General features: G+C 72.6%; 46 protein-coding genes and 1 other RNA gene (2 of these 47 only partly in view). 21 read left to right on the top strand and 26 right to left on the bottom strand.

The window, feature by feature from the left end; all coding sequences use genetic code 11:
• The 3 genes from HGB54_RS06370 to HGB54_RS06360 all read left to right on the top strand — a co-directional run.
• A protein-coding gene (locus tag HGB54_RS06370) for an HRDC domain-containing protein (RefSeq protein WP_228545705.1) crosses the window boundary here: on the top strand, positions 1-1,093 show its 3' portion. 356 nt of this gene lie to the left of the window's left edge; the window shows 1,093 of its 1,449 coding nt (coding positions 357-1,449); the start codon falls outside the window, past its left edge; the stop codon is at positions 1,091-1,093.
• A 76-nt stretch (positions 1,094-1,169) separates the two neighbouring features.
• Complete coding sequence (locus HGB54_RS06365; protein ID WP_168915695.1) at positions 1,170-2,366, top strand: thiolase family protein; 1,197 nt, start codon at positions 1,170-1,172, stop codon at positions 2,364-2,366.
• A gap of 2 nt (positions 2,367-2,368) precedes the next feature.
• Positions 2,369-4,528, top strand: coding sequence for a 3-hydroxyacyl-CoA dehydrogenase NAD-binding domain-containing protein (locus HGB54_RS06360; protein WP_168915694.1), 2,160 nt, complete (start codon positions 2,369-2,371; stop codon positions 4,526-4,528).
• Between the two features lie 91 nt (positions 4,529-4,619).
• Here the strand turns inward: HGB54_RS06360 and dxs are convergent, their stop codons facing one another.
• The 5 genes from dxs to dut form a co-directional block, all read right to left on the bottom strand.
• Positions 4,620-6,593 (bottom strand): 1-deoxy-D-xylulose-5-phosphate synthase, encoded by a 1,974-nt coding sequence (gene dxs, locus HGB54_RS06355; protein WP_168915693.1) that lies wholly within the window; start codon positions 6,591-6,593, stop codon positions 4,620-4,622.
• A 173-nt stretch (positions 6,594-6,766) separates the two neighbouring features.
• Complete coding sequence (locus HGB54_RS06350; protein WP_168915692.1) at positions 6,767-9,580, bottom strand: aconitate hydratase; 2,814 nt, start codon at positions 9,578-9,580, stop codon at positions 6,767-6,769.
• 179 nt (positions 9,581-9,759) lie between these two features.
• Positions 9,760-10,524 (bottom strand): DUF3159 domain-containing protein, encoded by a 765-nt coding sequence (locus HGB54_RS06345; RefSeq protein WP_168915691.1) that lies wholly within the window; start codon positions 10,522-10,524, stop codon positions 9,760-9,762.
• Positions 10,521-11,183, bottom strand: a complete 663-nt coding sequence (locus tag HGB54_RS06340; protein WP_168915690.1) for a DUF3710 domain-containing protein — start codon at positions 11,181-11,183, stop codon at positions 10,521-10,523. Before HGB54_RS06340 ends, HGB54_RS06345 begins: the two co-directional genes overlap by 4 nt.
• Entirely contained in the window at positions 11,180-11,647 is a 468-nt protein-coding gene (gene dut, locus HGB54_RS06335; protein WP_168915689.1) for a dUTP diphosphatase, read from the bottom strand. Before dut ends, HGB54_RS06340 begins: the two co-directional genes overlap by 4 nt.
• Before the next feature lie 33 nt (positions 11,648-11,680).
• Here dut and HGB54_RS06330 point away from each other — a divergent pair, with 33 nt between their 5' ends.
• A complete protein-coding gene (locus HGB54_RS06330) occupies positions 11,681-12,133 on the top strand; it encodes a DUF3093 domain-containing protein (RefSeq protein ID WP_168915688.1) in 453 nt (150 codons plus the stop codon).
• Positions 12,134-12,242: 109 nt separating this feature from the next.
• Here the strand turns inward: HGB54_RS06330 and HGB54_RS06325 are convergent, their stop codons facing one another.
• On the bottom strand, positions 12,243-12,533 hold the full coding sequence (locus tag HGB54_RS06325; protein WP_168915687.1) for a DUF4193 domain-containing protein: 291 nt from the start codon (positions 12,531-12,533) through the stop codon (positions 12,243-12,245).
• Between the two features lie 241 nt (positions 12,534-12,774).
• Between HGB54_RS06325 and sepH the strand changes: the two genes are divergently transcribed.
• Complete coding sequence (gene sepH, locus HGB54_RS06320; protein ID WP_168915686.1) at positions 12,775-13,863, top strand: septation protein SepH; 1,089 nt, start codon at positions 12,775-12,777, stop codon at positions 13,861-13,863.
• 31 nt (positions 13,864-13,894) lie between these two features.
• Here sepH and HGB54_RS06315 read toward each other — a convergent pair whose 3' ends face one another.
• Complete coding sequence (locus HGB54_RS06315; protein ID WP_228546006.1) at positions 13,895-14,752, bottom strand: alkaline phosphatase family protein; 858 nt, start codon at positions 14,750-14,752, stop codon at positions 13,895-13,897.
• Positions 14,753-15,036: 284 nt separating this feature from the next.
• Between HGB54_RS06315 and HGB54_RS06310 the strand changes: the two genes are divergently transcribed.
• Positions 15,037-17,502, top strand: a complete 2,466-nt coding sequence (locus HGB54_RS06310) for a DNA gyrase/topoisomerase IV subunit A (RefSeq protein ID WP_168915685.1) — start codon at positions 15,037-15,039, stop codon at positions 17,500-17,502.
• A gap of 53 nt (positions 17,503-17,555) precedes the next feature.
• Here the strand turns inward: HGB54_RS06310 and HGB54_RS06305 are convergent, their stop codons facing one another.
• Positions 17,556-19,637, bottom strand: coding sequence for a DNA gyrase/topoisomerase IV subunit B (locus HGB54_RS06305; RefSeq protein ID WP_168915684.1), 2,082 nt, complete (start codon positions 19,635-19,637; stop codon positions 17,556-17,558).
• Positions 19,638-19,886: 249 nt separating this feature from the next.
• On the opposite strand from HGB54_RS06305, the gene HGB54_RS06300 reads away from it, so the two are divergent.
• Entirely contained in the window at positions 19,887-20,102 is a 216-nt protein-coding gene (locus HGB54_RS06300) for a DUF7455 domain-containing protein (RefSeq protein WP_168915683.1), read from the top strand.
• Positions 20,103-20,166: 64 nt separating this feature from the next.
• Here the strand turns inward: HGB54_RS06300 and HGB54_RS06295 are convergent, their stop codons facing one another.
• The 3 genes from HGB54_RS06295 to HGB54_RS06285 are packed head-to-tail and all read right to left on the bottom strand — an operon-like array spanning position 20,167 to position 22,981.
• Positions 20,167-21,261 carry an alanine racemase gene (locus HGB54_RS06295; protein ID WP_168915682.1) on the bottom strand — a complete coding sequence of 365 codons (1,095 nt, stop codon included), beginning with the start codon at positions 21,259-21,261 and terminating at the stop codon, positions 20,167-20,169.
• On the bottom strand, positions 21,258-21,956 hold the full coding sequence (locus HGB54_RS06290) for an alanine racemase C-terminal domain-containing protein (protein ID WP_168915681.1): 699 nt from the start codon (positions 21,954-21,956) through the stop codon (positions 21,258-21,260). The genes HGB54_RS06295 and HGB54_RS06290 overlap by 4 nt, the downstream gene beginning before the upstream one ends.
• Positions 21,953-22,981, bottom strand: coding sequence for a sugar-transfer associated ATP-grasp domain-containing protein (locus HGB54_RS06285; RefSeq protein ID WP_168915680.1), 1,029 nt, complete (start codon positions 22,979-22,981; stop codon positions 21,953-21,955). Before HGB54_RS06285 ends, HGB54_RS06290 begins: the two co-directional genes overlap by 4 nt.
• Positions 22,982-23,111: 130 nt before the next feature.
• Here HGB54_RS06285 and HGB54_RS06280 point away from each other — a divergent pair, with 130 nt between their 5' ends.
• Entirely contained in the window at positions 23,112-24,149 is a 1,038-nt protein-coding gene (locus tag HGB54_RS06280) for a sugar-transfer associated ATP-grasp domain-containing protein (protein ID WP_168915679.1), read from the top strand.
• 16 nt (positions 24,150-24,165) lie between these two features.
• On the opposite strand, the gene murJ is transcribed toward HGB54_RS06280, so the two are convergent.
• The 5 genes from murJ to HGB54_RS06255 all read right to left on the bottom strand — a co-directional run bounded on the left by murJ (position 24,166) and on the right by HGB54_RS06255 (position 30,312).
• Positions 24,166-25,758 carry a murein biosynthesis integral membrane protein MurJ gene (gene murJ, locus HGB54_RS06275; protein WP_168915678.1) on the bottom strand — a complete coding sequence of 531 codons (1,593 nt, stop codon included), beginning with the start codon at positions 25,756-25,758 and terminating at the stop codon, positions 24,166-24,168.
• Complete coding sequence (locus tag HGB54_RS06270; protein ID WP_168915677.1) at positions 25,755-26,468, bottom strand: coenzyme F420-0:L-glutamate ligase; 714 nt, start codon at positions 26,466-26,468, stop codon at positions 25,755-25,757. The genes murJ and HGB54_RS06270 overlap by 4 nt, the downstream gene beginning before the upstream one ends.
• Before the next feature lie 36 nt (positions 26,469-26,504).
• A complete protein-coding gene (locus tag HGB54_RS06265; protein WP_168915676.1) occupies positions 26,505-27,869 on the bottom strand; it encodes an RNA polymerase sigma factor in 1,365 nt (454 codons plus the stop codon).
• 160 nt (positions 27,870-28,029) lie between these two features.
• Positions 28,030-29,358 carry an MFS transporter gene (locus HGB54_RS06260; protein WP_168915675.1) on the bottom strand — a complete coding sequence of 443 codons (1,329 nt, stop codon included), beginning with the start codon at positions 29,356-29,358 and terminating at the stop codon, positions 28,030-28,032.
• A 30-nt stretch (positions 29,359-29,388) separates the two neighbouring features.
• Positions 29,389-30,312, bottom strand: coding sequence for a proteasome assembly chaperone family protein (locus HGB54_RS06255; protein ID WP_168915674.1), 924 nt, complete (start codon positions 30,310-30,312; stop codon positions 29,389-29,391).
• 126 nt (positions 30,313-30,438) lie between these two features.
• Here HGB54_RS06255 and HGB54_RS06250 point away from each other — a divergent pair, with 126 nt between their 5' ends.
• The 3 genes from HGB54_RS06250 (at position 30,439) to sucB (ending at position 35,115) form a co-directional block, all read left to right on the top strand.
• The gene (locus tag HGB54_RS06250; RefSeq protein WP_168915673.1) at positions 30,439-31,941 is read left to right on the top strand and encodes a leucyl aminopeptidase; all 1,503 of its coding nucleotides are present in this window, start codon (positions 30,439-30,441) and stop codon (positions 31,939-31,941) included.
• 98 nt (positions 31,942-32,039) lie between these two features.
• Positions 32,040-33,413 carry a dihydrolipoyl dehydrogenase gene (lpdA, locus tag HGB54_RS06245; RefSeq protein ID WP_168915672.1) on the top strand — a complete coding sequence of 458 codons (1,374 nt, stop codon included), beginning with the start codon at positions 32,040-32,042 and terminating at the stop codon, positions 33,411-33,413.
• A 49-nt stretch (positions 33,414-33,462) separates the two neighbouring features.
• Positions 33,463-35,115, top strand: coding sequence for a 2-oxoglutarate dehydrogenase, E2 component, dihydrolipoamide succinyltransferase (sucB, locus tag HGB54_RS06240; RefSeq protein WP_168915671.1), 1,653 nt, complete (start codon positions 33,463-33,465; stop codon positions 35,113-35,115).
• Here the strand turns inward: sucB and HGB54_RS06235 are convergent.
• The gene (locus HGB54_RS06235) at positions 35,112-36,572 is read right to left on the bottom strand and encodes a serine/threonine-protein kinase (RefSeq protein ID WP_168915670.1); all 1,461 of its coding nucleotides are present in this window, start codon (positions 36,570-36,572) and stop codon (positions 35,112-35,114) included. The genes sucB and HGB54_RS06235 overlap by 4 nt on opposite strands.
• Positions 36,573-36,949: 377 nt before the next feature.
• Between HGB54_RS06235 and HGB54_RS06230 the strand changes: the two genes are divergently transcribed.
• Positions 36,950-37,663: a DUF4191 domain-containing protein gene (locus HGB54_RS06230; RefSeq protein ID WP_168915669.1), complete on the top strand. Its 714-nt coding sequence runs from the start codon at positions 36,950-36,952 to the stop codon at positions 37,661-37,663.
• A 12-nt stretch (positions 37,664-37,675) separates the two neighbouring features.
• Here the strand turns inward: HGB54_RS06230 and HGB54_RS06225 are convergent, their stop codons facing one another.
• Positions 37,676-38,080, bottom strand: a complete 405-nt coding sequence (locus HGB54_RS06225; RefSeq protein WP_168915668.1) for an RDD family protein — start codon at positions 38,078-38,080, stop codon at positions 37,676-37,678.
• Positions 38,081-38,199: 119 nt separating this feature from the next.
• Here HGB54_RS06225 and lipB point away from each other — a divergent pair, with 119 nt between their 5' ends.
• From lipB to glnA, 3 genes are all read left to right on the top strand, one after another.
• Positions 38,200-38,871: a lipoyl(octanoyl) transferase LipB gene (gene lipB, locus HGB54_RS06220; protein WP_168915667.1), complete on the top strand. Its 672-nt coding sequence runs from the start codon at positions 38,200-38,202 to the stop codon at positions 38,869-38,871.
• Positions 38,868-39,872 carry a lipoyl synthase gene (lipA, locus tag HGB54_RS06215; protein ID WP_228545704.1) on the top strand — a complete coding sequence of 335 codons (1,005 nt, stop codon included), beginning with the start codon at positions 38,868-38,870 and terminating at the stop codon, positions 39,870-39,872. Before lipB ends, lipA begins: the two co-directional genes overlap by 4 nt.
• A gap of 173 nt (positions 39,873-40,045) precedes the next feature.
• Entirely contained in the window at positions 40,046-41,470 is a 1,425-nt protein-coding gene (glnA, locus tag HGB54_RS06210; RefSeq protein ID WP_168915666.1) for a type I glutamate--ammonia ligase, read from the top strand.
• Positions 41,471-41,564: 94 nt separating this feature from the next.
• Here the strand turns inward: glnA and HGB54_RS06205 are convergent, their stop codons facing one another.
• The gene (locus HGB54_RS06205; protein ID WP_168915665.1) at positions 41,565-44,471 is read right to left on the bottom strand and encodes a bifunctional [glutamine synthetase] adenylyltransferase/[glutamine synthetase]-adenylyl-L-tyrosine phosphorylase; all 2,907 of its coding nucleotides are present in this window, start codon (positions 44,469-44,471) and stop codon (positions 41,565-41,567) included.
• Positions 44,472-44,506: 35 nt separating this feature from the next.
• The gene (locus HGB54_RS06200) at positions 44,507-45,844 is read right to left on the bottom strand and encodes a glutamine synthetase family protein (protein WP_168915664.1); all 1,338 of its coding nucleotides are present in this window, start codon (positions 45,842-45,844) and stop codon (positions 44,507-44,509) included.
• 57 nt (positions 45,845-45,901) lie between these two features.
• On the opposite strand from HGB54_RS06200, the gene HGB54_RS06195 reads away from it, so the two are divergent.
• Together HGB54_RS06195 and panB are read left to right on the top strand one after the other, a co-directional pair.
• A complete protein-coding gene (locus HGB54_RS06195) occupies positions 45,902-47,632 on the top strand; it encodes an NAD+ synthase (protein WP_168915663.1) in 1,731 nt (576 codons plus the stop codon).
• Positions 47,633-47,705: 73 nt separating this feature from the next.
• Positions 47,706-48,557, top strand: a complete 852-nt coding sequence (gene panB / locus HGB54_RS06190) for a 3-methyl-2-oxobutanoate hydroxymethyltransferase (protein WP_168915662.1) — start codon at positions 47,706-47,708, stop codon at positions 48,555-48,557.
• A gap of 10 nt (positions 48,558-48,567) precedes the next feature.
• Here panB and HGB54_RS06185 read toward each other — a convergent pair whose 3' ends face one another.
• Positions 48,568-48,747: a methionine aminopeptidase gene (locus tag HGB54_RS06185; protein ID WP_168915661.1), complete on the bottom strand. Its 180-nt coding sequence runs from the start codon at positions 48,745-48,747 to the stop codon at positions 48,568-48,570.
• Between the two features lie 78 nt (positions 48,748-48,825).
• Between HGB54_RS06185 and map the strand changes: the two genes are divergently transcribed.
• Together map and ppgK are read left to right on the top strand one after the other, a co-directional pair.
• Positions 48,826-49,692 carry a type I methionyl aminopeptidase gene (gene map / locus HGB54_RS06180; protein ID WP_168915660.1) on the top strand — a complete coding sequence of 289 codons (867 nt, stop codon included), beginning with the start codon at positions 48,826-48,828 and terminating at the stop codon, positions 49,690-49,692.
• A gap of 30 nt (positions 49,693-49,722) precedes the next feature.
• The gene (gene ppgK, locus HGB54_RS06175) at positions 49,723-50,463 is read left to right on the top strand and encodes a polyphosphate--glucose phosphotransferase (protein ID WP_168915659.1); all 741 of its coding nucleotides are present in this window, start codon (positions 49,723-49,725) and stop codon (positions 50,461-50,463) included.
• Positions 50,464-50,735: 272 nt separating this feature from the next.
• Here ppgK and HGB54_RS06170 read toward each other — a convergent pair whose 3' ends face one another.
• Positions 50,736-51,839 (bottom strand): fatty acid desaturase family protein, encoded by a 1,104-nt coding sequence (locus tag HGB54_RS06170; protein ID WP_168915658.1) that lies wholly within the window; start codon positions 51,837-51,839, stop codon positions 50,736-50,738.
• Between the two features lie 241 nt (positions 51,840-52,080).
• On the opposite strand from HGB54_RS06170, the gene HGB54_RS06165 reads away from it, so the two are divergent.
• Entirely contained in the window at positions 52,081-52,815 is a 735-nt protein-coding gene (locus tag HGB54_RS06165; protein WP_168915657.1) for a VIT1/CCC1 transporter family protein, read from the top strand.
• Positions 52,816-52,851: 36 nt separating this feature from the next.
• On the top strand, positions 52,852-54,333 hold the full coding sequence (locus HGB54_RS06160) for an SDR family NAD(P)-dependent oxidoreductase (protein ID WP_168915656.1): 1,482 nt from the start codon (positions 52,852-52,854) through the stop codon (positions 54,331-54,333).
• Positions 54,334-54,378: 45 nt separating this feature from the next.
• On the opposite strand, the gene rnpB is transcribed toward HGB54_RS06160, so the two are convergent.
• From rnpB to HGB54_RS06140, 4 genes are all read right to left on the bottom strand, one after another.
• Positions 54,379-54,762: RNase P RNA component class A (gene rnpB, locus HGB54_RS06155), an RNA gene on the bottom strand.
• A 24-nt stretch (positions 54,763-54,786) separates the two neighbouring features.
• A complete protein-coding gene (locus HGB54_RS06150; protein ID WP_228545991.1) occupies positions 54,787-55,527 on the bottom strand; it encodes a zinc ribbon domain-containing protein in 741 nt (246 codons plus the stop codon).
• A 38-nt stretch (positions 55,528-55,565) separates the two neighbouring features.
• The gene (locus HGB54_RS06145; protein WP_168915655.1) at positions 55,566-56,381 is read right to left on the bottom strand and encodes a Nif3-like dinuclear metal center hexameric protein; all 816 of its coding nucleotides are present in this window, start codon (positions 56,379-56,381) and stop codon (positions 55,566-55,568) included.
• A 10-nt stretch (positions 56,382-56,391) separates the two neighbouring features.
• Positions 56,392-57,415, bottom strand: the final stretch of a protein-coding gene (locus tag HGB54_RS06140) for a purine-cytosine permease family protein (protein ID WP_168915654.1). It continues 2,078 nt past the right edge of the window; 1,024 of the gene's 3,102 nt are visible here — the last part of the coding sequence; its start codon lies beyond the right edge, outside the window; it ends in the stop codon at positions 56,392-56,394.

Genomic DNA, 57,415 nt, shown 5'->3' with positions numbered 1-57,415 from the left:
CGGCTTCCGCTACTCCCAGCGGGCCTACCTCATCCAGGTCTTCCGCCGCGGCTCCGGCACCTTCATGTTCGATCCCCCCGCCGTCGGCGACTTCTCCGAGCTCCAGCAGGCGATCGGCGACGAGGAGTGGGTGCTGCACGCGGCCAGCCAGGACCTCCCCTGCCTCCGTGAGCTCGAGCTCGAGCCCCGCAGGCTCTTCGACACCGAGCTCGGAGCGCGGCTCGCGGGCCTCCCCCGCGTGGGCCTCGGCGCCGTCGTGGAGGAGACCCTCGGCCTCCACCTCGCCAAGGAGCACTCGGCCGCGGACTGGTCGACGCGCCCGCTGCCGGCCTCCTGGCTCACCTACGCCGCGCTCGACGTCGAGCTGCTCGTCGACGTGCGCGACGTCATCGCCGCGCGGCTCGAGGCCGCGGGCAAGGCGGAGCTCGCCGCCGAGGAGTTCGCCGCCGTGCTCGCGAAGGTCGCGCCCGAGCCGAAGGCCGAGCCCTGGCGCCGCCTCTCCGGCCTGCACACCGTCCGCGGGCAGCGCGCGCTCGCCGTCGCCCGCGAGCTCTGGCTCGCCCGCGACGCCTACGCGCGCGAGATCGACAGTGCCCCCGGTCGGCTGCTGCCCGACGCCTCGCTCATCGTCGCCGTCCGCTCCGCGGTCGGCAGCAAGCGGGAGCTCGCGGCGCTGCAAGGCTTCCACGGTCGGGCGAGCCGCTCGCAGCTCGACCGCTGGTGGGCCGCCATCGAGGCGGGGCGCACGACGGACGATCTGCCCGTGCTGCGATCCGGTGAGGAGAGCATCCCGCCGCCGCGCTCGTGGGCCGATCGCAACCCCGAGGCCGACCGTCGGCTCAAGGCCGCGAAGCCCGCCGTGGCCGCCGTCGGCGAGGAGCGGGACATCCCGCTCGAGAACCTGCTGACACCCGATCATCTGCGGCGGCTCGCGTGGAATCCGCCGGCTCGCGTCGACGCCGAGTCGATCGGCGAGGCCCTCGCCGCTCTCGGAGCGCGCTCGTGGCAGATTGACGCAACAGCACAGGTGATCGCCCGTGCCTTTGTCGATGCGGGCCAAGCGCCCGCCGAGGCCGCCGAGACCCCTTCGTAGGGTTGAGCACACGATCCCGGCCGCGCGCCGGGGGGCTCCTAGGCTGGCGGGCGTTGTCCGAACAGAGGGAGGCACTGTGGCCGATCGAGCCGAAGTCGTATTCGTGGACGGGGTTCGCACCCCGTTCGGACGTGCGGGCGAGAAGGGGATGTACTGGGGCACCCGCGCCGATGATCTGATCGTCAAGGCGATGATCGGGCTGCTGGAGCGCAACCCCTCCCTGCCGAAGGATCGCATCGACGATGTCGCCATCGCTGCGACCACCCAGCAGGGCGACCAGGGCCTCACGCTCGGCCGCACCGCCGCGATCCTCGCGGGCCTGCCGATGTCGGTGCCCGGCTACGCGATCGACCGCATGTGCGCGGGCGCCATGACCGCGACCACCACCGTCGCCGGCGCCATCGCCTTCGGCGCGTACGACGTGGCGATCGCCGGCGGCGTCGAGCACATGGGCCGCCACCCGATGGGTCTGGACGCCGACCCGAACCCGCGGTTCCTGGCCGAGAAGCTCGTGAGCGGCGACGCCCTCAACATGGGCATGACCGCCGAGCGCCTGCACGACCGGTTCCCCCAGCTCACCAAGGAGCGCTCCGACCGCTTCGGCATGCGCAGCCAGCAGAAGGTCGCCGCCGCGTACGAGGCGGGCAAGATCCAGCCCGACCTCGTGCCCGTCGCCCTCCGCAGCGAGCAGGGATACGGACTCGCGACGCAGGACGAGGGTCTGCGCCCCGGCACCACGATGGAGGGCCTCGCGACGCTCAAGACGCCGTTCCGCCCTCACGGCCGCGTGACGGCGGGCAACGCCTCGCCCCTCACCGACGGCGCCACCGTGAGCCTGCTCGCGAGCAACGATGCGGCGAAGGAGCTCGGCCTGGGCGTCAAGATGCGCATGGTCAGCTTCGCCTTCGCGGGCGTCGCCCCGGAGGTCATGGGCATCGGTCCCATCCCCTCGACCGAGAAGGCGCTGCGCAAGGCGGGCCTCACGATCGACGACATCGGGCTCTTCGAGCTCAACGAGGCCTTCGCCGTGCAGGTGCTGAGCCTGCTCGACCACTTCGGCATCGACGACGACGACCCCCGGGTCAACCCCTGGGGCGGCGCGATCGCCGTGGGGCACCCCCTCGCGAGCTCCGGCGTGCGCCTCATGATCCAGCTCGCGCGCCACTTCGAGGAGCGCCCCGACGTGCGCTACGGCCTCACGGCCATGTGCGTCGGCCTCGGCCAGGGCGGCAGCGTCATCTGGGAGAACCCGCACTACAAGGGAAAGAAGTGACCATGGCCAGCGCCATCAGCCAGTACTCCGTCGGCCAGTTCGACAGCCTCCTCGCCCTCAGCGACGACGAGGTCGTGACGCACTCCTTCCTGCGCGACGTGCCGCTGCCGAGCGGCGGCGTGCTCGCGCTCGTCACGCTCGACAACGGCCGCGACCACACGCGCCCCAGCACGCTCGGCCCCCAGGGGCTGCTCGAGTTCGCGCGGGTGATGGACGACCAGGCCGCCCGGGCCGCGCGCGGCGAGATCGCCGCCGTGGCGGTGACCGGCAAGCCGTTCATCCTCGCTGCGGGCGCCGACCTCTCGAAGGTCGGCGACATCCCCAGCCGGGAGGCCGGCGTCGCCATGGCGCAGCTCGGGCACTACGCCCTCGGCAAGCTGGGCGAGCTCGGCGTGCCCTCCTTCGTCTTCATCAACGGGCTCGCGCTCGGCGGCGGCGTCGAGGTCGCTCTCAACGCGGACTACCGCACGATCGACCGCAACGCGGCCGGCATCGCACTGCCCGAGGTGTTCCTCGGCATCATCCCCGGCTGGGGCGGCGCCTGGCTGCTGCCCAACCTGATCGGCATCGAGAACGCCCTCAAGGTCGTGGTCGAGAACCCGCTCAAGAACAACCGGATGCTCAAGGCGCCCCAGGCGTTCGAGCTCGGGATGGCGGATGCCATGTTCGACTCCGCCAGCTTCCTCGAGGACTCGATCCGTTGGGCCGACGGCGTCATCGCCGGACGCACCAAGGTCAAGCGCGCGAACGAGCCCGGCAAGATCGAGCGCGCCGTGAAGTGGGACGCCGCGATCGGCATCGCCCGGAAGATGCTCGAGAAGCGCATCGGCACGGTCGCGAAGAGCCCGTACGTCGCGCTCGACCTGCTCAAGGCAGCGAAGTCCAGCACCAAGGCGCAGGGTTTCGCCGCCGAGGACGAGGCGCTCGGCGAGCTCATCTCGGGTGACCAGTTCCGAGCATCCATCTACGCCTTCAATCTGGTGCAGAAGCGGGCGAAGCGCCCGGCCGGCGCCCCGGACAAGGCGCTCGCGAAGCCCGTGACGAAGGTCGGCGTGCTCGGCGCCGGACTCATGGCCAGCCAGTTCGCGCTGCTCTTCCTGCGCCGCCTGCAGGTGCCGGTGATCATCACCGACCTCGATCAGGCGCGCGTCGACAAGGGTCTCGCCTACATCCACGGCGAGCTCGACGAGCTGCAGCAGAAGGGCCGTCTCGACCCCGACGAGGCGAACCGCCTGCGCGCGCTCGTCTCGGGCACGGTCGACAAGGCCGACTTCGCCGACTGCGACTGGGTGATCGAGGCCGTCTTCGAGGAGCTGTCGATCAAGCAGCAGGTCTTCGCCGAGATCGAGCAGCACGTCTCGCCCGAGGCCGTGCTCGCCACGAACACGTCCTCCCTGTCGGTCAAGCAGATCGGCGCGACGCTGCAGCACCCCGAGCGCGTCGTTGGGTTCCACTTCTTCAACCCCGTCGCCGTCATGCCGCTCATCGAGGTCGTCAACGCGCCCGCCACGGACGACGCGACGCTCGCCACGGCGATGGGCGTGGCGCAGAAGCTGCGGAAGAACGCGGTCATCACCGCTGACACCCCCGGCTTCGTCGTGAACCGGATCCTCGCGAAGCTGCTCGGCGAGGCGATGCACGCGGTCGAGAACGGCACCCCCTTCGAGGACGTCGTCGCCGCGCAGCGCCACTTCGGCCTGCCGATGGACCCGTTCGTGCTGCTCGACCTCGTCGGCCTCAAGGTCGGCGCGCACGTGCTCGACACGCACCACGCGGCCTTCCCCGAGCGGTTCTTCCCCTCGGCGGCGCTGCACGAGCTGGCCGAGGCCGGCGTGCTGCTGGAGAAGGACGGCAAGGGCAACCCGACCGGCATCGACAAGAAGGCCGTGAAGATCGTAGCGAAGCACCGTCCCGAGAGCTCTCGCCCGTCGACGGTCGCGGAGCTGACGGCCCGCCTCGAGGACGGCCTCGCCGACGAGATCCACCGGATGCTCGACTCGGGCGTCGTGAGCGCGGCCGAGGACATCGACCTGTGCATGATCCTCGGCGCCGGCTGGCCCTTCCAGATGGGCGGTGTGACGCCGTTCCTCGATCGGGTCGGGGCGTCGGAGCGCGTGTTCGGGGCGACCTTCCACGACCCGCGCATCCAGGGCGTCGGCTGACCGGACGCCTGCTTCATTTCGACGGCCCCCGTCCCCGCTCGCGCGGGGCGGGGGCCGTCGGCCGTTCAGAGCGACATCGGGGTCGCGGCGATCAGCGCTGCTGCTCGTCCCGATCGTGCTCGGCCGCGGCGGACTCGTCGTCGAACTCGTCCGATCCGTCGTGGGGCAGCGGCCGGGCGACGGGGATGCGGCGCCCGAGCACCTGGGCGACGAGGTCTCGGGCGATCGCCTGGGGCGTCAGCCCGACCTCCTCGAGGATCTCGTCGCGCGAGGCGTGATGGAGGAACTCGTCCGGGAGGCCGAGCTCGTCGACGGCCGTGTCGACGCCCGCCGCCCGCAGATCCTGGCGGATGCGGGTACCGATGCCGCCGACCCGGATGCCGTCCTCGATGCTGACGACGATGCGGTGGTCGCGGGCGAGGTCGATGATGCTGGCGGGGACGGGCACGACCCATCGGGGGTCGACGACGGTCGCGCCGATCCCCTGTGCGGCGAGGCGGTCGGCGACGTCGAGCCCGAGCTTCGCCATGGGGCCGACGGTGACGATGAGGACGTCCTTGTGCGGCGCCTCGCGGAGCACGTCGACGCCGTCGGACGTGCGCCGGACGGCGTCGAACTCGGTGCCGACGGAGCCCTTCGAGAAGCGCAGCACGGTGGGAGCATCCTGCACCGCGACGGCCTCGGCGAGCTCCTCGCGGAGGCGGGTGGCGTCGCGCGGCGCCGCGAGGCGGATGCCCGGGACCACCTGCAGGATCGCGAGATCCCAGATGCCGTGGTGGCTCGGCCCGTCGGGGCCGGTCACGCCCGCGCGGTCGAGCACGAAGGTGACGCCGGCCTTGTGCAGCGCGACGTCCATGAGCACCTGGTCGAAGGCGCGGTTGATGAAGGTCGCGTAGACGGCGACGACGGGGTGCATGCCGCCGAAGGCGAGCCCCGCCGCCGAGGTCACGGCGTGCTGCTCGGCGATGCCGACGTCGAGCACGCGACCGGGATCCTTCTCCGCGAGCTTGTGCAGACCGGTGGGTCGCAGCATGGCCGCGGTGATCCCGACGATGCGCTCGTCGCGGTCGGCGAGGGCGACGAGCTCCTCCGAGAACACGCTCGTCCACGAGGGGCGGGTGGAGGTCTCGACCGACTCGCCCGTCTCGGGGTCGATCTGCCCGACCGCGTGGAACTGGTCGGCGACGTCGGCGAGGGCGGGCTCGTAGCCGCGGCCCTTCTGCGTGATGGTGTGCACGATGACCGGGGCGCCGTACTCCTTGGCCTGCCGCAGCGCGCGCTCCATGTCGCGGAGGTCGTGGCCGTCGACCGGCCCGATGTACTTGATGTCGAGGTTCGAGTAGAGCGCCTCGTTGTTGCTGAAGCGGGAGAGGAAGCCGTGCAGGCCGCCCCGCACGCCGCGGTAGAGCGCGCGGCCGGGGGCGCCGAGGTGCCCGAAGAAGGTCTCGGTCGAGCTGCGGAAGCGCCGGTACGAGCGCCGCGTGCGCACGTCGGAGAGGAAGCGCGCCATGCCGCCGATGGTGGGGGCGTAGGAGCGCCCGTTGTCGTTGACGATGAGGACGAGGTTGCGGCTGTTGTCGTCGCTGATGTTGTTCAGCGCCTCCCACGTCATGCCGCCGGTGAGCGCCCCGTCGCCCACGACCGCGACGACGTGCCGATCGGCCTGGCCCGTCATCGTGAAGGCGCGCGAGATGCCGTCGGCCCAGCTGAGCGAGCTCGAGGCGTGAGAGCTCTCGACGATGTCGTGCGGGCTCTCCGATCGCTGCGGGTAGCCGGCGAGGCCGCCCTTCTGGCGGAGCCGAGAGAAGTCCTTGCGCCCGGTGAGCAGCTTGTGCACGTACGACTGGTGCCCGGTGTCCCAGACGATCGCGTCCCGGGGCGAGTCGAACACCCGATGGATCGCGAGCGTGGTCTCGACCACGCCGAGGTTCGGGCCGAGGTGGCCGCCGGTCTTGGAGACCTCGGCGACCAGGAAGCGGCGGATCTCCGCGGCGAGCTCGACCATCTCCTCATCGCTGAGGCGATCGAGATCGCGAGGTCCGTCGATGCTGTCGAGCAGTGCCATTCCCGCACTCTACGCCAGAGCGACTGCCGGATCCCGGGTGCCCCGCCGCCTGCTCGCTGGATGTTTCCGGTGCGTGGCCTGAACGCGACGGCACGCTGATGCCGCGCCGTCGGCGGGAACGCCGGAGGGCCCGATCGATCGCTCGATCGGGCCCTCCGCAGGGTGCGGGATGCTCAGACGAGGCTGCGCAGCACGTACTGCAGGATGCCGCCGTTGCGGTAGTAGTCCGCCTCGCCGGGGGTGTCGATGCGCACGACCGCGTCGAACTCGATCGGCTCGCGACCCGCGGCCGAGTGCGCGGTCGGCGTCGCGGTGACGCGGACGGTCTTCGGCGTGGTGCCCTCGTTGAGCTGCTCGATGCCGGCGATCGAGATGCTCTCGGTGCCGTCGAGGCCGAGCGAGCCGGCCGACTCCCCCGCGGGGAACTGCAGCGGCACGACGCCCATGCCGATCAGGTTCGACCGGTGGATGCGCTCGAAGCTCTCGGCGATCACGGCGCTGACGCCGAGGAGGCTCGTGCCCTTCGCCGCCCAGTCGCGGCTCGAGCCCGATCCGTACTCCTTGCCGGCCAGGATGACGAGCGGGATGCCCGCGGCCTGGTAGCGCTGGCTGGCGTCGTAGATGAACGCCTGGGGGGCATCCGCCTCGGTGAAGTCGCGGGTGTAGCCGCCCTCGACGCCGTCGAGCAGCTGGTTGCGCAGTCGGATGTTCGCGAAGGTTCCGCGGATCATGACCTCGTGGTTGCCGCGGCGCGAGCCGTAGGAGTTGAAGTCCTTGCGGTCCACGCCGTGCTCCATGAGGTAGGCGCCGGCGGGCGAGTCGGCCTTGATCGAGCCGGCGGGGCTGATGTGGTCGGTCGTGACCGAGTCGCCGAGCTTCGCCAGCACGCGCGCGTCGACGATGTCGGTGACGGGCGAGGTCTCGAGCGTCATGCCGTCGAAGTACGGGGGCTTGCGCACGTAGGTCGACTCGGAGTCCCACTCGAAGGTCGCGCCGGCGGGCGTCGGCAGCGAGCGCCAGCGCTCGTCGCCCTCGAACACCGAGGCGTACTGCGTGTCGAACATCGCGGTGTCGATCGACGAGTCGATCGTCGACTGCACCTCGGCCGCATCGGGCCAGATGTCCTTGAGGAAGACCTCGACGCCCTCGGAGTCGGTGCCGAGGGCATCCTTCTCGAAGTCGAAGTTCATCGAGCCGGCGAGCGCGTAGGCGATGACGAGCGGCGGGCTCGCGAGGTAGTTCATCTTCACGTCGGGGTTGATGCGGCCCTCGAAGTTGCGGTTGCCCGAGAGCACCGCGGTGACGGCGAGATCGTTCTCGGCGATCGCGGCCGAGATCTCCTCGGCGAGCGGACCCGAGTTGCCGATGCACGTCGTGCAGCCGTAGCCGACGGTGAAGAAGCCCAGGGCCTCGAGATCGTCGGTCAGGCCGGCCTTCTCGTAGTAGTCGGTGACGACCTTCGACCCAGGAGCGAGGGTCGTCTTGACCCAGGGCTTGGCCTTCAGGCCGCGCTGCACCGCGTTACGGGCCAGCAGGCCCGCGGCGAGCATGACCGAGGGGTTCGAGGTGTTCGTGCACGACGTGATCGCGGCGATGGTGACGGCGCCGTGGTCGAGCGTGAAGTCGGTGCCGTCGACGGTCACGTCGATGGGCGCCGAGGCGGTGACGGGCGAGTGCGAGCGGTGCCGGTGCGAGAGCTCGTGGGCCGAGTCCTCGTCCTGCGGGGTGAGCCCGATCGGGTCGGAGGCCGGGAAGGTGCCCTCGACGGCGGCGTCGACCTTGGAGTGGTCGTGGCTGGTGTAGTCGACGAGCGCGGTCTCGAAGGCCGACTTGGCCTCGGTGAGCTCGATGCGGTCCTGCGGGCGGCGCGGGCCGGCGATCGAGGGGACGACCGTGGCGAGGTCGAGCTCGAGGTACTCGCTGAAGACGGGCTCGGTGCTCGGGTCGTGCCAGAGCGACTGCAGCTTGGCGTAGGCCTCGACGAGCGCCACCTGGCTCTCGCTGCGGCCGGTGAGGCGCAGGTAGTCGAGGGTGACGTCGTCGATCGGGAACATCGCGGCGGTCGAGCCGAACTCGGGGCTCATGTTGCCGATGGTCGCGCGGTTGGCGAGCGGCACCGAGGCGACGCCCTCGCCGTAGAACTCGACGAACTTGCCGACGACCCCGTGCTTGCGCAGCATGTCGGTGATGGTGAGCACGACGTCGGTCGCGGTCACGCCGGTCGGGATGGCGCCGGAGAGCTTGAAGCCGACGACCTTCGGGATGAGCATCGACACGGGCTGGCCGAGCATCGCGGCCTCGGCCTCGATGCCGCCCACGCCCCACCCGAGCACGCCGAGGCCGTTGACCATCGTGGTGTGCGAGTCGGTGCCGACGCAGGTGTCGGGGTAGGCGCGCAGCACGCCGTCGACCGTGCGCGTGTAGGTGACCTTGGCGAGGTGCTCGATGTTCACCTGGTGCACGATGCCGGTGCCCGGGGGGACGACCTTGAAGTCGTCGAAGGCGGTCTGGCCCCAGCGCAGGAACTGGTAGCGCTCGCCGTTGCGCTCGTACTCGATCTCGACGTTGCGCTCGAGGGCGTTGGCCGAGCCGAAGAGGTCGGCGATGACCGAGTGGTCGATGACGAGCTCGGCGGGGGCCAGCGGGTTGATCTTGTGGGGGTCGCCGCCGAGGGCCGCGACCGCCTCGCGCATCGTCGCGAGGTCGACGATGCAGGGCACGCCGGTGAAGTCCTGCATGACCACGCGCGCGGGGGTGAACTGGATCTCGGTGTCGGGCTCGGCCGAGGGCTGCCACGAGCCGAGGGCGCGGATCTGCTCGGCGGTGACGTTCTTGCCGTCCTCCGTGCGCAGCAGGTTCTCGAGGAGGACCTTGAGACTGAAGGGGAGCTTGTCGTAGCCCGCCACCTTGTCGATGCGGAACACCTGGTACTCGGTGCCTCCGACATCCAGGGTGTCCGTCGAATCGAAGCTGTTCACTGCTGACACGTCGCCGTCTCCTTGAGATCTGCCGGGCATCCGCGCACCGGCCACCGGTCAGCCTAGCCGCCGGGGCGCGCTCGCCCCAGGGGGGCAAGACGGTGCGACATCGCGAGCGGTGAGCCCGGAAATTTATCTTGATGTCGAGATACTTCATGGTAGCACCGGCAGCCGGTGCGCGTCCGCTCTCAGGCCGCGCGGCGCGCGTAGACCGAGCGCACCATGAGCCAGGTGACCCAGAGCACCGCCGCGTAGAGCGGCACGCCCATGAGCAGTCGGGTCGCGGCGAGCGCGCCCGCCTGCTCGCCGAAATACAGCGGCACCTGCACCCCGAGCCGGAGCGAGAACATCCCCACCCACAACCAGGTGGTCACCGTCAGCACCGAGCGCTTCGCCGGATCCTGACGCCACCCGGCGTCGCCGGTCAGAAGCGCGGTGATCACACCGATGAGCGGCCGGCGCACCGCCAGGCTGACGAGCAGCGCCGTCAGCCACACCGCGTTGATGATCAGCCCGAGGAGGAAGTTCTCCTCGGCGCGGCCGGTCGCCAGGGCGAGCCCCGCCGAGATCGCGATGCCGATCAGTCCCACCACCGCGGGAAGGATGGGAGTGCGGGTGACGGCTCGCACGAGCACGAACACCACGGCCATGCCGAGGGGCACCAGCACCGAGGGGGCGACCTCCCCCGTGATGGTGAAGACCACGAGGAAGAGGAACCCGGGCAGCAGCGACTCAACGAGCCCGCGCACGCCGCCCACGGCGGCCCAGAGGTCGGCCGCGGTGGGCCGCTCGCCGGGCGCGACGCGCGCGAACGCGGACTTGCGCGCGGCCTCGGAGAGGGCATCCGTCACCGAGGGAGCGGGGTCGGCGGCACCGTCGGCCGTCCGCGGGTCGCTCGCGGGGCGCGGGGCCTCGTCGCGCGGGCCCTCCTCGGGGCGCGGCTCCGGGCTCATGCGGGGGGTGCGGGAGGAGCGGCGGCGGCCGAGCCCGCGGCACCGGGCGTCGCGGCGGACTGCGTCGCCCCGGCGGGCACCGTGAGCGGGATGAGGTCGCGCGGCGGCATCGGCGTCTGGCCGCGGACGACCACGATGCTGCGGAAGACATCGTCGATCTGCTCGGCGGCCGCCGCGTCGACGGCGCCCTGACCGGCGACGACGCCGCGCAGGAACCACCGGGGCCCGTCGACGCCGATGAAGCGGGCGATGCGCATCGCGCCCGCATCGCCGCCGGCGACGGGGATGCGGGCGATGATCTCGGGGCCGAAAGCGCCCGCGCGCTCGGAGGTCTCGCCGCCCTGCTTCTTGATCTGCTCGGTGATCTGCGCCCGCACCTCGTGCCAGAGCCCGCTCGTGCGGGGGGCGGCGAAGGGCTGCACCTGCAGCGTCGAGCCGGCGTAGTCGATGCCGACGGCGATGACCCGCTTCGAGCCCTCCTCCACCTCGAGCCGCAGCTGCAGGTCGGGCCGGGGCACGATCTTCACCCCGCCGAGATCGACGTAGGGGCGCACCGCGTTGGCCTCGCTCTCGTCGAGCGGTCCGGCGGACTCGCGGTCCTCCGGCGCCGACTTGGCGTCGTCGGGCAGCGGACCGTCGGTCAGGCTCGTGTCGGTCACTCGGGTGCTCCTTCGATCGAGGCGGGTGCTCCACGGTAGCCCGTCGACCCGAAGCCCCGCTCACCGCGGTGGCTGCCCGGCAGCGTCTCGACGGGCACGAACCGGGCGCGCAGCACCTCCTGCACGATCATCTGCGCGATGCGGTCGCCGACCCGCACCTCGAAGGCCTCGCGGGCGTCGGTGTTGAGCAGCGTCACACGGATCTCGCCGCGGTAGCCGGCGTCGACGGTGCCGGGGCTGTTGACGATCGTGATGCCGTGCCGCGCGGCGAGACCGCTGCGGGGCACGATGAGGGCGACGCAGCCGTCCGGCAGGGCGATGGCGGTGCCGGTGCCGATCGTCGCGCGCTCCCCCGGGGGGATGACCACGGCCTCCGCGGCCAGCAGATCGGCGCCCGCGTCGCCGGGGTGCGCGTACTGCGGAACCCGCTCGCCCTGGATGAGCACCTCGACGTCGTTCGGCACGCGTCGAGGCTAGTGCATGGTCGAATAGGGGGCATGACGAGCTATCGCGAGCGACTGTGGCCCTCCGCCTGGATGTACGGCGTCATCGCGCTCGTCATCCCCGCGACACTGCTCGTCTTCTCCCCCATCGACCTCATCGTCGGCGGGGTCGTCGCGATCGTGCTCGCCGCCGGCAGCACCGCGCTGCTGCTGACGTCGGCCCCCGAGATCGCGGTGGGCGACGGGATGCTCCGCGCGGGCCGCGCGAGCATCCCCGTCGCCCTCACCGGCGAGGCGGTCGTGGCCCGCGGCGACGACGCGCGGCACGAGAAGGGCCCGGGCGGGGATGCTCGCGCCTGGCTCATGCTGCGCGGCTGGGTCGAGCCGGTCGTGCGCATCGCGGTGCTCGACCCCGACGACCCCGCCCCCTACTGGCTGCTGTCGACCCGGCGGCCGGAGCAGCTCGTGGCCGCGCTGCGCGCCGAGCGCGCGGCCGCGGCGGCCTGAGGTTCGCGCCGCTCGACCCGCGGGGACCCGCCGCCGGCGACGGCGCCGCACAACGTGAACGGCCGCCGCCCCGGGTGAGGGGCGACGGCCGTGAGGTCGTGATGGTGCGTCAGGCGGCGCACTCCCGGCAGACGGCGCCGAGCTTCTCCTCGTGGTCGAGCTGCGAGCGGTGCTTCACGAGGAAGCAGCTCACGCAGGTGAACTCGTCGGCCTGCGGCGGCAGCACGACGACGTCGAGGTCGAGGTCGGCGAGGTCGGCGCCGCCGAGCTCGAACCCGGGGTTGTCGGCGTCCTCGGCGTCGACGACGCCCGACATCTTGTCGGGCACGCGCTCCTGCAAGGCCTGGATCGAGTCGGTGTCCTCGTCGGTCTTGCGGGGTGCGTCGTAATCGGTAGCCATGGTGTCCGTTCTGGGGGTGTCTCAGGAGGGTGGATCGAGGGGAGGACGCTGCAGGAAGACGTCGAGGGCCGCGGTCGGCGGGCACAGTTTGCAGGAAGGCCCTGCGAAACGCAAACCCTCTCAGAACCCTCATCTCGGGCCTGCTCGAGCGCCAACTCGCGGCACGCCCGCGCTATTCCCGGGATGCGGCCCCCCGCCGTGGGATGCTGTGCCCGACCACCGCGAACGAGAGGGTCTCGTCATGGACGAACTCACCGCCATCGGAGCCGAGAACGGCGCCCTGATCGTCGTCTCCGCTGACGGAGCGCGCTACCGCGTTCCCATCACCGAGGCGCTCCACACCGCTCTGCGGCAGAACCGGCCGGCCGCCGCGGCGGCCCACCGGGTGTCGCCGCGGGAGGTGCAGACGCTCATCCGCTCGGGCCTCTCGGCCGCCGAGGTCGTCGAGCGCACGGGTGAGCCCCTCGAGTACGTGCAGCGCTTCGAGGGCCCGGTGCTCGCCGAGCGCGAGTACGTCGTCACCGCCGCGCGCAGCGTCCCCGTCGCCGTGGCCGCCGACACCGAGACCGGCGTCGCCGCCCACACCTTCGGCGGGGTCATCGACTCGCGGCTCGACGACGTCTCGGCGACGGAGGTGCGCTGGGCGAGCCGCAAGCTCGAGCAGCACTGGCTCGTGACCGTCTCCTTCCTCGAGGGCGAGACGGAGCGCGAGGCGCGGTGGACCTTCGAGCCGAAGAAGTCGGCGCTCGTCCCCGCGAACCACGAGGCCCAGTCCCTCTCGCAGCAGAGCGAGACCCCGGCGACCCTCATCCCCCGCCTGCGCGCCGTGCCCGCGGCCGACGCCGACGACCGCAGCCGCTTCGACAGCGGCGCCTTCCTGCTCTCCGACGACCTCGGCGACGCGCCGGTGGCGATCAGCTCGCCGTCCTCCCCCGCCTCCTCGCCCGCCGCGCCGATCTCGATCGCTCCCGCCCGCACCGGCGTGCGGACGGCCCCGGAGCAGGAGCAGACCGCGGACGTCTCCAACACCGCCGACCTGCTCGAGGCGCTGCGCCGCCGCCGCGGGGAGCGGGAGCCGGCCCCCCAGGACGACCGGGAGACCTCGCGGGCGGCGCACCCGTCGACGGGGAGCATCCGCATCATCGACATCCCGCTGGACATGGGCGAGGACGCGGCCGCCGAGCCGGAGGACGACGCTCCCGCACCCCGATCCATCGCGCCCATCGACGGCGCCGATGCGGGCCGCACCGCGAACCGTCGCGGCCGCGCCGCGATGCCCAGCTGGGACGAGATCGTGTTCGGCGCCCGGCCGGACGAGGACCCGGCCTGAGCCCCGCCCCTGCGCCTCGGCGCGGTGGGGGTCAGGCGGCGTAGGCGCCCCAGCGCGCGAGCGGGATGCGCGTCTCCTCCGGCGACAGCGATCCGTGCTGCCCGACCATCGCCAGCGAGCGCGGCGTCGCCGTCCGCTCGTCGTAGTACGCGACCGCGGCGCGCGCCGCGACGAGCACGTCGCCGATGCGCGGCAGCACCTCCGGGCGCACGGCGCCGAACCAGCCCGCGTCGATCGCCTCCTGTCGCGTGACCACCCAGGCGCGCGCGCCCTCCGCCGCCCGCCACCGCTCGAGCACCGCCGCGGGATCGGCGTCGTCCTCGAGGGCGAGCTGCAGGCAGCGCGGCTCCCCCGCCACGTGGCGCACGCCCTCCCACACCGGATCGTCGGCCGCGATCACGAGCCGGCGGTGCTCGGGCACGTCGAGCATGCCGTGGTCGGCGGTCAGCAGGAGCCCGGCGTCGGCGGGCAGGAGCCGCTCGACGGGCGCGAGCGCGGCATCCAGCTCCTCCAAGCGGTGCAGCCACTGCTCGGAGGCGGCGCCGTGGGCGTGCCCGGCCGAGTCGAGCTCGGGGATGTAGACGTAGACCAGGCGGCGGCCCGGGGCAGCGAGCTCGGCGAGGGCCGCGTCGATGCGATCGGCGATGCTCGCGGCCCCGACATAGCGCGCCCCGCGCAGCACGGCCTCGGTGAAGCCCGTGGAGCGGTACCGCTCCGGCGCGACGACGACCGGCTCGACGCCGTCGTCGGCTGCGGTCTCGAAGACGGTGGGGTTCGGCTGCCAGTCGCGCGGCGCCATGCGCTCGCCCCAGTCGGAGAGGAGCGTGACGACGCGGTCGTGCGCGGCATCCACCGCGCTGTAGCCCGTCAGCCCGTGCTCGCCCGGCAGCAGGCCGGTGGTGAGGCTCGCGAGCGCCGACGAGGTGGTGGAGGGAAGCCCGAGTGGATGCTCCCGCCCTTCTTGGGCACCGCGGCGAGCATCCGCCGCGCATGCCCCGCGCGAGCGCCGAGCGGCGCCGAGCCCAGGCCGTCGACGAGCACCACGGCGGCGCTGCGCGCGGGAGGCAGGGAGAGCAGCGACTGCCCGCCCGTGAGGGAGGCCGACGCGCCCGCGAGCACGTGCCGCAGTGACGGGGTCTGCGCCCCCCTCGCCGGTAGCATGGGGGCCATCCTATGACTCCCCCTCCTGCGCCCCGATCGTCCCCTGCCAGCACCGACGAGCCCCTCGGCGAACGCATCGACGACGTCGATCTGAACGACGAGATGCAGGGCTCGTTCCTCGAGTACGCGTACTCGGTCATCTACTCCCGCGCTCTGCCCGATGCGCGCGACGGCCTCAAGCCCGTGCAGCGACGCATCCTCTACATGATGAGCGAGATGGGGCTGCGGCCCGACCGCGGGCACGTCAAGTCGGCGCGCGTAGTCGGCGAGGTCATGGGCAAGCTGCACCCGCACGGCGACACCGCCATCTACGACGCGCTCGTGCGCCTCGCGCAGGACTTCACCCTGCGCGTGCCGCTCGTCGACGGGCACGGCAACTTCGGCTCGCTCGACGACGGCCCGGCCGCCGCCCGCTACACCGAGGCCCGCATGGCCCCGCCCGCGATGGCGATGGTCGACGACCTCGGCGAGGACGTCGTCGACTTCGTGCCCAACTACGACAACCAGCTGCTGCAGCCCGAGGTGCTGCCCGCAGCCTTCCCCGCCCTGCTCGTCAACGGCGCGAGCGGCATCGCCGTCGGCATGGCGACGAACATGGCCCCGCACAACCTCATCGAGGTCGTCGGGGCCGCGCGGCACCTGCTGGACAACCCCGGGGCCTCACTCGACGAGCTGATGGCCTACGTGCCCGGCCCCGACCTGCCGACCGGCGGCACGATCATCGGCCTCGACGGCATCAAGGACGCTTACGCGACCGGCCGCGGCTCGTTCAAGACGCGGGCCAAGGTGTCGATCGAGCCCATCACCGCGCGCAAGACCGGCATCGTCGTCACCGAGCTGCCGTACCTCGTCGGCCCCGAGAAGGTGATCGAGAAGATCAAGGACGGCGTGCAGTCGAAGAAGCTCGCCGGCATCAGCGACGTCACCGACCTGACCGACCGCACCCACGGGCTGCGCCTCGTGATCGGCATCAAGACGGGCTTCAGCCCGGACGCCGTGCTCGAGCAGCTCTACCGGTACACGCCCCTCGAGGACGGCTTCTCGATCAACGCCGTGGCCCTGGTCGACGGCCGGCCGCAGACCCTCGGCCTGCGGGAGCTGCTGCAGGTCTACGTCGACCACCGCATCCGCGTCGTCACGCGCCGCAGCCGCTACCGCCTCGACCGCCGGCGCGAGCGCCTGCACCTCGTCGAAGGGCTGCTCGTCGCGATCCTCGACATCGACGAGGTCATCCAGGTCATCCGCGCCTCCGACGACGCCGACCAGGCGCGGCAGAGGCTCATGAGCGTGTTCGACCTGTCGACCCTGCAGAGCGACTACATCCTCGAGCTGCGGCTGCGCCGCCTGACCCGCTTCAGCCGCATCGAGCTCGAGGCCGAACGCGATCAGCTGCGCGCCGAGATCGCCGAGCTCGAGACGCTGCTCGGCGATCCGCAGCGGGTGCGGGCGGTCGTGGGCGACGAGCTCGAGGCCACCGCCGAGCGCTTCGGGACCCCTCGCCGCACGCTGCTCACCGAGGCCAGCGCATCCATCGCGGCGCCGCGATCGCGCGGGGCGGCGCCCCTGCTCGAGATCGCCGACTCGCCCTGCCGGGTGCTCCTGTCGACGACGGGCCGCGCGGTGCGCGTCGACCTCGGCGAGGATGCCCCGCTCACCCCGCCCGCCCGGCGCAGCAAGCACGACGCCATCCTCAGCGCCGTCGACACGACCGCCCGCGGCGACCTCGTCGCGATCACCTCGCGCGGCCGCTTCGTGCGCTTCACGCCCGTCGGCCTGCCGGGCGTGCCCGCCAACTCCATGCAGCTGGCGGCCGGCACGCGTCTGCGCGACTACATCGGGCTCACGGACGCGACGGAGTCGATCGTCGCGATCGTCGACCCCGCGCATCCCGCCCCCCTCGCGATCGGCACGCGCGACGGCGTCGTCAAGCGGGTGACCCCGGGCGCCTACCCGCCGAAGCCGGAGGGCGAGGTCATCGCCCTGAAGGCCGGCGACGAGGTCGTCGGCGCCGCCCCCGCGCCCGACGACCGCGAGCTCGTCTTCGTCACCTCGGATGCGCAGCTGCTGCACTTCGGTGCCGAGCAGGTGCGCCCCCAGGGGATGCCCGCCGGCGGCATGGCCGGCGTCAAGCTCGGCGCCGGTGCGCGCGTCGTGCACTTCTCGGTCGTCGACCCAACGGCGGCGACCGTCGTCACGGTGTCCGGATCGAGCCAGACCATCGCGGGCACCGATCCCGGCCGCGCCAAGGTCAGCGACTTCTCCGAGTTCCCCGGCAAGGGCCGCGCGACCGGCGGCGTACGCTGCCACGCGTTCCTCAAGGGCGAGGACGCGCTGCAGCTCGCCTGGGTCGGAGCGGTCCCTCTCGCGGTCGGGCCCGACGGCGCCGCGCGAACGCTGCCCGAGGGCGGCGCCCGCCGCGACGGCTCGGGCACGCCGCTCGACGCCGTGATCGGGTCGATCGGCTCGCCGATCGCCTGAGGGCGGTGAGGCGGGATGCTCCGCTCACCGCGAGCGGAGCATCCATTCGGCGCTCAGACGTCGATGCGATCCCGGTCGAGGCCCTGCCCGGCGATGATGAAGTCCTTGCGGGGCGCGACCTCGTTGCCCATGAGCAGCTCGAAGACCTTCGACGACATCTCGGCGTCGCTGACGCGGACGCGGCGCAGGGTGCGGTGGCGGCGGCTCATCGTCGTGTCGGCGAGCTGGTCGGCGTCCATCTCGCCGAGGCCCTTGTAGCGCTGGATCGGGTCCTGGTACCGCTTGCCCGACTTCTTCAGGGCGGCGAGCACGCCCTGCAGCTCCTTCTCGCTGTAGGTGTAGATCGTCTCGTTCGGCTTCGAGCCGGGGTTCATGACGACGACCCGGTGCAGCGGCGGCACGGCGGCGAAGACGCGGCCCTCGTCGATCATGGGGCGCATGTAGCGGAAGAAGAGGGTGAGCAGCAGCGTGCGGATGTGGGCGCCGTCGACGTCGGCGTCGGCCATGATGATGACCTTGCCGTAGCGGGCCTGCGCGAGGTCGAAGGTGCGGCCCGAGCCGGCGCCGATGACCTGGATGATCGAGGCGCACTCGGCGTTCGAGAGCATGTCGCTCACCGAGGCCTTCTGCACGTTGAGGATCTTGCCGCGGATGGGCAGCAGCGCCTGGTACTCGCTGTCGCGCCCGAGCTTCGCGGTGCCGAGCGCGCTGTCGCCCTCGACGATGAACAGCTCGCTGTTCTCCACGTCGTTCGAGCGGCAGTCGACGAGCTTGGCCGGCAGGGACGAGCTCTCGAGGGCGTTCTTGCGCCGCTGGGTCTCCTTGTGGGCGCGGGCCGAGATGCGGCTCTTCATCTCGGAGACGACCTTGTCGAGCACGAGCGAGGTCTGCGCCTTGTCGTCGCGCTTCGGCGAGGCGAAGCGCTCCTTCAGCGCGCTCGTCAGCACCGCGGCGACGATGGAGCGCGCTCCGGGCGTGCCGAGGATCTCCTTCGTCTGACCCTCGAACTGCGGCTCGGGGATGCGCACGGTGAGCACCGCGGTGAGGCCCGCGAGCACGTCGTCCTTCTCCAGCTTGTCCGAGCCCGCCTTCAGACGGCGCGCGTTCTTCTCCACCTCGGCGCGCAGGAGCTTCAGCAGCCCCTGCTCGAAGCCGGCCTGGTGGGTGCCGCCCTTCGGCGTGGCGATGATGTTGACGTAGCTCTTCAGCACGGTCTCGTACCCGGTGCCCCAGCGGAGGGCGATGTCGACGACGCACTCGCGCTCGAGCTCGGTCGGCACCATGTGCCCGTTGGCCTGCAGCACGGGCACCGTCTCGGTGAAGGTGCCCGTGCCGGTGATGCGCCAGGTGTCGGTGAGGGGGGCGTCGGCGGCGAGGTACTCGGCGTACTCGCTGATGCCGCCCGCGTACTCGAAGGTCTCGGTGCTCGGCGCATCCCCCCGTTCGTCGGCGATGGAGATGCGCAGGCCCGGCACCAGGAAGGCGGTCTGCCGGGCGCGCCCGACGAGGTCCTCGGTCTGGAAGGCGGCCCCGCGGGTGAAGATCTGCGGGTCGGCCCAGTACCGGATGCGCGTGCCGGTGGTCGCCTTCGCCACCTTCCCGACGTCGCGCAGCACGCTGTTCGAGACGAAGGGCGTGAAGGGCGCGTCGGGGCGCGGGCCCTCAGGACCGTCGTCGAAGATGCCGGGCTCGCCGCGGTGGAACGACATCGCCCAGGTGCGGCCGGCGCGGTCGACCTCGACGTCGAGTCGCTCGGAGAGGGCGTTGACGACCGAGGCGCCGACGCCGTGCAGTCCGCCGGAGGCCGCGTAGGAGCCGGAGCCGAACTTGCCGCCGGCGTGCAGCTTCGTGAAGACGACCTCGACGCCCGAGAGCCCCGTCTTGGGCTCGATGTCGACGGGGATGCCGCGGGCGCGGTCGCGCACCTCGACACTCTGGTCGGCGTGCAGGATGACCTCGATCGATGAGCCGTGCCCGCCGAGCGCCTCATCGACCGAGTTGTCGATGATCTCCCACAGGCAGTGCATGAGCCCGCGCGAGTCGGTCGATCCGATGTACATGCCGGGGCGCTTGCGCACCGCCTCGAGCCCCTCGAGCACCGAGAGGTGGTGGGCGTTGTAATCGGATTGGGCCACGGGAACCGCCTTGGTGCGTCGGTGATGATTCGGGTCGATGCGGGATGCTGCGGCCCTCGCCGGGGCCTCCGACAGCCTATTCGCGCGCGACCCCGGCGCCCCGCCCCCACGCGGGCCGCGCCTACGCTGTGGCCGGGCCTTCCGCGGTCAGCGAAAACGCCCGTCGATTGGCACCGAACCTCAGGGCCGGTGTGTTCGAATACAGGTCAGCAGGTTTTGCTGACGATCCAGGAAGCGAGGGAAACCCCCATGACGCAACTCACCAGCGAGAGCCCCGAGATCGTCACCGCCCAGCCCCTCACGGTGGCCGACCGCTGCGACAGCTGCGGCGCCCAGGCCTACGTGCGCGTGACCCTCGCCACCGGCGAGCTGCTGTTCTGCGCGCACCACGGCACGAAGTTCCGCGAGAAGCTCTCCGGTCAGGCCCTCGCCTGGCACGACGAGTCGAGCCGTCTGCACGACTGAGCTCCGGCGTGCTGAGCGCCCACGATCCACCCCGAGAACCCGGCCCCGTGCCGGGTTCTCGGCATTAAGGTCGGTGCGACCGGTCGATGCCGACCGGCAGGTGCACGCGCGGGATGCGCGGCGAGACCCGCAGCAGGATCTCCTCCCCGATCGTCCCGATCGCCTCGGCCAGCGTCGTGGCCGAGCGCTCGCCCTGGCCGCCGGGGCCGAAGACGGTCACCGGATCGCCGACGGCCGCGCCCGGCCAGCGCGCCACCGCGAGGGTATCGGCGTCGACCCGCTGGAGCGCGCGCGGGCCCTCGGGCGTCCCCACCTCGACCCGCCCCGCGAGCGTCGACGGCACGCCGTCGAGCGATCCGATCCCGACGAGCACCTCGTCCTCGCCGACGGCCGTGACCGCACCCCGCAGCGCCGCCACCGGGCGCAGGCCGAGCTCGGCCGCCCGCGGACCGTCGGCGGAGCGCACGCCGTAGCAGAAGGCCCCGATGCGCACCGCGTCGTAGCGGAACTCCGGGCGGGCGAAGGCCGCCGCGCTCGCCGCCAGGTGGCGCAGCTCGATGCGGCAGCCGGCGACGGCGAGCTGCTCGAGCGCCGCGTCGAAGAGCGCCCGCGCCGCGTCGTCCTCGGCGTCGCTCGCCTCGGCGATATGGCTCCAGGCGCCGACGATGACGATCGCCCCGGCCTCCTCGTGCACGCGCGCGCGGGCGACGGCGGGCGACCACTCCTCGGGGCGGAAGCCGTTGCGGTGCAGACCGGTGTCGACCTTGAGGTGCACGCGGGCGGTCGCGCCGCGGGCCGCCGCGATCGCGGCCACCTCCTCGAGCTGCGCGGCGTCGCCGAGACCGAGATCGATGGCGGCGTCGACGGCGGCGCCGAGCAACGGGGATGCTCCCGCCGGCCAGGCGATGATGCGGGGTCCCTCCCCCACCAGCCTCCGCACCGCGAGCGCGGTGCCGAGGTCGGAGACGCCGAAGCTCGTGACGCCGGCGTCGATCGCCGTGCGGACGACCGGCGCGAGCCCCTGCCCGTAGGCGTCGTCCTTCACGACGAGGATGAGTTCGGCGGGCGCGACGCGCGCACGCACCGCCTCGAGGTTGTCGCGCAGCGCGGTGTGGTCGACGACGAGCGCGGGGGCGCTGTAGGCGGCGGGGGCGCTCATGCGACGTCCTCCCGCGCGCAGCGCAGCGCGATCGCGGTGAGCAGCTCCGGCCCCGTCATGCCGGTGATGGCGGCCCACTCATCGAGCACGGGCTCGCCGCGCTCGGCCGCCCCGAGCAGCACGACCGGTGCGCCGACGGCGACGTCGAGGTCGCCGAGATCGACGACCAGGACGTCCATCGCCACGCGCCCGACGATCGGACGGCGACGCCCCTCGATCGCCACCGCGGCGGCGTTGCCGAGTGCGCGCACGATGCCGTGGCTGTAGCCGCCGGGCACGAGCGCGATGCGGGTGTCGTGCGCCGCCCGGTGGGTGAGGCCGTACGAGACGCCCTCCCCCGCGCGCAGCGCCTTGGTCGAGGCCACCGAGGAGACGAGCGTGCAGACCGGCGACCCGCCCGACCCGGACAGGCCGAGCAGCAGGTCGAGGTCGAGGTCGGCGGGCGGCTCGGCCGGCTCCAGCCCGAGGGCGCGCGCCGCGGCGACGTCGGCCTCGTCGAGCACCGCGCGGCGCAGCCCGGCCTCGGCGAGCACCCGGCCGATGCGCTCGAGGCCGCAGCCCCGGGCATCCCGTCGCAGATCGGCGACCGCCTCGGGGTCGCTCGCGGCGAGGACGGCCGCGTTCGACCGCAGCGCCGACCGGGAGAGGCGAAGGACGGGCGCCGTCAGCGGGCCGCCCGCACCGGGTGCGCTCACCGCGTCCCGGCGTCGCGGATGGCCCGCTCGTGCAGCGGCCGCGTGCCCCGCCGGATGCCGGTCGCGCTCACGCGCGTCTCGTAGAGGCCGGGGATCCAGTTGCCCTCGAGCAGCACCGGTCGGTCGGGGCCGATGGCGACGTCCCAGCCCACGTAGGGCACCTCGGGGATGCGCCGCGCCGCCTCGTCGAGCATGGCGAGCGCCTCGTCCCAGAGCGGCAGCTGGAAGTCGACGATCGACTCGCCGGAATCGGGGTGGGTCTCGTAGCGGCTCTTGTGCCGCCCGGTGTGGCCCGGGCCGACCGCGCGCCCGTGCTCGTCGAGCATCGTGAAGAAGCCGCCCCAGGTGAACTGGTCGCTCACCGCGCCGCGGCCGAACTTCTGCGCGACGACGACGGGCCGCACCGTCTCGCCGTCGAAGTAGGTGGTGATGCGCGTGGTGTTGACCGTGCCGGCGCAGTACTTCGCGAGATAGGGATGCTGGACGATGGGCTGCTCGATGAGCACCTGCCCCTTCTCGACCAGGTCCGCGTGGAACGCCGGCCAGTCGGAGACCTCGGCCGTGTCGTAGCGGAAGACGCCCTTGCCCTCCCGGCTGACCGGCACCTTCGCGATGATGACGGGGTGTCGCTCGGCGAAGGCGCGCAGCGCCTCGGCGTCGGCCGTGCCGAGCTCGATCCACTCCCGGTGCAGGAACTCGGCGAAGGCCGTGTTGAAGGCGATCTTGTTCTCGAAGGTCTTCGAGGCCTCGCGGTCGTTGAGCGCGGTCGCGAGGTGGTGCTGCAGCAGCGAGGTCATGAAGGTCGCGCGCTCGGCGCGGGTGAGCAGCGCGAAATCGGCCTCGTAGTAGTCGAGGTAGGCCGTGTCGCGGAACGCGGCGGAGTACAGCATGTCGACGAGCACCGGCACGGGGTGCTTGCCCTGCTCCTTCGAGATCTGGGTGGCGAAGCCCCAGACGCGGCCGAGCCGGAACGATCGGGCCCGGTTCGCGAGGTAGCGCGCCCGCGCCTTCAGAGAGATTGCCATGACGGTTCGTGCGCCCTTCCCACGGGTCGTCGGCCGCGGGACGATGCGCTCCCGATGCCGACGGCGAGCAGCCAGACTATCGCGGCGCGGGCGCCCGGAGCGGCCGCGGGCGAGCGTGTACCGTGATCGAATGCGCCAATCCGGTCTCCGTCTCCGCTACCTCGCCGAACGGGCCGTGCGCCTCAACCCCACCAACCTCATGGAGTGCGCGCGGCAGGCGAAGCGCATCTCGAAGGCCCCGCTGCCGGTCATCGTCGCCGACATGCTCTGGTGCTCAGTGCGCTACGAGATGGCGTTCCGCGACTACGCCGTGTGGGACATCCGCTCGCTGTCGGCCGCCGAGCGCGCGACGTGGATGACCCACCCGAAGGCGTTCCGCCTCAACACGACACTCAACGGCGCGGACTCGCGCGCGATCCTCGGCGACAAGCCGCGCTTCTACCGCGACTTCGCCGACATGATCCGCCGCGAATGGCTCGATGCGGCTGACGCCGGGCTGCCCGAGGTCGAGGCCTTCCTCGCCCGCCACCCCCGCGTACTGGCGAAGCCCCCGCACGGCGAGGGCGGCGCGGGCATCAGCATCTACGCGCTGGGCGAGGACATCGTCGACGTGGCCGCCTGGCGGCAGTCGATCATCGACCGTGGGCAGAGCCTCATCGAGGAGGTCATCCCCCAGCACGAGCGGATGGCCGCCCTCTACCCCGGCAGCGTCAACACCGTGCGCATGATCACCTACCGCAAGCCCGACGGCGAGCTCGTCGTCATCGCCGCCGTGCTGCGCATCGGCAACGGCGGCGTCATCGACAACTTCGCCGGCGGCGGCATGTTCACCATGCTCGACGAGCACGGGGTCGCGCTCTGGCCGGGCGTCGATAAGCAGTCGAACATCTACCGCGAGCACCCCGTCACCGGTGTCGCGATCCCCGGCTTCGCCGTGCCGGAGTACGACGCGGTGCTCACCATGATCGACGAGGCCTCCCGCCGGCTCCCGACCGTGCCCTACGTCGGATGGGACATCGCGATCACGCCGGACGGGCCCGCGCTCATCGAGGCGAACCACAACTCGAGCGTGTTCCAGATGAAGCCCTCAGCATCGGGCATCCGCACCGGCCTGCTCGACCGCTACCGCGACGCGGTCGGTCCCGGCGTGCTCGACCGCCGACGCTGAGACCCGCCGCCGCGTCTCAGCGGCCGAAGCGGCCGCGCAGCAGACCGATGCCCAGCCGCAGCTCCGGCGCGCGCAGCGCGGCCAGCACGGCGACGTAGACGACGACGGCGACGAGCCCGATCACGAGCGTGCCGAGCGCTCCGAACAGCTTGTCCGCGAGCATCCACCCCTCGGGGCCGCCGCTCATCAGGTACGCGCCCCAGCCGGCCGCGCCCGCCGGGATCGCGGCCACGGCGAAGCGCGCGAGCGCGCCGAGCGCGCGACCGAGACCGAAGGGGCCGATGCGGCGGCGCAGCAGCACGGCCGCGAGCGCCAGCTGCACGATGCCCGCGACGGTCTGCCCCGCGGCCACGGCGGCGGTCAGCGTGGCGTCGCTCGCGAGCGCCACCGCGACGAAGGTGAGGATGACGACGAGCGAGCCCTGCACGAGGGTGAACCAGAAGGGCGTGCGGGTGTCGCCGTAGGCGTAGAAGGTGCGCTGCACGACGAACAGCACCGCCATCGGCGTCAGCGCGAAAAGGAACGCGATGAGCACCGGGGCGGAGGCGAGGGCGTCGGCCGTGTTGTTCGTGAAGATGCGCGCCGCCGGGGCGGCGGCGGCGATCACGGCGGCGGCAGCGACGACGATGAAGAGGCCGAGCACGCGGATCGCGCTGTCGATGTCGGCGCGCAGCTCCTCGTGGCGCTCCGCCGCGACGTGCTCGCTGATGCGCGTGAAGTACGGCGTTCCGATCGACAGCACGATGAGCGAGTAGGGCAGCATGTAGACGAGCCAGGCGTTCTGCCAGACGAACACCGAGGCGTCATCGCCGGAGACGTCGGAGATCTGCTGCTGCTGCAGGATGCCGGCGGAGAGCCCCACGAGCATGGTCGCGAAGGTCCAGCCCGCGCGGCGGCTGAGCCCGCGCAGCCCCATGCCGCGCCAGTGGAAGTCGAACCGCAGCGGGATGCCCGTCCGCCGCCAGAACAGCAGCAGCAGCAGGGTCTGCGCGATGATGCCGAGGGTCGCGGTGCCCGCCAGCGCCGCGATGCCGACCGGGCTCCACTGGTCGAGGTCGGTGCGATCGGCGCCGAACACGGCGATGACGACGACGAAGCCGGCGATCGAGACGACGTTGTTGACGATGGGAGCCCAGGCGTACGGCGCGAAGATGCCCCGAGCGTTGAGCGTCTCGCCCATGAGCGCGAACATGCCGTAGAAGAACAGCTGCGGCATGCACCAGTAGGCGAACGCCGTCGCGAGCGCCTGCTGCTCGGCGGTGAACTTCGCCGCGAACAGCCAGACGAGCGCCGGTGCCAGCAGCGTCGCGATGATCGTGACGACCAGCAGCAGCACGACCCCCATCGTGAGCAGCTTCGGCAGCACCGAGCGCCCGCCGTCGGGCTGCGCGCTCACGGCGACGACGTGCGGCACGATCACGCCCGTGAGCAGGCCGGTCGAGATGACCATGAGCAGGGCGTTCGGCAGCTGGTTCGCGGTGGCGAAGGCGTCGCTCGCCTGACCGATCGCGCCGATCGCGGCCACCAGCACGATCGTGCGCAGCAGCCCGCTCGCCCGCGATGCGAGCGTGCCGACGGCGATGACGGCGCTGGAGCGCGCCAGGCTCATGCGGGGCGGACGATGCCGAGCGGCGTGCTCTCGTGCCCCTGACCGAGCGGGTTGTCCTTCAGGATGCGCACGAGCAGCCGCTCGCGCTCCGCCGAGACCGTCGACCCGAGGATGTTGCCGCCGAGGTCGTTGATGTCGACGACGGCGACGTCGACCGCCACCGGCAGCGCCCGCTTCAGCTGCGCCGCCACCCGCTTCGGGTTCTCGGGCACGAGCACGACCTGGTGGTTGTACGGCGGGATCGTGTGGGCCGTGGGCCCGTCGATCCCTCGAGCCTTGGGCCCGGCCACGCGGTAGAAGTCGCCCGTACGGCCGAAGACCTTCGTGACGGCCGAGACGCCGGCCGCGAGCAGGATGCGCGGCGTGCCGCACTCGCGCAGCGCCATCTCCATCGTCTCCGGGATGCCCAGGCCGATGCCGAACGAGGTCTTCGTCACGTACTTCGACAGGAAGGTCGCGAGCTTGCGCGGCTCGATGTCCTCCATTGGGAACGAGCGCCCCTGCGAGATCGCGACGATCTTCTCGGTCACGAACAGCAGGTCGCCCGGCTGCAGGTGGCCCGCCGTGTAGCGCGTCACGACCTCGACGATGTCGTCGTCGGCGGTCACGACGTGGGTGCGCAGCGGGATGCGCGAGTAGCGGGCGCCGTCGATCTCGACCGCGAGGGTCTTGCCCTCGTTGGGCGTCGCGGCGTCGGGGGTGGCGGTCATGCGGTGCTCTCCTGTCGCTGGGTGCGGTGCGGCGGTCTACTCGAGGTAGTCGCGCAGCGCCTGCGACCGCGAGGGGTGCCGCAGCTTCGCCATCGTCTTCGACTCGATCTGGCGGATCCGCTCGCGCGTCACCCCGAAGGTATCGCCGATCTGGTCGAGCGTCTTCGGCATGCCGTCGCCGAGGCCGAAACGCATGCGGATGACGCCCGCCTCGCGCTCGGAGAGCGAATCGAGCAGGCTCTCGAGCTGCTTCTGCAGCATCGTGAACCCGACGGCGTCCGCCGGCACGACGGCCTCGGTGTCCTCGATCAGGTCGCCGAACTCGCTGTCGCCGTCCTCGCCGAGGGGCGTGTGCAGCGAGATCGGCTCGCGACCGTACTTCTGCACCTCGATGACCTTCTCGGGGGTCATGTCGAGCTCGCGGCTGAGCTCCTCGGGCGTGGGCTCGCGCCCGAGATCCTGCAGCATCTGCCGCTGGACGCGGGCCAGCTTGTTGATGACCTCGACCATGTGCACCGGGATGCGGATGGTGCGGGCCTGGTCGGCCATGGCGCGCGTGATCGCCTGGCGGATCCACCAGGTCGCGTACGTCGAGAACTTGAAGCCCTTGGTGTAGTCGAACTTCTCGACGGCGCGGATGAGGCCGAGGTTGCCCTCCTGGATGAGGTCGAGGAACTGCATGCCGCGCCCGGTGTAGCGCTTGGCGAGGGAGACGACGAGTCGCAGGTTCGCGCCGAGCAGGTGGTTCTTGGCGCGCTGGCCGTCCTTCACGACCCAGGAGAGCTCGCGGCCGAGCTGCGTGCGCTTCTCCTTGTCGGTCATCGAGCCGAGCTTCTCCTCGGCGAAGAGCCCCGCCTCGATCCGCATGGCGAGCTCGACCTCCTCCGCGGCGTTGAGGAGGGGCACCTTGCCGATCTGCTTCAGGTAGTCCTTGACCGGGTCGGCGGTCGCTCCGGTGATGGTCTGCGAGTAGACCGGCACCTCGTCGTCGTCGGAGTTGTTGAGCACGATGGCGCCGGTCGGGAGCGGGCCCGCCGCGGCGGCGTCCTTCTCGTCGTCGTCGTCATCGGCGTCGTCGGCGCTGTCATCGCTCGCGGCCGCGGGAGCTTCGCTCCCCGCCGCCTCGACCACGACGGGCTCGGCATCGTCCTCATCGGACTCGCCCTCGTCCGCCCCGGCCGCGCTCGCGGCCTTCTTCGCGGCCGTCTTCTTCACGGGCGCCTTCTTGGCGGGCGCAGCCGCGGTCGTCTCGGCCGCTGCCGGTGCCTTGGCGGCGGCCGGCTTCTTCGCCGGGGCCTTCTTGGCGGGAGCCGCCTTCGCGGCGGTCGTCGTGGTGCCGGCGCCGGTGGGCGCCTCGGTCTCGGTCGACGCGGGGGCGTCGGTGGTGGTTCGGGTGGCCATGGAACCCTCTTTCGCGATCATCCCGCGGCGGAGCCGCCGGGCATTGCAGCCGGGAGACGCCGCCTCCGGGCAGAACAACGACCCATGTCAAGTCGCGGTGCTCGCGCGCTCTGCAGGAGAGCGATGCGGGCGGTGCGACCGACCGGGTCGTGAACCTCAATTATCGCACATCTTTGCGAGAGCGACGCGCACGTCGCCGGCGCACCATCGCGACCCACAGGGGCGCGACCGCGATGCCCTCGTCCTCCTGCAGGCGGCGCCGCGTGCGCCGTCGGGCCAGCAGCAGCGGCACGAGCGCCGCGGCGATGACCGGGAACTGGATCGCGAAGGCGATCCTCCAGTTCTCCCAGGCGTAGAGCTCGGCCGGCGCCGCGCCCGGGCTCAGCGCGTCGAGGGCCAGCCCGATCGCCAGCAGCAGCACGACCGAGATCGAGAACCCGCCCACGTTCACGAACCCCGATGCCGCGCCCTGGCTCGGGCCGGGGTTGAAGGTGCGCGCGAAATCGAAGCCGATGAGCGAGCCGGGGCCGCCGACCGCGATCACGACGAGCAGGCCGACGATCACCGCGAGCGGGGGCCGGTCCGGCCAGAGCAGGACGACCGCCCACGCCGCCCCCATCGCGGCGACGATGCCGAGCACGATGCTCGAGCGCCGGTACGGGAACCGCGCCGAGAGGAGCCCGATGACGGGCCCGATGAGAGCTCCGGCCACCACCACGATGCTCAGCAGCGCCGAGGCGAGGGTCGGTCCGTAACCGAGACCGACGGAGAGCGCCGGGAACCCCCACAGCATGACGAGCACCGTGCCGGGCGAGCCGCTGACGGCGTGGGCCCAGAACGCGAGTCGGGTGCCCGGGCGGCGCAGGGCATCCCTCAGCTGGCCGAGGGCGATCGCGAGCGAGGCCGCGCGCCCGCGCTCCGCCCCGGGAGGCGCGTCGCGCACGCCGAGCAGGACGGCGGCCGCGACCACCACCGAGACGGCCGCGAGGCCGAGGAAGGCCGGCTGCCACCCCGCGGTCGCGAGCACGGCCCCGAGCGGCACGGCGGAGAGCAGCTGCCCGCTCTGCCCCAGCGTGCCGACCCACTGCGACAGCACGGGGAGGCGGCGGGGGCTGAACCAGTGCCCGAGCAGGCGCAGCACCGAGATGAAGGTCATGGCGTCGCCGGCGCCGACGAGGATGCGCCCGAGCACCGCGACCGCGATATCGGGGGCGATCGCCAGCACGAGCTGCCCCGCCGCCATCACGACCGCGCCGATGCCGATGAGCGCCCGCGGGCCGAACCGGTCGACGAGCACGCCGACGGGGATCTGCAGCGTGGCGTAGACGAGCAGCTGCAGCACCGCGAGCGACGACAGGGCGGTCGCGTCGACGGCGAAGCGGTCGGTCGCGACGACGCCGGCGACGCTCAGCGAGGTGCGCTGGAGGATCGCCGTGACGTACGCGGCCCCGGCGATGACGAGCACGACGACGGCCCGACGGGAATCCACCGGATCAGCCTACGGCCGCGCGTCGGGCGCTCAGAGCTCCCGCTCGTCGTCCGTCGCGCGGCGCACGGCGAGGAAGTTCTCGAGCTCCGCGGCGATGGAGTCCGCGCTCGGCAGCTCGCCGTCCTCGTCCGTGAGCGGCGACCGCAGGGGGTTGTCCTCCATGTAGGAGTCGTGGCGCTCCTCGAGCGTGCCGACCAGGCGGGCGAGCTCGGGGTTGCCGTCGACCTGATCGTCGATCTTGCCGAGGAACTCCCGGCCCTCCTCGCGCAGCCGGTCGGTCGGGAAGAGCAGGCCCGTCGCGGCGGTCAGGCTCTCGAGCGCCGTGACGGCCGCGGAGGGGAACTCGGTGTCGCCGAGGTAGTGCGGCACGAGCAGCACGAACCCGGTCACGGGGTGCCCGCTGCCGTGCAGCCGGTGCTCGAGCAGGTGCATCGCGTTGCCGGGCGCCTGGGTGCGCGGGCGCCAGACCGAGAGCGCCTCGATGAGGTCCTCCCGACTGCCGCTCACCGTCACGCCGATCGGCCGGGTGTGCGGCACGGGCATGGGGATCGCGTGCACCCACGTGGTCGACGAGACCTCGAAGCGGTCGATGAGCGACCGCACCGCGGCGACGAACGCCTCCCAGTGGAAGTCGGGCTCGTAGCCGGTCAGCAGCAGGAAGGGTGCGCCGAGCTCGTCCTCGGCGAGGCGCAGGGCCAGGGAGGGCATCCGGAACTCGGTGATGCGCGTCTCGTCGAAGACGATCACCGGCCGGCGGGCGCGCCAGTCGAGCAGCTCGTCGTTGTCGAAGACGGCCAGGTCGCGGTGCTCGAGCTCGTCGAGCAGGTACTCGGAGACCTGCGCGACGGCTCCGCCCGCGTCGGAGAACCCGGTGAGGCCCGCGACGAGCGGAAGACCGCGCGGAACCTCGTCGTCGCCGGGCAGGAGGCGGTAGAGGTTGTCGGGATCGCGCATGCCTCAATGCTAGGTCGACCCCGGTGCCGGTCCCGCGCCGCGCGCACCTGCCGACAGCGAACAGGCGGTGCGGGATGCCCGGCGCACGGCCCGTCGCCTCATCCGCCCCGCTCTACGATGGAGCCCATGACCTGCCCCTCCCTCGCCGTCACGTCCTCCCCCGCCGCCGACCTCGAGGCCGACCTGCTCGTCGTCGGCGTGGTCTCGACGCCCGAGGGCCCCGCCCTCGCCGGAGCGGAGGACGCGCGCCTCTCCCCCCTCGCCGCGTCGCTCGGCGCACTGGGCATCACGGGCGCCGCCGACGAGACCGCGCGCCACCCGTCCCCGGAGGGCGTCGCCGCCGCGGCGGTGCTCCTCGTCGGGCTCGGCTCCTCCCCGACCGCGGACTCGCTCCGCAGCGCCGCCGGCTCGGCCGCACGCGCCGCGGCCGGCGCCGAGCGCCTCGCCCTCGCGCTGCCGACGGCCGATGCGGCCCAGGTGCAGGCCGTGCTCGAGGGCGCCGCCCTCGGCGGCTACCGCTACACGGCCTACCGCTCGGGCGAGCAGAAGCCCGCGCTCGCGCGGGTCGAGCTGAGCTCGGCGGTCGACGACGCCGCGGCGGCGGCCGAGACCGCCGAGGCGGTCGCCGAGGCGGTCGTCGCCGTGCGCGACCTCGTCAACACGCCGCCCAACGACCTCTACCCCGCGAGCTTCGCGGCCCGCGCGCACGAGCTCGCCGAGGGCCTGCCCGTCGAGATCCAGGAGTGGGACGTGCCGGCGCTGCAGGAGGGCGGCTTCGGCGGCATCCTCGGCGTCGGGCAGGGCTCCTCGCGCCCGCCCCGCCTCGTGGCGGTGCGCTACGCCCCGGAGGGCGCCGAGCAGCACCTCGCCCTCGTGGGCAAGGGCATCACCTTCGACTCGGGCGGCCTCTCCCTCAAGCCGCCGGCCGCGATGGTCGGCATGAAGTACGACATGACCGGCGCCGCCACCGTGCTCGGCGTGACGCTCGCGATCGCGCGACTCGGGCTGCCCATCCGCGTGACGGCCTGGCTCTGCCTGGCCGAGAACCTGCCCTCCTCGACCGCCATGCGCCCGAACGACGTGCTGACCATCCGCGGCGGAACCACGGTCGAGGTGCTCAACACCGACGCCGAGGGCCGCCTCGTGCTCGCCGACGGCCTCGTCGCCGCGAGCGAGGAGCACCCCGACGCCATCGTCGACGTGGCGACGCTCACGGGCGCGGCGCGGGTCGCGCTCGGCGACCGCTACGCGGGCCTCATGGGCGACGACGCGCTCGTCGGCCGCGTCCAGGAGGCCGCCGCGGCGACGGGCGAGCTCGTGTGGCCGATGCCGCTGCCGGCCGACCTGCGCTCCATCATCTCGAGCGAGATCGCCGACATCGCCAACGCGAAGCCGGGCAACACCGCCGCGGGGATGCTCATCGCGGGCGTCTTCCTGCAGGAGTTCGTCGGACGCACAGGGGACGCCCAGGATGCGCCGCGCATCCCCTGGGCCCACCTCGACATCGCCGGACCGGCCAACAACGGCACCGCGGCGTACGGGCACACCCCCAAGGGCCCGTCGGGCGTGACGGTGCGGCTGCTCGTGGAGCTCGCCCGCGGACTCGCCGACAGCGGCCTGCAGCGGTAGTAGGCTCATTTCCTGGCGCGCGGAACCGCGTGCCGCTCTCCAGGCCGACGTGCCACCCATGGGTCGGCCCCGCACGCATCCACAAGGGAGACTCCTCGGTGTCGGAACAGAACTTTGACCTGGTCATCCTCGGTGCCGGGAGCGGCGGCTACGCCGCGGCCCTGCGCGCGAGCCAGCTCGGCATGACCGTCGGGCTGATCGAGAAGAGCAAGGTCGGGGGCACCTGCCTGCACGTGGGGTGCATCCCCACCAAGGCGCTGCTGCACGCCGGCGAGATCGCCGACGCCGCGCGCGACTCCGCCCGGTTCGGCGTCAAGGCCACTCTCGAAGGCATCGACGTGCCCGCCGTGAACGCGTACCGCGACGGCATCGTGGCCAGCAAGTACAAGGGCCTGCAGGGTCTCATCAAGGCGCGCGGCATCACGACCATCGAGGGCGAGGGCCGCCTCACGTCGCCCACGACCGTGCAGGTCGGCGAGCACACGATCACGGGTAAGAACGTGATCCTCGCCACCGGCTCGTACTCGCGCTCGCTGCCGGGCCTCGAGATCGGCGGCCGGGTCATCACGTCCGAGCAGGCGCTCCAGCTCGACTACGTTCCGAAGAAGGTCGCCGTCCTCGGCGGCGGTGTCATCGGCGTCGAGTTCTCCAGCGTCTGGCGCTCCTTCGGTGCCGAGGTCGTCATCATCGAGGCGCTCCCCCACCTCGTGCCGAATGAGGACGAGGCGATCTCGAAGCAGTTCGAGCGCGCGTACCGCAAGCGCGGCATCGAGTTCAAGCTCGGCGTGCGCTTCCAGGGCGTCACGCAGAACGAGAACGGCGTCGTCATCACCCTCGAGAGCGGCGAGACGATCGAGGCCGACCTCCTGCTGGTCGCCGTGGGCCGCGGCCCCTCGACCGCGAACATGGGCTTCGAGGAGGTCGGCGTCACGATGGATCGCGGCTTCGTGCTCACCGATGAGCGACTGCGCACGAACATCCCGGGCGTCTACGCCGTCGGCGACATCGTGCCCGGCCTGCAGCTCGCGCACCGCGGCTTCCAGCACGGCATCTTCGTCGCCGAGGAGATCGCCGGGCTCAACCCCGTCGTCATCAGCGACGTTGACATCCCCAAGGTCACCTACAGCGAGCCCGAGGTCGCCTCGGTCGGCCTCAGCGAGGCGAAGGCCAAGGAGAAGCACGGCGCCGACGCCATCGCGACCTACGACTACAACCTCGCGGGCAACGGCAAGAGCCACATCCTCGAGACCGCCGGATCGATCAAGGTCGTCCGCGTCGTCGACGGCCCCGTCGTCGGCGTGCACATGATCGGTGCGCGCGTGGGCGAGCTCATCGGCGAGGCCCAGCTCGCCGTGAACTGGGAGGCGCACCCGGAGGACATCGCTCCGCTGCTCCACGCGCACCCCACCCAGAACGAGGCGCTCGGCGAGGCCTTCCTCGCGCTCGCCGGCAAGCCCCTGCACGGCATCTGAGCCGCGTCCATAAGCTGAATCACTACAGGTCTTCAAAGGAGCATCACTGATGAGCGAATCCGTCAACCTCCCGGCGCTCGGCGAGAGCGTCACCGAGGGCACGGTCACCCGCTGGCTGAAGAACGTGGGCGACCGCGTCGAGGTCGACGAGCCCCTGCTCGAGGTCTCGACCGACAAGGTCGACACCGAGATCCCCTCGCCCGTCGCGGGCGTGATCGAGGAGATCCTCGTCGCCGAGGATGAGACCGTCGAGGTGGGCACCCCCCTGGTGCGCATCGGCGACGGCGCCTCCGGCGGTGGGGATGCCCCCGCCGAGCCCGCGGCAGCCGAGCCCGCGGCCGAGGCGGCCCCGGCGGAGCAGCCCGCGCCCGAGCAGCCCGCCGAGGCCCCTGCCGCGCCCGCCGAGCAGCCGGCCGCTCCTGCCGAGGCCCCCGCCGCGCCCGCCGAGCAGCCGGCCGCTCCTGCCGAAGCCCCCGCCGCTCCCGCCGAGCAGCCGGCCGCCCCGGCGGAAGCCCCCGCGGCGGAGCCCTCGGCGCCCGTGCAGCCCTCGACCGAGCAGCCCGTCGAGGCCGAGCAGCCCGCCCCCGCGGCCGCACCCCCCGCCGCTGCTCCGCCGGCAGCGGCGCCCCCGGCTGCGGCCCCGCCCGCCGCCGCGCCTCCCGCCGCGGCCCCGCCCGCAGCAGCGGCTCCCGCCCCGCCGGCGAGTGCTCCCGCACAGCCGGCTGCGGCGCCCGAGGCCCCCGCCCCGGCCGAGCCGGCGGCCGCTCCGGCACCCGCGCACTCCGACGCTCCGGCGGGCGGCAACGCCGGCTACATCACCCCGATCGTGCGCAAGCTCGCGCAGGAGAAGGGCGTCGACCTCTCCTCGCTCACGGGCACGGGCGTCGGCGGACGGATCCGTCGTCAGGACGTCATCGCCGCCGCCGAGAGCGCGTCGAGCGCCCCCGCCGCGGCCGCTCCGGCCCGCACCGAGGTCGAGAGCTCCCCGCTGCGCGGCACCACGGTGAAGATGTCGCGTCTGCGCAAGGTCATCGCCGAGCGCGCCGTCGCCTCGATGCAGTCGACGGCGCAGCTCACCTCGGTGGTCGAGGTCGACGTCACGAAGGTCGCCGCGCTGCGCGTGGCGGTCAAGGACGCGTTCCTCGCCGAGACCGGCGTGAAGCTCTCCTTCCTCCCCTTCTTCGCGAAGGCGGCCACGGAGGCCCTCAAGTCCTTCCCAATCATCAACGCCACCGTCGACGGCGACTCGATCGTGTACCCCGAGACCGAGAACCTCTCGATCGCGGTGGACACCGAGCGCGGCCTGCTCACCCCCGTCGTCCGCGACGCGGGCGAGAAGAGCATCGCCGACCTCGCGAAGGACATCGCCGACCTCGCGACGCGCACCCGCGACAACCAGCTCAAGCCCGACGAGCTCGCCGGCGGCACGTTCACGCTGACCAACACGGGCTCGCGCGGCGCGCTGTTCGACACCCCGGTCGTCTTCCTGCCGCAGGTCGCCATCCTCGGCACCGGCGTGGTCGTGAAGAAGCCCGCCGTCGTGACGGTGGACGGCGCGGACGCGATCGCGATCCGCTCGACGGTCTTCCTCGCCCTGTCGTACGACCACCGCATCGTCGACGGCGCCGACGCCGCCCGCTTCCTCACCGCGGTCAAGAACCGCCTCGAGGAGGCCGACTTCGACGGGGATCTCGGCATCTAGTCGAGCACCGATCGGATGCGCCACCCGGCCTCGCTCCTCATCACGAGGAGCGAGGCCGTTCGCGTCCCCGCCTCGTCGATGAGGTCGATGAGCGCTGCCGAGCCGAGGCGGTCGACGACCACGGCCTCGCTCGGAGCGGGCGACAGCACCCCGTCCGCCGCCGTGCCGGTGGGCGCGGCGAGCTGCTCGGCCGCCGCCGATCCGGGCTGCACCACGCCGGAGGCGCACCGCTCCTGATCGCCGCCGGCGAGCACCTCCGTACGGCAGGCGCTCCAGCGCGCGGCGAGCTCGATGACGAGCCCGATCCACTCCTCCGGCGGGGGCTCGGCGCCGGAGTCCGCGCTCGCGCTCCCCGCGCCGGCCTCGGCCGGGGAGGAGGTGCCCTCCGGAGCGGCGTCGTCCGAGGCGGACGCCCCGCTCATCGCACCGTCGGCGTCCCCCTCCGGCCCGGCGGGAGCCTCGACCGTCGAGGACGAGGACGGTGACACGGAGGGCGGCGAGGCGCTGCCGGGGTCGTCGCCGTCGAGAGCCAGCAACGCGATCGCGGCGAGCAGCGCGAGTCCGCCTCCGGCACCGACGAGCACGACGGACCGCCGGGGTCGCGCCGTGGCAGAGCGCCGGGACGTCCGGTCGCGCCCACCGGGCGCCGCCGCGCTCCGCTCGGAGGATGCCGCTGCCGCCCGTCGGCGCGGCCCCGGACGGCGCGTCGCCGCCGTCGGCCGCGGGGATCCGCGCAGGGGGTCGATGAGGGCCGGAGGGAGGCCGAGGTCGTCGAGCACCCGCAGCACCGTCGCGCGCAGGCCGCTCGTGCTGCTCGGCTCCGGAGGCTCGGCCGCCGGGCCGGTCGACTCGACGCGGTCGCCCCCGGCACCGACCGCGCGAGGGGACCGATCGACGGCGCGCTCGGGCACGGCGAGCTCGAGCACGAGCGGGGCCGGGCGTGCGGCGTCGAAGAGCGCCCGCTCGAGGGCGAGGGGGTCCTCGACGCTCCCGAGCGCGTCGAGCAGGGCATCCCGACGGCCCGATCGGACCGCCCCGACCACCTGCTCGCCCAGCGATCGCAGCCCCGCGAGATCGGCGAGGATGCCCGGCTCCTGCCGGCGGAAGCGCTGCGGCAGCGGCGGGGCGGCGACGAGGCCGCTCAGCGCGGTCAGGACGGGAGCGCCGTCGGCGCCGATGCGCACGCCCGCGGGATTCCAGCGGCCGACCACGACCCCGACCTCGTGCAGCTCCTGCAGCAGCTCGGCGAGCGGCACGAGCACGGTGACGGCCTCGCCCGGGTCCAGGGCGCCGTTCCGCGCGGCGAGCAGGTCGTCGAGGCTCGGCCCGACGACGGCGTCGAGCACGGGGACGACGCGCCCGTCGGTCCCCGTGGCGAGATCGCGCAGGGCGACGAGATGGCGCGAGCGCAGGCGCGACAGGCACTCGACCTCGGCATCGATTCGCGCGTCGTGCACCCCATCGCGATAGCACCGCAGCGCCACGCTTCGCTCGTCGCCCCGGGCGAGGAGGACCGTCGCGGTGGCGCCCCCGCCGAGACGGCGCACGACGCGGTAGCCGCCGACGGACGCGGGCGCGGTGGTCGCGGGGACCAGGACCGCGCTCCCCCGTCCTGCCCCGCCGGCGCTCGGGGCGGCCGGCTGCGCGGCGGGTCGTCGGCGGAACCGCGGCGAGGGAGCGGGATGGCGGGAGGAGCGGCGGGGCGGCGCGGGGTCGGACATGGGCGCAGGGTGCCGCGCTGCGCGGGCGGACGCGCGAGGAACGCGCGCCGGTGGGGACGGACGGCTCGCACTCCTCGTCGGTGAGGAGCGGCGCTGGGCAGTATCCTGGGGGCATGGCCCGCAGCTCCGCACCCTCCTCCCCCGCCAAGGAACCCGGCCGGATGAAGCAGATGGGGCAGGTCTTCCAGATGACCCGCCGCAACGACAAGGCGGCGCTGCCGCTCATGCTCCTCTGGACGATCCTCCCCGTCGTCGCCGGCATCCTGCTGGCCGCGTTCGTCTCGAGCGGCAACATCATCGGGCAGGTGCTGTACGTCATCGCCGGCATCATGGGCGGCATCCTCGGCTTCCTCCTCGTGCTCGGCCGGCGTGCCGAGCGCGTCGCCTACCGGCAGATCTCGGGGCAGCCCGGCGCCGTGGGCGCGGTGCTCAAGAGCGCGCTGCGGCGCGCCTGGCAGGCCGGCGAGATGCCCGTCGCCGTGAGCCCCCGCACGCAGGACGCCGTCTACCGCGCCGTCGGCAAGCCCGGGGTGGTGCTCATCGGCGAGGGGCCGCGGTCGCGCACGAAGCGGATGCTCGAGGACGAGCAGCGCAACGTGAAGCGCATCGTGCCGAACGTGCCCGTGCACATCATCCACGTGGGCCCCGACGCCGACAGCGTGCCCCTGGAGAAGCTGCCGAAGTCGATCACCCGCATCAAGAAGGCGATCTCGAAGGCCGAGGTCTACGCCGTCTCGAACCGCCTGAACTCGCTCAGCAAGGCGAGTTCGCTGCCGATCCCCAAGGGCATCGACCCGACGAAGGCGCGGGCGCCGAAGCCCCGCTAGCCCCGCCTTCGGTCAGCGGCGCAGCAGGATGGTGCCGACGGCCCGATCGTGGAGCCCGCGCTGATCCTGGTCCCAGATCATCGCGGGGATGAGCAGCGTCAGCAGCACGGCGCGGATGATCGGCTTCACGACGCCGAGGCGACCGCCCTCGATGCGCTGCAGCCGCATCCCCAGCACGAGGTGCCCCGCGCTCGCGTTGATGCCGACCGTCAGCAGGATCTGCATCCCGAGGAAGATCAGCTGCATCGCGACCGGGTTGTACTGGAAGAACACGACCGAGAGCACGACCGCGATGCCCCAGTCGATCGCGATCGCGCCGAGTCGGCGGCCGAGCCGGGCGATCGAGCGCGGGCCGGACTCGGGAAGCCCGAGGCGCTTGCCGGGCCAGGTGGGGGGCGTGGCGGGTGCGGTGGTCACGCTCACGATCGTAGGGCGGCGCGCCCTCGGCATTCTGTGCGGGCCGCGGCGAGCATCCCCCGCCCCGCCGGGCCGAGGCCGCGCGGGCGCACCCAGCATCGCGACGTAGACTCGGCCTCGTGATCGACTTCGTCGACACGGGGCTAAGCGCCAACTCCGTGCCGTACCTGTCGGGTCTCGAGCAGCAGCGTGCTCTGCACGTCGCCGTCGTCGAGGGCCGGGCGCCCGATACCGTCATGCTGCTCGAGCACGAGAGCGTGTACACGGCCGGCAAGCGCACCGAGCCCCACGAGCGGCCGACCGACGGCACCCCCGTCATCGACGTCGACCGCGGCGGCAAGATCACCTGGCACGGCCCGGGCCAGCTCGTCGGCTACCCGATCATCCGCCTGCCCGAGCCCGTCGACGTCGTGCGCTACGTGCGCGCGCTCGAGGGAATGCTCATCGCCGTCCTCGAAGATCTCGGCGTCGCGGGCGCGGGCCGCGTCGAGGGCCGCAGCGGCGTCTGGATGCGCGGCACCGACAAGATCGCCGCGATCGGCATCCGCGTGGCGCACGGCGTGACCATGCACGGCTTCAGCCTCAACTGCAGCAACGGCTTCGACGCCTACTCGGCCATCGTCGCCTGCGGGCTCGCCGACGCGGGCGCCACCTCCATCACCCGGGAGCTCGGCCGCACGGTCGACCCCGCCGAGGCCGCCGCGCTCGTGCGCGCGCGCTTCACCGAGCACGTCCTCCTCCCCCTCGGCCGCCCGTCGGCCGCCCCGACCCTCTCTGGAGCCCCCTCATGACCGCCGTGCACCCCACCGCCCCCGTCGAGGGCCGCAAGATGCTGCGCCTCGAGGTGCGCAATGCCGCCACCCCCATCGAGAAGAAGCCGGACTGGATCAAGACCCGCGCGAAGATGGGGCCCGAGTACACCGAGCTGCGCGCGCTCGTGAACGAGAACTCCCTGCACACCGTGTGCCAGGAGGCCGGCTGCCCGAACATCTACGAGTGCTGGGAGGACCGCGAGGCCACCTTCCTCATCGGCGGCAGCCAGTGCACCCGCCGCTGCGACTTCTGCCAGATCGACACCGGCAAGCCCTCCGACTACGACCGCGACGAACCCCGGCGCGTCGCCGAGAGCGTGCGCGAGATGCAGCTGCGCTACGCGACCGTGACGGGCGTCGCCCGCGACGACCTGCCCGACGAGGGCGCCTGGCTGCACGCCGAGACCGTACGGCTCATCCACGAGACGAACCCCGGCACGGGCGTCGAGATCCTGGCGACCGACTTCTCGGGCAACCCCGAGCTGCTGCGGGTCGTGTTCGAGTCGCAGCCGGAGGTCTTCGCGCACAACGTGGAGACCGTGCCGCGCCTGTTCAAGAGCATCCGGCCCGCGTTCCGCTACGAGCGCTCGCTCGACGTGATCTCGCAGGCCCGCGCCTTCGGCCTCATCACCAAGTCGAACCTCATCCTCGGCATGGGCGAGACGCGCGAGGAGATCTCGCAGGCCCTGCGCGACCTGCACGACGCGGGCACCGACATCATCACGATCACCCAGTACCTGCGCCCCACCCCGCGCCACCACCCCATCGACCGCTGGCTCAAGCCCGCCGAGTTCGTCGAGATCAAGGAGGAGGCAGACGAGATCGGGTTCCTCGGCGTGCTCGCCGGTCCGCTCGTGCGCTCCAGCTACCGCGCGGGGCGCCTGTGGGCGCAGTCGATGACCGCGAAGGGGCGGCCGATCCCGGATGCCCTGCGCGGGCTCGCCGTGTCGACCGAGCCCTTCGCCCAGGCCGTCGGCTGAGCATCCCGCCCCCGCTCGATGACGTCGACGGCCCCGCCGGTCGCGGCGTTGTCGAGCGGGATTCGGCGTAACATCCCCGAAACAAACGGGACACCGAGGGGAAACCGCCTCTGCGTACCCTCGGGTGAGGTTGCGATCGCATCCTTCCGGTACCCACCCAGGAGACCCATCACATGTTTAGTGATTCTTCCGAGGTCCTGAAGTTCATCAAGGACACCGACGTCAAGTTCCTCGACATCCGATTCACCGACCTTCCGGGCGTGCAGCAGCACTTCAACATCCCCGCCTCGACGGTCGACGAGGAGTTCTTCTCGGTCGGACAGCTCTTCGACGGCTCCTCGATCCGCGGCTTCGCGTCGATCCACGAGTCCGACATGCAGCTCATCCCCGACGTCACCACGGCGTACGTCGACCCCTTCCGCGTCGAGCGCACGCTCATCATGGTCTTCGACATCTACAACCCGCGCACCGGCGAGATCTACAGCCGCGACCCGCGCCAGGTCGCCAAGAAGGCCGAGAAGTACCTCGCCTCGACCGGCATCGCCGACACCGCCTTCTTCGCCCCCGAGGCGGAGTTCTACATCTTCGACGACGTGCGCTACGAGACGAAGCAGAACGCGAGCTTCTTCTCCGTCGACTCGGAGGAGGGCGCCTGGAACACCGGTCGCGTCGAGGAGGGCGGCAACCTCGCCAACAAGACCCCCTACAAGGGCGGCTACTTCCCCGTCTCCCCCGTCGACAAGCAGGCCGACCTGCGTGACGACATCAGCCTCAAGCTGATCGACGCGGGCCTCATCCTCGAGCGCGCACACCACGAGGTCGGCACCGGCGGCCAGGCCGAGATCAACTATCGCTTCGACACCATGGTGCACGCGGCCGACGACATCCTGAAGTTCAAGTACATCGTGAAGAACACGGCCGAGCAGTGGGGCAAGACCGCCACGTTCATGCCGAAGCCCCTCTTCGGCGACAACGGCTCGGGCATGCACACCCACCAGTCGCTGTGGAACGACGGCACCCCGCTGTTCTACGACGAGAACGGCTACGGCGGCCTGAGCGACCTCGCCCGCTGGTACATCGGCGGCCTGCTCAAGCACGCCCCCGCCGTGCTCGCCTTCACGAACCCGACGCTGAACTCGTACCGCCGCCTCATCCCCGGCTTCGAGGCCCCCGTCAACCTCGTCTACTCGGCGGGCAACCGCTCGGCCGCGATCCGCATCCCCATCACGGGCACGAACCCGAAGGCCAAGCGCATCGAGTTCCGCGCGCCCGACGCCTCGGGCAACCCGTACCTCGCCTTCGCGGCGCAGATGATGGCGGGCCTCGACGGCATCCTCAACAAGATCGAGCCGCACGAGCCCGTCGACAAGGACCTCTACGAGCTGCCGCCCGAGGAGGCCAAGAGCATCCCCCAGGTGCCCGCGACGCTCTCCGGCGCTCTCGACGCGCTCGAGGCCGACCACGAGTTCCTGCTACAGGGCGGCGTGTTCACCAAGGACCTCATCGAGACCTGGATCGCGTACAAGCGCGAGAAGGAGATCCTGGCGGCCGCGCAGCGCCCGACGCCCATCGAGTACGAGCTGTACTACTCGGTCTGATCGACCGCTCGACCCGCGAGGGCCGCATCCCGTCCATCGGGGTGCGGCCCTCGCGCCGTTCCCGGCGATCGATGCGCGGGATGCTCCGCCGCCGTCACCCGTAGAAGCAGCGCTCGAACACCTGCCGGGCGAGCCGCGTCGTGCGCAGGTAGTCCTCCTCGAGCTGCGAGGCGCTGCCGGCCGGATACCGCAGCAGCCGCGCGACGCCGTCGAGCTGCCCGCGCTCGGTCGGCAGCACGTCGACGGTCTTCGCGCTCCACAGCGTCATGGCCGAGCGGGCGCGCGAGGCGATGAGCCACGCCTCGCGCAGGCGCGCGGCCTCGTCCGCGGGCAGCAGCCCGGCGTCGACGAGCGCCGCGAGGGCGCGCAGCGTCGAGGTCGTGCGCAGCGCGGGCACCTCGGCCGCGTGGCCGAGCTGCAGCAGCTGCACGCACCACTCGACGTCGCTGAGCGAGCCGCGGCCGAGCTTGAGGTGCCGGCGGGAGTCGGCGCCCTGGGGCAGCCGCTCCGACTCGATGCGGGCCTTCATGCGGCGGATCTCGCGCGCGGCCGACTCCTCGAGCTGCGCCGGGTACCGCACCTCGTCGGCGAGGGCGGTGAACGCCTCGATGAGAGGAGCATCCCCCACGACGCCGCAGGCGCGCAGCAGGGCCTGCGCCTCCCACGTCAACGACCAGCGGTCGTAGTAGGCGCGGTACGAGTCCAGCGAGCGCACGAGCGGTCCGGTCTTGCCCTCGGGGCGCAGCCCCGCATCGAGGTCGAGCGGCAGGCGCAGATCCTCGCTGAGGCGGGTGATGTCGCGCACGACCTGCTCGGCGCGCTGCTGGGCCTGGTCGCCCGCACCGACGTCGCGGTAGACGTACATCACGTCGAGGTCCGAGCCGAAGCCGAGCTCGCCGCCGCCGTACCGCCCCATCGCGATGACGGCGAACTCGATGCCGTCGCCGTAGCGGTGCGCGAGCGAGAGCAGCCCCGTGAGCAGCGCCGTGGCGATGTCGCTGAGCGCCCGGCCGAGCTCGTCGACCGTGATGACGTCGAGGATGGCCGCGAGCGCGGTGCGGAGGATCTCGCGGCGGCGGGCGGTGCGGAGGGCGCCGGCCGCCGCGGCGTCGTCGCCGCCGTGCCGGGCGACCGTGGCGCGCGCCTCGTCGAGCAGGGCATCCAGCGATCGGGGGCGCAGCTCCTCCTCGTTCTCGAGCCAGGCCGCGCCCTCGGGGATGCGGCGGAACAGCTCGCCGACGAACCGCGAGCCGGCGAGCACGCTCGTGAGCCGCTGGGCGGCCCCGGAGGAGTCGCGCAGCATGCGCAGGAACCAGTAGGTCTCGCCGAGATCCTCGCTGAGGCGGCGGAAGGCGAGCAGGCCGTAGTCGGGGTCGGCGCCGTCGGAGAGCCACTGCAGGATGACGGGGAGGAGCGTGCGCTGGATGGCGGCGCTCCGCGAGACGCCGCCGGAGAGCGCGGCGATGTGGCGCAGCGCGCCGGCCGGATCGACGAAGCCGATCGCGGCGAGCCGCGCCTCGGCCTGGGCGCTCGTGAGGCTGAGATCCTGATCGGGCAGGGCCGCGACCGCCGAGAGCAGCGGACGGTAGAACAGCTTCTCGTGCAGGCTGCGCACCGCGGCGCGGGTCTGCTGCCAGCGCACCGAGAGCTCGTCGGCCGTCGCGAGGGCACCGGTCGCGCGGGCGATCACCCGCAGCTTGTCGGGATCGCGGGGCATGAGGTGCGTGCGGCGCAGCCCGTCGAGCTGCAGCCGGTGCTCGATGACGCGCAGCAGCCGGTAGTCGCCCGAGAACTCGGCGGCCTCGGCGCGGCCGATGTAGCCGTGCTCGGCGAGGGCGGCGAGCGCCCCCAGCGTGTCGGGCTGGCGCACGCGGTCGTCGGCGTGCCCGTGCACGAGCTGCAGCAGCTGGATCGTGAACTCGACGTCGCGCAGGCCGCCGGGGCCGAGCTTCAGCTGCTGATCGACCTCGTCGGCGGGGATGTTCGCGGTGACGCGCTCGCGCATGCCCTGCACCGAGGCCACGAAGCCCTCGCGCTGCGAGGACTGCCAGACCAGCGGGCCGATCGTCGCGAGGTAGCGCTCCCCCAGCTCGGCGTCGCCCGCGAGCGGGCGCGCCTTCAGCAGGGCCTGGAACTCCCAGCTCTTCGCCCAGCGCTCGTAATAGGCCTTGTGCGAGTCGAGGCTGCGCACGAGGGCGCCGTCCTTGCCCTCCGGCCGCAGGTTCGCGTCGACCTCCCAGAGGCCCGGCTCGATGCCCGCCTCCTGGATGTTGCGGGCCGTCGCGCTCGCCAGCCGCGTCGCGATCTCCACAGCCCGCGGCGTCTCCACCGCCTCCGAGCCCTCGGCGACGTAGATGACGTCGACGTCGCTCACGTAGTTGAGCTCGCGGGCGCCCGCCTTGCCCATGCCGATGATCGACAGGCGCACGCCCGCGAGCTCCTCCGCCGGCAGCGGCGAGGCGGCGCGCGCCGCGTCGAGGGCGGCGTCGAGCGCGGCCCCCGCCAGGTCCGCGAGGGCGGCACCCACGGCGGGCATGGCGGTGAGGGGGTCGGGATGCTCGAGATCCCAGGCCGCGAGGCGCAGCAGGTGGTGCCGGTACCGCACGCGCAGCGCGACCACGCCCTGCTCCGGGCTCGGCGCGGCCGCGACGGCGGCGCGCAGATCGTCGCGGTAGCCCTGGGCGGTGAGCGGCTCCGGCAGGGGCACCCGGAGGGCGCGCAGCTCGGCCGGGCGCCGGCGCAGGAAGTCGGCCAGGCCCTCGCTGGCGCCCAGCACCCGCAGGAGGCGGGCGCACCACTGCTCGTCGTCGAGCACCTCGGCGAGAGCATCCCGATGCTGCTCGTCGAGGCGCCGCAGCAGCCGCAGCGCGCGGTCGGGGTCGGCGGCGAGCGCGAAGGCCTCCAGGTGCCGCTCGTAGCCGCCGAGCGCGTCGCGGGCGTCGCTGAGCTCGGCGAAGCCCAGGCGGGCGAGCTCCGTGAGCGTCAGCGTCGATCGCGTCATGGCGGTGGCAGGCGGCGGCGCGGGGCCGCGACGGCCTAGAGGATCTCCAGGTTGCTCTTGAGCTCGTAGGGGGTGACCTGCTCGCGGTACTCGCGCCACTCGCGGCGCTTGTTGAGCAGCACGAAGTTGAACACCTGCTCGCCGAGCGTCTCGGCGACGAGCTCGCTGTCCTCCATGAGGGTGAGCGCGCGGTCGAGGCTCGCCGGCAGCGCCTTGTAGCCGAGGGCGCGGCGCTCCGCCTCCGTCAGCGTCCAGACGGTGTTCTCGGCCTCGGGCGGCAGCTCGTAGCCCTCCTCGATGCCCTTGAGGCCCGCCGCGAGCAGCAGCGAGTAGGCGAGGTAGGGGTTGGCGGCGGAGTCGATGCCGCGGTACTCGACGCGGGCGCTCTGGCCCTTGCCGGGCTTGTACAGCGGCACGCGCACGAGCGCCGAGCGGTTGTTGTGGCCCCAGGTCACGTAGCTGGGGGCCTCGTCGCCGCTCCAGATGCGCTTGTACGAGTTGACGAACTGGTTCGTGACGGCCGTGATCTCGGGGGCGTGGGTGAGGATGCCCGCGATGAACTGGCGGCCGATCTGCGAGAGCTGGTACTCGCCGGAGGCGTCGTAGAAGGCGTTGGTATCGCCCTCGAAGAGCGACATGTGCGTGTGCATGCCCGAGCCGGGGTGCTGCGCGAGCGGCTTCGGCATGAAGGTCGCGTACACGCCCTGCTCGATCGCCACCTCTTTCACGACCGTGCGGAAGGTCATGATGTTGTCGGCCGTGGTGAGCGCGTCGGCGTAGCGCAGGTCGATCTCGTTCTGGCCGGGCCCGGCCTCGTGGTGGCTGAACTCGACCGAGATGCCGAGGTCTTCGAGCATGCGCACCGCGCGGCGGCGGAAGTCGTGGGCCGTGCCGCCGGGCACGTTGTCGAAGTAGCCGGCCGAGTCGACGGGCTCGGGGCCCTCGGGGCCGTACTTGCTGCTCTTCAGCAGGTAGAACTCGATCTCGGGGTGCGTGTAGAAGGTGAAGCCGCGATCGGCGGCCTTCGCGAGCGCGCGCTTGAGCACGTGGCGCGGGTCGGCCGCGGCGGGCTGGCCGTCGGGGGTGGTGATGTCGCAGAACATGCGCGCGGTCGGGTCGACCTCGCCCCGCCAGGGCAGGATCTGGAAGGTCGTGGGGTCGGGATGCGCGAGCACGTCGGCCTCGTAGGCGCGGGTGAAGCCCTCGATCGAGGAGCCGTCGAAGCCGAGGCCCTCGGTGAACGCGCCCTCGACCTCGGCCGGCGCGATCGCGACCATCTTGAGGGTGCCGACGACGTCGGTGAACCAGAGCCGCACGAACTTGACGCCCCGCTCCTCGATGGTGCGGAGAACGAAGTCCTGCTGCTTGCTCATACTGCCCTCTCTGCGGCGCGGAAAAGGCCCACAGGGCCCGGCGTTAGGCTACCCGGTATGCCCCGTCTCCGCTTGGCACTGGCCCAGACGAACCCCGTCGTGGGCGACCTCGTCGGCAACGCCGCGCAGGTGCTCGACGCCGCCCGCGAGGCGCACGCCGCGGGGGCCGATCTGCTCGCCCTCGGCGAGATGGCGCTCACCGGCTACCCCATCGAGGACCTCGCCTCGCGGCCCTCCTTCCTCGCCGCCTCCGGCGCCGCCGTCGCCGCGCTCGCCACCCGGCTGCAGGAGGAGGGGCTCGGCGATCTCGCGGTCGTGGTCGGGCATCCCGACGGCCCGCACGAGCCCCGCCTGCTGGGCGCCTCGAACGCCCCCACGGCGATCGCCCAGAACTGCGCGAGCGTGCTGCACCAGGGTGCCGTGGTGGCGCGCTACGCCAAGCACCACCTGCCCAACTACTCCGTCTTCGACGAGTACCGCGTCTTCATCCCCGGCGACGAGCTGCTCGTGCTGCGGCTGCGCGGGGTCGACGTCGCCGTCATCGTCTGCGAGGACCTGTGGCGCGACGGCGGCCCGGTCGGGCGCGTGCTCGAGGCCGATGCGGGCGTGCTCGTCGTCATCAACGCCTCCCCCTTCGAGCGCGACAAGGACGAGGTGCGGCTGCCGCTCGTCACGCGCCGCGCCACCGAGACCGACACGATCGTCGCCTACGTCAACATCGTCGGCGGGCAGGACGACCTCGTCTTCGACGGCGACAGCGTCGTCGTCGACGGCACGGGCGCGATCCTCGCCCGCGCGCCCCAGTTCGACGAGCACCTGCTGGTCGTCGACGTGGATGCCGAGGCCGCCGCCGACGGCGCGCTGCCGCCCGCCGTCTCCCGCGTCGAGATCAGCACCCCGGCGCGCGAGCAGCCGGCCCTCGCCGCCGACGTGGCGACCCTGCCCGACGACCGCGAGCAGGTCTGGAACGCGCTCGTGCTCGGCCTGCGCGACTACGTCGGCAAGAACGGCTTCCGCTCGGTCGTGCTCGGGCTCTCCGGCGGCATCGACTCGGCCGTGTGCGCGGCGATCGCCGCGGACGCGATCGGTGCCGACGGCGTGCACGGCGTCAGCATGCCGAGCCGCTGGTCGAGCGACCACAGCCGCAGCGACGCCGACGACCTGGCCGAGCGCATCGGCCTGCACTACTCCGTCGAGCCGATCGCCGAGCTCGTCGCCCCGATCGAGCAGCAGCTCGCCCTCGACGGCGTCGCCGCCGAGAACCTGCAGGCGCGCGTGCGCGGCGTCATCCTCATGGCGGCCTCGAACATGCACGGGCATCTCGTGCTGACGACCGGCAACAAGACCGAGCTCGCCGTCGGCTACTCGACGATCTACGGCGACTCGGTGGGCGGCTTCGCCCCGATCAAGGACGTTCCGAAGATGCTCGTCTGGGAGCTCGCGCGGTGGCGCAACGAGCACGCGGTCGCGCGCGGCGAGACCCCGCCCATCCCCGCGGCCTCGATCGAGAAGCCGCCGAGCGCCGAGCTGCGCCCCGGCCAGGTCGACCAGGACTCGCTGCCCCCGTACGAGGTGCTGGATGCCCTGCTCGAGGCCTACATCACCCAGAAGCTCGGCAAGGACGACGTCGTCGGGCTCGGCTTCGACCGCGAGCTGGTCGAGCACATCACCGGGCTCGTCGACCGCGCCGAGTGGAAGCGCCGCCAGGGCGCCATCGGGCCGAAGATCTCGGGGATGGCCTTCGGGCGGGATCGGCGGCTGCCGATCACCTACCGCCCGACCGACTAGGCACCGGACAGGGCGGCTCGTCCGCCGCCCTGCGTACCGCCCGACCGACTGAGCGGCGGTCTAGGCTTGCCGCATGGCTGACCAGGCGATGAAGCGCGTCCGCACCCGGCACTTCCAGCGGGCCAAGGAGCAGGGCATCAAGATCACCGGCCTCACCTCCTACGACGTGCTCACGGCGCAGATCTTCGACGAGGCGGGCATCGACTTCCTGCTCGTCGGCGACTCGGCCGGCAACACCGTGCTCGGCTACGACACGACCCTGCCCGTCACCATCGACGACCTCATCCCGCTCACCCGCGGCGTCGTCCAGGGGGTCACGCGGGCGCTCGTCGTCGCCGACATGCCCTTCGGCTCGTACGAGACCGGGCCGGACGAGGCCCTGCACACCGCGTTCCGCTTCATGAAGGAGACCGGCGCGCACGCCGTCAAGCTCGAGGGCGGGCAGCGCTCGGCCGAGCAGATCCGCCGCATCGTCTCGGCGGGCATCCCCGTCATGGGTCACATCGGCTTCACCCCGCAGAGCGAGCACGGGCTCGGCGGGCACGTGATCCAGGGGCGGGGCGAGGGGCTCGAGCAGCTCCTCGCCGATGCGCGCGCGGTCGAGGAGGCCGGCGCCTTCGCGGTGGTGCTCGAGATGGTGCCGGCCGAGGCCGCGCAGCGCGTGACGGCCGAGCTGGGCATCCCCACCATCTCGGTCGGCGGCGGCCCGCACTGCGACGGCCAGCTGCTCGTCTGGACGGATTGGGCGGGGCTCTCGACCGGGCGCATCCCGAAGTTCGTCAAGCAGTACGCGAACCTGCGCCAGGTGCTGACGGATGCCGCTCTCGCGTTCCGCGCCGACGTCGAGTCGGGCGCCTATCCCGGCGAGCAGCACAGCTACAGCGACACCACCGCCGAACAGGCGCTGCGCGACCGCGCGGAGTGAGACGGCGGGGTCAGTCGCCCCGCGACTCCTCCTCGGCCCAGCGGCGCGCGCGCTCCTTCGCGATCTCCGGAGCACGGGCGGCCTCCTCGCGGCTGCCGTAGGGCCCGTCGCGATCGCCGCCGAGGGACTGCCGCCCCTCCTCGACCTCGCCGGTCTTGTGGTTGTACCACCACTGGGTCCTCTCGGCCACGGGTCCTCCTCGATCGGGGCGGCGCCGTCGCGGCCCGCGGTCGGGGCGGTCGCACGGCGGCTGGATAGGATCGACCCTATGCCCCGCGATGCCTCCGGCCACCTCCTCCCGGGGCGCCCCGCCCCGCAGCGCGCGGTGCCCGCCGGTATCGAGCGGCCCGAGTACGTCGGCAGGCCCGCGCCGTCCTCCGAGCGCCTGAGCGACGTCTACGACGCCGAGACGATCGAGCTGATCCGCGCCTCCGGCCGCATCGCCGCGCAGGCGGTGGAGGAGGTCGGCGCCGCGATCCGGCCCGGGGTGACGACCGACGCGCTCGACCGCATCGCCCACGAGTACCTGCTCGACCACCGCGCCTACCCCTCGACGCTCGGCTACCGGGGATTCCCGAAGTCGTGCTGCACGAGCATCAACGAGGTGATCTGCCACGGCATCCCGGATGACACGGTCATCGAGGACGGCGACATCGTCAACATCGACATCACCGCCTACCGTGACGGCGTGCACGGCGACCTCAACAAGACCTTCATCGCCGGGGAGGCGAGCGACGAGGCCGCGCTGCTCGTCGAGCGCACCCGCGAGGCCCTCGCCCGCGGCATCAAGGCCGTCGCGCCCGGCCGGCAGATCAACGTCATCGGGCGCGCGATCGAGTCGTACGCGCGCCGCTTCGGCTACGGGGTCGTGCGCGATTTCACCGGGCACGGCGTCGGGCGCGCGTTCCACAGCGGGCTCATCGTGCCGCACTACGACGCCGCCCCCGAGTTCAGCACCGTCATGGAGCCCGGCATGGTCTTCACCATCGAGCCCATGCTGACGCTCGGCGACATCGCGTGGGATCTGTGGGCCGACGACTGGACGGTCACGACCCGCGACAAGAGCCTCAGCGCCCAGTTCGAGCACACCCTCGTCGTCACCGAGCGCGGAGCCGAGATCCTCACGCTGCCGTGAGATCCGACCGCGCCTGAAGAAGGAGAACCCATGCAGCTCGCCATCGGCATCGACATCGGCGGCACCGGCATCAAGGGCGCCGTGGTCGACCTCGCGACCGGCAAGCTCGTGAGCGACCGCGTCAAACGATCCACCCCCGAGGGCGGGGAGCCGGGCGCGATCATCGCGACCGCTGCCGAGATCATGGCCGAGCTGGATGCTCCCGCCGACGCGCCCGTCGGCGTCTGCTTCCCCGCGATCGTGCTCGAGGGCCGCACGATGTCGGCCGCGAACGTCTCCGACGCCTGGATCGGCCTCGACGCCGACGCGCTCTTCGAGGAGGCGCTCGGCCGCCCCATCCACTTCGTCAACGACGCCGACGCCGCCGGCCTCGCGGAGGCGCGCTACGGCGCCGCGGGCGACCGGCGCGGGCTCGTCATCGTGACGACGCTCGGAACGGGCATCGGCAGCGCCTTCGTGCACGACGGCGTGCTCATCCCGAACACCGAGCTCGGCCACCTGCAGCTCGACGGCGCCGACGTCGAGACGTGGGCCTCGAACGCCGTGCGCGAGCGCGAGGAGCTGAGCTACCCCGTGTGGGCGGAGCGCCTGCAGCGCTTCTACTCCCACGTGGAGTTCCTCTTCTCGCCGGCCCTCCACGTCGTGGGCGGCGGCGTCTCGAAGCACCACGAGCAGTTCCTGCCGCTGCTGAGCCTGCGGGCGCCGATCATGCCGGCGACGCTGCGCAACAACGCGGGGATCATGGGCGCCGCGGCGCTCGCAGCGCGCTGACGCTCTCGCGATCGGCTCGGCCTGCTCGACCGCGGGATCGGTCGGTGCGGGCGAGCTTGCTGGGATTTCGCGGGTCAGGCGCCGTTGCCGGCCGCCAGGTACCAGACGAGGGCGACGGCCGCGACCACCGAGACGAGGGTCGAGGCGTAGATGATCCAGCGCTGGGACACGGGCGGTTCTCCTGACGGACGACGAACGGCGATGGCACCAGTGTGCCATCGCCGTCGGTCGGGATGCTGCGGGCGCGTCGCGCGCTCTGGATCAGCCGCGCATCACGTGCGGCGGAACCGGTTCACCATCGGGCAGTCGAAGGGGTCACGGGCCGAGAGGCCGACCTCGTTGAGGTAGCGCACGACGATCTTGTAGGACTCGCCGACGTTCGCCTCGGTGTACGGGATGTCGAGCGTGGCGGCGTACTCGCGCGTGATCTCGCGCGCCTTCGCGAGCGCGGGGCGCGGCATGTTCGGGAACAGGTGGTGCTCGACCTGGTGGTTGAGGCCGCCGTACAGCGCGGTCGCCCACCAGCCGCCCTTGATGTTGCGCGAGGTGATGATCTGGCGCGTCAGGAAGTCGAGCGGGCTGTCGTGCGGCAGCACGGGCATCCCCTTGTGGTTGGGGGCGAAGCTCGCGCCCATGTACACGCCGAAGACGGCCATCTGCACGCCGATGAAGGCGAAGGCCATGCCGACGGGCAGCGCCCAGAAGACGACGGCCGCGTAGAGCCCGAGGCGCAGGAAGATGAGCGTCAGCTCGAGCGCGCGGCCCTCGATCTTGCCCTTCTCGAACAGGCTGAGGATGGAGCGGAAGTGCAGGTTGAGACCCTCGAGCGTGAGGAGGGGGAAGAAGAGGTAGCCCTGCTTGCGCGTGATGAGCGCGACGAGCCCGGTCGCCTTGGCGGCGTCCTCCGGCACGAAGGAGATCGTGTCGGGCGCGATGTCGGGGTCGGCCCCGAGCTGGTTGGGCTTCGCGTGGTGGCGCGAGTGCTTGTGCATCCACCAGTGGTAGCTGATGCCGACGACGCCGGCGGCGAGCCAGCGGCCCACGTGGTCGTTGACCTTGCCCGAGGCGAAGATCTGGCGGTGCGAGGCCTCGTGCGTGACGAAGGCGATCTGGGTGAGGATGATGCCCAGCGCGGCGGCGATGAGCAGCTGGTACCAGCTGTCGCCGAGGAGGATGAAGCCCGTCACGGCGCCGCCGAGGGCGACGACGAGGGCGGAGAAGACGGCCACGTAGAAGCCGACGCGGCGGCGCAGCAGGCCCGCGTCGCGGACGGTGCGCATGAGCGAGGAGTACGTGCTCGTGGGGTGGGCGCGATTCGGGTCGCGCGGGGTGGTGGAGCGGAATCCGCCCGAGGACGAGGAGGCGATGGAGGTCATGCGGCCTTCCGGATCGGGTGCGGCGGCTTCCCAGCCGGCAGGGTGACCCGGCGGGCGCCAGGTCGATGTCTCGACACTACGCACCCGTGTATTCCGCACGTGGTATGGGCGCGCGGAGTTCACAGGGTCGAAACGCGGGCGCGACGCCGCGGTCGCCGACCGTGGCGCGGCGATCCGACGGAGGCCTGAGTGCAGGCTCGCCTTGCTTGAGCGGCCGGGTGCGCGGTGCTTGACTGCGGTCATGAGCGAGCCCGCGGTACGAGCATCCGGCCCCCATGCCGACGAGCCGCACGATCGCGGCACCTACTCCGACCGGGTGAACCGCATCCGGGCCGGCGTGCTCGGCGCGAACGACGGCATCGTCTCGGTCGCGGCGGTCGTCGTCGGCGTCGCGGGGGCGACGAGCCAGCTCGGCCCCATCGTCACCGCGGGCGTCGCCGCGGTGGTCGGCGGGGCGATCTCGATGGCGCTCGGCGAGTACGTCTCCGTCTCGAGCGCCCGGGACAGCCAGACGGCGCTCATCGCCAAGGAGCGGCGGGAGCTCGCCGAGCAGCCCGAGGAGGAGCTCGCCGAGCTCGCGGGCATCTACCGCGCGAAGGGCCTCAGCGAGGAGACGGCCCACCGCGTCGCCGTCGAGCTGACCGCGCACGACGCGCTCGGGGCGCACCTCGAGGCCGAGCTGCACATCGACGAGCACGAGGTGCTGAAGCCCTGGCAGGCGGCCTGGGCCTCGGCCGTCTCGTTCCTGCTCGGCGCGGTGCTGCCGATGCTCGCGATCCTGCTGCCGCCCGCCGAGCTGCGCATCCCCATCGCCTTCGTCGCGACGCTCGTCGCCCTCGGCATCACCGGTGCCGCCGGCGCCCGGCTCGGCGGCAGCGACTGGCGGCGACCGACCGTGCGCGTGCTCGCGGGCGGCGCGATCGCCCTCGCGGTGACCTTCGGCATCGGCGCCCTCCTCGGCACCGCGATCGCCTGAGCCGAGGGGGCGCGCGCCGCCCCGGTACGATCTCCTGTGCCCTCCGACGCTCCTCCCCCCGCCTCCCCCGCGCCCTCGGGCATCGACCCGGCCGACCTCGCCGCCGCCCTGCGCGTGCTCGACCAGCTGCAGCACGTCGACGAGACGCACCCCGACTTCACCGCGGTGCGCCAGGCGACCGCGCACATGATCCGCGCCGTCAAGGTGAACCGACGCCTGACGAAGCGCGCCGAGGTCGCCGAGGCCGACCGCGCCGTGATCGCCGCGACGGCCACCGGCGCCGACGACCGCATCGACGACGAGACCCGAGGGGCCGAGCTCTCGACCTCGACCACCGCGCCGCTCGCCGGCGTGCTCGCGCGCTCGCGCCCCTGCTACATCTGCAAGCAGCACTACGTCGAGGTCGACGCCTTCTACCACCAGCTCTGCCCCGCCTGCGCGCGCATGAGCCACGAGAAGCGGGATGCCCGCACCGATCTGCACGGACGCCGCGCCCTGCTCACCGGCGGCCGCGCCAAGATCGGCATGTACATCGCGCTGCGCCTGCTGCGCGACGGCGCGCACACCACGATCACCACGCGGTTCCCGCGCGACGCCGTGCGCCGGTTCACGGCCCTGCCCGACTCCGCCGACTGGATCGACCGACTGCGCATCGTGGGCATCGACCTGCGCGACCCCGCCCAGGTCATCGGCCTCGCCGAGGACGTCGCCGCGCAGGGCCCCCTCGACATCCTCATCAACAACGCCGCGCAGACCGTGCGCCGCTCCCCCGGCGCCTACCAGCCGCTCATCGAGGCCGAGCTCGCGCCGCTGCCCGACGGGCGGAGACCTGCGCTCGTGACCTTCGGGCACACCCACGATGCGCACCCCCTCGCCCTCGCCGAATCGGTGACCGCCCACCCGGTGCTTGCCGCGGCCGCCTCGCGCGCGGAGCAGCTCACGGCCGAGGCGATGGCCGCCGGCTCCGCCTCGATCGAGCGGCACCGCGACGGCACGGCGATCGACGCCGGAGGCCTCGTGCCCGACCTGCACGGCGTCAACAGCTGGACCCAGGCCGTCGGGGCGGTCGAGCCGCTCGAGATGCTCGAGGTGCAGCTCGCGAACAGCGTCGCGCCGTACATCCTCGTCGACCGGCTGCGCCCCTCGATGGCCTCCTCGCCCGCCCGCCGCACCTACGTCGTGAACGTCTCGGCGATGGAGGGCGTCTTCGGCCGCGGCTACAAGGGCCCCGGCCACCCGCACACGAACATGGCGAAGGCGGCCATGAACATGCTCACCCGCACGAGCGCGCGCGAGATGCTCGAGACCGACGGCATCCTCATGACGAGCGTCGACACCGGCTGGATCACCGACGAGCGGCCGCACCCGACGAAGATCCGACTCGCCGAGGAGGGGTTCCGCGCGCCGCTCGACCTCGTCGACGGGGCCGCGCGGGTGTACGACCCGATCGTGCGCGGCGAGGCGGGCGAGGACCTCTTCGGGGTGTTCCTGAAGGACTACGCGCCCTCGCGCTGGTAGCGCGCAGCATCCACCCGCCGCATCACGGGATGCGGACGGGCGGGGCAAGCGGGCCGGCCGATACGCCGGGTTCTGTTCCCGGGGCGAGCCCCGTTCGACGGCCATCTATCTCGGGGAGCCGTTGCCGACACCCTCCAGCGGTCTACCCGGCACCTCAGCGAGCCGCTTCAGCGGTGCCTGTTCGACCTTGCTCCGGGCGAGGTTTACCCAGCGAGCCCGATCACTCGGGCCCCTGGTGGTCTCTTACACCACCGTTTCACCCTTACCCCCGGCCGAGGCCGGTGGCGGTCTGCTCTCTGTTGCACTTTCTCGCGGATTGCTCCGGGTGGGTGTTACCCACCGCCCTGCTCTGCGGAGCCCGGACGTTCCTCGGCGGAGCCGTCCCCCCTCACGGGGGCGCGCATCCGACGCGACCGTCTGGCCGACCCACTTGCAGGATCAGGCTAGCGGGCTTTACAGCCCCGACTCCGCGGTGCGGACGAGGATCGCGTTCGAGTCGGGGCAGAGCACGACGTCGTCCGGTGCCGCGCGGCGCACCTGATCGAGGTCGCTGCCCGTGAGGGTCACGCCGCTCGCGCTCGAGACCCGCGCCCGCAGCAGCGAGGCGCCCGAGCCGTAGCGCTCGCGCTGCTTGTCGTAGAGGGCGAGCAGGTCGGCAGGGATGCGCGCGGCGATGGTCGCGCGGTCGGCGGCGGCGTGGTCGCGCTCGGCGACGAGGGCGGCGAGGGCCGTCTCGAGCTCGGCCTGCGCGGCGGTGAGGCGGGCGGCGTGGGCGTCGAGGGTCTCGCGGGCGCCGTTCGCCGCGGCCTCGAGCAGCTCGATGCGCTCCATGACGGCGAGCTCGATCTCCTCGAGGTTCGACAGGCGCGCGCGCAGCGACTCGAGCTCGTGCTCGAGCCCCTGGATGTCCTTGACCGAGCTGCTCGCCTGCAGCCGCTCGGTGTCGCGCGCGATGCGCTTCTCGACCACGGCGACGTCGCTCTCGACGCGGCCGAGCTCGATGCGGGCGTCCTCGAGGTGCCCGCCCGTCTCCGTCGACGCGGCCTTGATGCGCTCGGCGTCCTCCTTCAGCGCGGCGACGGCGGCGCGCTCGGGCAGGGTGCGGGCGCGGTGCGCGATCTGCGTGAGCAGGGTGTCGAGCCGCTGCAGGTCGAGCAGCAGCGCCTGGGTCTCGGGGGCGGCCTTCAGTGCCATGGTGTGCCTTTCTCGGCCGGGATGCCCGGCGGGGGTGGTCAGGGGAGGACGACGAAGTCCCACGGGTCGGTGCGCAGCTCGCTCACGACGATCTCGACGCCCGGCAGCTCGGCGCGCAGCTCGGCGGCAGCGGTGTCGAGCCACAGCCACTCGCTCGCCCAGTGGGAGACGTCGATGAGGGCGGGGCCGCCGGCGACGCGCGCCGTCTCACGGGCCTCGCTCGCCGGGTGGTGCCGCAGGTCGCTGGTCAGGTAGACGTCGGCGCCGCGCACCGCCGCCTCGCCGAGCAGCGAGTCGCCCGCGCCGCCGCAGAGCGCGACGGTGCGCACCGGCTGGTCGTACTCCCCCGCGACCCGCACGCCGCCCGCCGTCGCCGGCAGGATGCCCGCCACGCGCCGCACGAGCGCCCCGAGCGTCGTCGGCTCGGGCAGGGCGCCGACCCGTCCGAGGCCGGCCTCCGGGCCGGTCGTCACGATCGGGGCCGGATCGACGAGCCCGAGCAGCGCGGCGAGCCGCCCGCTCGTTCCCGTGGCGACGACGTCGGCGTTCGTGTGCGCCGCGACGAGGGCGCAGCCCCCGCGGATGAGCGTCGCGAGGAGGGCGCCCTTGGCGGTCGTCTCGGCGACGGTCGTGACGCCGCGCATGAGCAGGGGGTGGTGCACGAGCAGCAGGTCGGCGCCGAGCTCGACGGCCTCGTCGACGGTGTCGCGCACGGCGTCGACGGCGAGCAGGATGCGCGTCACGGGTGCCGCGGGATCGCCGCTCAGCAGCCCGGGCGCGTCCCAGCTCTCGGCGCCGTCGAGGGGCCAGAGCCGCTCGATCGCGGCGGTGGCATCGGCGAGCGTCGGCGGCATGGCTCCCAGTCTAGGAGTCGACCGCGGCGCGCTCGGCGGCCTCGAGACGGCGCAGCGCGGGCACCCCGGCGACGACGGGCACGAGCAGTCCGACGACGAGGGCCACCGCCACGCCGAGGTCGCTCGCGACGAGCAGCGCATCGGCGCCGACGAGCGCCCAGAGGTAGCCCTGCCAGCCGAGCCCGGCGGTCTCGGCGCCCGTGAGGCCCCAGCCGATGAGGGTCGCCGCGAGCAGCGCGACGAGATTGCCGGTGCGCACGGCCGGGTACACGCCGCCCGAGCGCAGCAGCGACGGCGAGTGCACCCGGCGGCGTCGCAGCATGGTCTCGGCGCCGAAGACCCCCGCCCACGCCGCGACGGGCACGGCGAGCGTCGTGAGCCCGTCGCGCAGCAGCGCGTCGAGCGAGGGCGTCGTCGCCGCGAGGACTGCGAGCACCGCGCCGGTGACCACGGCCGCCACGAGCACCGCGGTCCAGCGCGCGGCGCGCAGGCCGGCGGTCAGCAGGGCGAAGCCGCCGGAGTACAGCGCGAGCGCGGCCGCGAGCACGAGGCTCAGCGCGAGCGCGAGCAGCAGCAGCAGCGAGGCCGGGCCGCTCAGCACGCCCGCGAGCGCGCCGATCGGATCGCGCGCGAGACCCACTGCGAGCCGGGGATCGGAGGCGGCGAGCATCGCGCCCCAGCAGACCAGCAGGAACGCCGGCACCGTCGCACCGAACCCCGTCCACATCACCGCGCCGACGCCGAGCGTCGAGCGGGACTGGTAGCGGGCGAGGTCGCCGCTCGACTGCGCCCAGGCGAGCCCGACGACGCTGAACACGAGCACGGCGCCCGTCACGACCAGCACCCAGCCTCCGTCGGGGATGGTGAGCGCCTGCGGGATGTCGAGGCGCGGTGCCGTGAGCGCGATGAGCGCCACGAGCAGCACCGCGGCGAGCACGCTCGCGACGGCGGCCACGCGCACGATGAGTCCGAATCCGAGCCCGGCGATCGACGCCGCGATGAGCAGCCCGAGCAGGGCCGCGAGCGGCGCGGCG

Source organism: Microcella flavibacter (genome assembly GCF_012530535.1).
Taxonomy (GTDB): Bacteria; Actinomycetota; Actinomycetes; order Actinomycetales; family Microbacteriaceae; genus Microcella; species Microcella flavibacter.
The sequence above is the reverse complement of the archived record's forward strand: the minus strand, read 5'-3'. Positions and strand labels throughout refer to the sequence as shown.

Bases quoted from the DNA above. Each gene is read 5' to 3' on its own strand.
- sucB (WP_168915671.1), top strand. From the start codon at position 33,463: ATGAGCGAATCCGTCAACCTCCCGGCGCTCGGCGAGAGCGTCACCGAG.
- dxs (WP_168915693.1), bottom strand. From the start codon at position 6,593: ATGGCACTGCTCGACAGCATCGACGGACCTCGCGATCTCGATCGCCTC.
- HGB54_RS06310 (WP_168915685.1), top strand. From the start codon at position 15,037: ATGACTCCCCCTCCTGCGCCCCGATCGTCCCCTGCCAGCACCGACGAG.
- HGB54_RS06285 (WP_168915680.1), bottom strand. From the start codon at position 22,981: ATGGCAATCTCTCTGAAGGCGCGGGCGCGCTACCTCGCGAACCGGGCC.
- HGB54_RS06205 (WP_168915665.1), bottom strand. From the start codon at position 44,471: ATGACGCGATCGACGCTGACGCTCACGGAGCTCGCCCGCCTGGGCTTC.
- HGB54_RS06230 (WP_168915669.1), top strand. From the start codon at position 36,950: ATGGCCCGCAGCTCCGCACCCTCCTCCCCCGCCAAGGAACCCGGCCGG.
- HGB54_RS06270 (WP_168915677.1), bottom strand. From the start codon at position 26,468: ATGACCGCCACCCCCGACGCCGCGACGCCCAACGAGGGCAAGACCCTC.
- HGB54_RS06250 (WP_168915673.1), top strand. From the start codon at position 30,439: ATGACCTGCCCCTCCCTCGCCGTCACGTCCTCCCCCGCCGCCGACCTC.
- HGB54_RS06295 (WP_168915682.1), bottom strand. From the start codon at position 21,261: ATGAGCGCCCCCGCCGCCTACAGCGCCCCCGCGCTCGTCGTCGACCAC.
- glnA (WP_168915666.1), top strand. From the start codon at position 40,046: ATGTTTAGTGATTCTTCCGAGGTCCTGAAGTTCATCAAGGACACCGAC.
- HGB54_RS06145 (WP_168915655.1), bottom strand. From the start codon at position 56,381: ATGCCGCCGACGCTCGCCGATGCCACCGCCGCGATCGAGCGGCTCTGG.
- map (WP_168915660.1), top strand. From the start codon at position 48,826: ATGCCCCGCGATGCCTCCGGCCACCTCCTCCCGGGGCGCCCCGCCCCG.
- sepH (WP_168915686.1), top strand. From the start codon at position 12,775: ATGGACGAACTCACCGCCATCGGAGCCGAGAACGGCGCCCTGATCGTC.
- lipA (WP_228545704.1), top strand. From the start codon at position 38,868: ATGACCGCCGTGCACCCCACCGCCCCCGTCGAGGGCCGCAAGATGCTG.
- HGB54_RS06170 (WP_168915658.1), bottom strand. From the start codon at position 51,839: ATGACCTCCATCGCCTCCTCGTCCTCGGGCGGATTCCGCTCCACCACC.
- HGB54_RS06255 (WP_168915674.1), bottom strand. From the start codon at position 30,312: ATGCGCGATCCCGACAACCTCTACCGCCTCCTGCCCGGCGACGACGAG.
- ppgK (WP_168915659.1), top strand. From the start codon at position 49,723: ATGCAGCTCGCCATCGGCATCGACATCGGCGGCACCGGCATCAAGGGC.
- HGB54_RS06150 (WP_228545991.1), bottom strand. From the start codon at position 55,527: ATGGCACTGAAGGCCGCCCCCGAGACCCAGGCGCTGCTGCTCGACCTG.
- HGB54_RS06265 (WP_168915676.1), bottom strand. From the start codon at position 27,869: ATGGCCACCCGAACCACCACCGACGCCCCCGCGTCGACCGAGACCGAG.
- HGB54_RS06195 (WP_168915663.1), top strand. From the start codon at position 45,902: ATGCCCCGTCTCCGCTTGGCACTGGCCCAGACGAACCCCGTCGTGGGC.
- HGB54_RS06330 (WP_168915688.1), top strand. From the start codon at position 11,681: ATGACGAGCTATCGCGAGCGACTGTGGCCCTCCGCCTGGATGTACGGC.
- HGB54_RS06345 (WP_168915691.1), bottom strand. From the start codon at position 10,524: ATGAGCCCGGAGCCGCGCCCCGAGGAGGGCCCGCGCGACGAGGCCCCG.
- HGB54_RS06165 (WP_168915657.1), top strand. From the start codon at position 52,081: ATGAGCGAGCCCGCGGTACGAGCATCCGGCCCCCATGCCGACGAGCCG.
- HGB54_RS06200 (WP_168915664.1), bottom strand. From the start codon at position 45,844: ATGAGCAAGCAGCAGGACTTCGTTCTCCGCACCATCGAGGAGCGGGGC.
- HGB54_RS06325 (WP_168915687.1), bottom strand. From the start codon at position 12,533: ATGGCTACCGATTACGACGCACCCCGCAAGACCGACGAGGACACCGAC.
- panB (WP_168915662.1), top strand. From the start codon at position 47,706: ATGGCTGACCAGGCGATGAAGCGCGTCCGCACCCGGCACTTCCAGCGG.
- HGB54_RS06360 (WP_168915694.1), top strand. From the start codon at position 2,369: ATGGCCAGCGCCATCAGCCAGTACTCCGTCGGCCAGTTCGACAGCCTC.
- HGB54_RS06300 (WP_168915683.1), top strand. From the start codon at position 19,887: ATGACGCAACTCACCAGCGAGAGCCCCGAGATCGTCACCGCCCAGCCC.
- murJ (WP_168915678.1), bottom strand. From the start codon at position 25,758: ATGAGCCTGGCGCGCTCCAGCGCCGTCATCGCCGTCGGCACGCTCGCA.
- HGB54_RS06280 (WP_168915679.1), top strand. From the start codon at position 23,112: ATGCGCCAATCCGGTCTCCGTCTCCGCTACCTCGCCGAACGGGCCGTG.